Raw genomic sequence first — 56,629 nt, 5'->3', positions numbered from 1 at the left:
CACGTTGTACTCGTGCAGCGGCTTGCTGCCCTGCCAGCCTTCGGCCGCACCGTGGTAGTAGTGCTGCTGGGTGTGGCTGTGGCCGCTGAGCACCAGCACGTTCGGGAACTCCTTGAGCAGCGCGAACAGGCGCGCGCGATCCGCATGACGGAACGTCTCCCGGCCCGGTGCAGCATCGAACAGCGGAATGTGCATGCCGAGCACGATCAAGCGATCACGCTGCAGGCCCTTCAGGTAGTTGGCCAGGAAGGTGAACTGGTCCGCGCGCAGACCGCCGACGTAGCTCGGCTTGGCCTTGGGATCGTAGACCACGTCATCGAGGAACACGAAGCTCGCCCCGCCCTCTTCCACCGCATAGGTATCCGGGCCGTACACGGCGCGCCAGCTGTCCAGCGAGTGCGCGTCGTTGCCGGCGTCCATGTCCAGATCGTGGTTGCCCGGCACATGGAACCATGGCACCTGCAGCTGCGCGGTGACCTTGTTGATGTCCGGGTACAGGCTCAGGTCGTCGTTGACGATATCGCCCAGGGTAGTGCCCAGCCGCGCCGGGTGCTTGCCGATGATCGGCTCGACGATGGCGCGCTGGTAATAACCGATGTCCTGGCGGCTGGCGGTCTGCGAGTCACTGAACACCAGCATCTCGAAACCGTTGCGTGCCGCATCGGTGCCCTTGGCCGGTTCCAGCGCGAAATCCCAGTTGCGGGTGGCGCCGCCGGTGGCGCGGATGCCGTCGTACTTCAGCTTGGGCGAACCCTGCGGCGCGTAGTGGCGCCAGTAGGAAGGCAGCCCGTTGGCGGCGGCCGGGAAGCGGTACTCGTCCGGCTTGATCACGAACACGGTCTGGCCCTCGCGCACCGGCAGGCTGTAGCTGCCATCGGCGGCGGTGCGCACGATCGTTTCCCCGTTGGAGACCTGCACACCGGCCAAGCCGGGATCGGTCGGGCCGCGCCCGGGCTTGCCGTCGCGCTCCTGATACACCTTGCCGGTGACGGTCGTTTCAGCAGCCCAGGCAGGCGAAGTCATCAACAGCAGGCAAGCCAGCCAGGCGGCAGTACGGGTCATCGGGGGCGGTCCGGTCGAGGGTGGGGAAGTGTAGCGCCGCACATCATCGCCTGCACCGCGTTTCACCGACGTTAAACGATGTGCGGCCCGCGCTTACCCCGCGTGGCGAGCCGCCAGCACCGCGACCGCATCATCCAGCGACAGCCCACGCGCACGCAGCAGCACGGTCAGATGAAACAGCAGATCGGCCGACTCGCCCAGCAGCGCGTCATCGTCCTGCACCACCCCTGCCAGCGCGGTCTCCACGCCCTCCTCGCCCACTTTCTGCGCGATGCGGCGGATGTCGCCGTCGAACAGCGACGTGGTGTAGCTACCCGCCGGGCGCTGCTGCTCGCGTTCGCGCACCACGGTATCCAGCCGGCCCAGGAAGTTGCCGGGTGCCTGCGGGAAGCAGCTCTCGCTGCCGGTGTGGCAGGTCGGCCCGGCCGGGCGCGCACTCACCAGCAGGGTGTCGTTGTCGCAGTCGATCCGCACGGCAGTCACCGCCAGCACGTTGCCGGAGGATTCGCCCTTGGTCCACAAGCGCTGCTTGCTGCGGCTGAAGAAGGTCATGTGGCCCGTGGCCAGGGTCTGCTCCAGCGACGCCGCATTGGCATAGCCGAGCATCAGCACGCGCAACGTGTCGGTGTCCTGCACCACCACCGGCAACAGGCCATCGCCCTTGCCCCAGTCCAGCTGCGCCAGCGCCTCGCGCGACGGCTGCACGTCAATGGAATTCACCTCAATAGACATCTCGAACCTCGATCTGCTGCTCGCGCAGGAACTGCTTGAGCGCGGGAATGGCAATGGCGCCACTGTGGAACACGCTGGCGGCCAGCGCACCGTCAACATCGGCCTGGTCGAACACATCGGCGAAGTGCTGCATCTCGCCAGCGCCGCCGGAGGCGATCAGTGGCACCTGGCACAGCGCACGCGCCTGGCGCAGCTGCGCCACATCGTAGCCGCGGCGCACGCCATCGCTGTCCATGCAGTTGAGCACGATCTCCCCGGCACCCCGGCGCTGTGCCTCCACCACCCAGTCCAAGGTACGTACGGCCACCGCCTGGGTCTTGTCCGGATCGCCACTGAAGCGGCGCACCCGCCATTGTCCGTCCGCCTCGCGCACCGAGTCGATACCGACCACCACGCACTGGACGCCGAAGGCATCGGCCAGCTCCTCGATCAGGTCGGGCCGTCCGAGAGCCGGCGAGTTGATCGAGATCTTGTCGGCGCCGGCATGCAGCACGCGCCGTGCGGTCTCCACATCGCTGATCCCGCCAGCCACACAGAACGGAATGTCGATCAAGCGCGCGATGCGCTCGATCCAGGCCACGTCCACCGCGCGCCCTTCCGGGCTGGCGCCGATGTCGTAGAACACGAGTTCATCCGCGCCCTGGTCGCGGTAGCGCATCGCCAGTTCGGCGATATCGCCCATGTCCACGTGATCGCGGAAGCGCACGCCCTTGACCACGCGACCATCGCGCACATCCAGGCATGGAATCAGGCGGCGGCTCAACATGCCAGCGCTCCTTCCAGGGTCATGCGCCCTTCCAGCAATGCCTTGCCGAGGATCGCCCCGCCGCAGCCGACCGCCTTGGCCTGGGCGACATCGTCCGCATCGCGCACGCCACCGGAGGCCTGCACCGCCACGCCGGGAAGCCGTGCGGCCAGATGCCGGTAGAGATCGATGTTCGGCCCGGACAGCATGCCGTCGCGGGCGATATCCGTGCACAGCAGGTGCTGCATGCCCGCCTCTGCGTAGCGCTGGGCCAACACGTCCAGCGTGTCCTCGGCGGTCTCGGTCCAGCCATGCACCGGCAACAGCCAGCGGCCGTCCTCGGCCTGGCGCGCGTCCAGCGCGATGGTCAGCCGTTCCGGACCGAACTCGCGCAGCCAGCCGATCACGGTGTCGGGCTCACGGACCGAAACCGAGCCCACCACCACGCGGGTGGCACCGGCATCGAGGATGCGCGCGACGTCATCGCGCGAGCGCACACCGCCGCCGGTCTGCACCTTCAGGCCGGTCTGCGATGCGATCGAGGACAGCAGCGGTGCCAGCGTGTAGCCACCGGCGCGGGCCGCATCCAGATCCACCAGGTGAATCCAGCTCGCGCCCGCCGCGGCAAAGGCCTGCGCGCGCGGCAGCGGGTCATCGCCGTAGGTGGTCTGCTGCGCGTAGTCCCCCTGCAGCAGCCGCACCACGCGGCCTTCGCGGATATCCAGGGCGGGATAGACGATGAAACTCATGTCGGTTCGTTCTCGATGAAATTGCGCAGGATGCGCGCGCCGGTATCGGCCGAGCGCTCCGGGTGGAACTGGGCACCACTGTGCCGGCCGCGCTGCACGACGGCCGCGAACAGCCCGCCGTGATCGCAGGCCGCGACCGTGTCTTCGCCCAGGGGCGCGGCGTAGCTGTGGACGAAGTACGCGCTGGCCCGCGCCGGCACGCCGGCCAGCAGCGCTGACTCGCGCAGGGGCAACAGCCGGTTCCAGCCCATGTGCGGCACACGGATGCCGGTGGCAGGACGCAGGTGGCGCACGACCCCGGGCAACAGGCCCAGGCATTCGACGTGGCCTTCCTCGGAGCCGTCGAACAGCAGCTGCATGCCCAGGCAGATCCCGAGCAGCGGCACCTGCAGCTCGCGCAGCGGCTGCACCAGACCCTGCGCGTGCAGACGCGCCATGCCGTGCGGGGCCGCACCAACGCCGGGCAGGATCACCCGCGAGACACCTTCCAGGCCCTGCGCATCGCGCACCAGCCGCACCTGCACGCCCAGCCGTTCCAGCGCATAGCGGACCGAGCCGAGGTTGGCGCCACCCGCATCGATCAGCGCAACCTCGGTCACAGTGCCCCCTTGGTGCTCGGCAACGCCGTGCCTTGGCGTGGCAAGGCCTGGCGCAGCGCGCGCGCCAGCGCCTTGAAGCAGGCCTCGACCTTGTGGTGGTCGTTGTCGCCGCGCACGCTCAGGTGCAGGTTCAACCCGGCCGCATCGCACAGCGAACGGAAGAAGTGCGGCACCAGCTCGGTCGGCATGTCGCCCACCCGCTCGCGCTTGAACTCGCCTTCAAAGACGAAATACGGGCGGCCACTGAAATCCAGCGCGGCACTGGCCAGGGTTTCATCCATCGGCAGGGTGAAGCCGTAGCGACCGATGCCGCGCTTGTCGCCGAGCGCCTCGCGCAGCGCCTGGCCCAGCGCCAGACCGGTATCTTCAATGGTGTGGTGCTCGTCGATGTGCAGGTCGCCCTCGGCCTGCACGCTCAGCGCGAAGCCGCCGTGCTTGCCGATCTGCTCCAGCATGTGATCGAAGAACGGCAGCCCGGTGTGGGTCTGCGGCTCGGCGGTGCGATCCAGATCGACCTCGACCCGGATCTTCGTTTCCTTGGTGTTGCGCTGCACGGTGGCGCGGCGCGGCGCATCGGCCAGCTCATGCGCGATCGAGGTCCAGTCCCAGTCGCCGCCGAACTGCTCGGTGCGCAGCTGGAAGCCACGGATCTTCATGTTCTCGGCGAACTGGATATCGGTCAGGCGGTCACCCACCATCGCCGAGCGCGACCAGTCGATGCTGCGGTCCTGCAGATACGGCAGCATCAGGCCGATACCCGGCTTGCGGGTCGGTGCGTTGTCCTGCGGCCAGGTGCCGTCGATCAGGACGTCACGGAAGGTGATGCCCTGGCTGGCGAAGATCTGCAGCATCAGGTCGTTGGGGCCATCGAAGCTGGCCTGCGGATAGCCTTCGGTGCCCAGGCCATCCTGGTTGCTGACGATCACGAACTGATAGCCCGCATCGCGCAGCTTGAGCATCGCCGGGATCACATCGCGCACGAAGCGCAGCTTCTCGTAGGCGTCGATCTGGAAATCGGCGGGCTCTTCGATGAGGGTGCCGTCGCGGTCGACGAACAGAATCGGGGTCATGCGGCAGCCCTCCGGGCCATCAGGGCGGCGAGTACGCGGTCGTTCTGGTCCGGGCTGCCGAGGGTGATGCGCAGTGCATCGCCCAGTTGCGGCGCGGCACGCTGGTCACGCACCACCACACCGGCGGCGAGCAGCGCATCGAACGCGCCCTGCGCGTCGGCAAAGCGGGCCAGCAGGTAGTTGCCCTGCGAGGGATAGACACGCACCACGCCGGGAAGCGCGACCAGGCCGGACTGCAGGCGGGTACGTTCGGCCTTGATCTTCGCGATGCGCTGGGTGGTGATGGCCAGGCTCTCGGCGCCGAGACCGGCCAACGCCAGCTCGGCACAGGGCGCGGGTACCGGGTACGGCGCCTGGCAGCGGCGCAGCACCTGGATCAGGGCAGCATCGGCGATCAGGCTGCCAATGCGCGCGGCCGCCAGCGCATGCGCCTTGGACAGCGTGCGCAGCACCGCGATGTTTTCGTAACGGCTCAACAGCGTGGTCGCGGACGGCTGCTCGGCATACTCCCCGTAGGCCTCATCCACCACCACCAGCGCCCTGCCCTGCAACGCGATGGCCACCCGCTCGATCTCGGCCAACGGGATCACGCTGCCCGCCGGATTGGACGGCGAGCACAGGAACACCAGCTTGGCGTTACCACCCAGCGCCGCGGCGATCACCGCATCGATATCGGCGACCAGCGCATCGCCCTGATCGACCAGGGGCACCTCGATCAGCGGCGCGTTCTGCAGACGGGCGCAGACGGCATACATGCCGAACACCGGTGGCGTGGTCACCACTGCATCGCGGCCCGGCTCGCACAGCGCGCGCACCAGCAGATCGATGGCCTCGTCGCTGCCACGGCCGATCAGCAGTTGTTCGGACGAGCAGCCGTACAGCTCGGCCAGCCGATCACGCAACGCCGCCGGCTGCGGGTCGGGATAGCGCCGCGCGCCGCCCGCGGCGTCGGCCGGATTGGCCCACGCCGACTCATTCGCGTTGAGCCAGACATCCCCGACCAGCGCACTGCTGCGCGCCGAGGAATACCCGGCAAACGCCTGCAGGTCGGCACGCACCAGGGACAGGAGGGAGCCAGTGCTCATGCGGCCGCCTCCATGCGCAGAGTCACCGCGTTCTCGTGAGCATCCAGGCCTTCGGCGCGTGCCAGCACACGGGCACACTCGCCGATCGCCGCGATGCCGGCGGCGGTGGCCGACTGCACGCTGATCAGGTTCTGGAAGCTGGCGACGCTGACGCCGCTGTAGGCACGCGCGGCACCGGCAGTAGGCAGCACATGGTTGGTGCCACTGCAGTAATCGCCCAGCGCTTCGGGGGTGTAATCCCCAAGGAACACCGAACCGGCGGCCTCAACGTTCTCCAACCAGGCGCGCGGCTCGCGCAGCGCCAGGATCAAGTGCTCCGGGGCATACCGGTTGCTGATCGCGAAGGCGTCGTCCAGCGACTCGACCAGGATCAAACGCGAGGACGCCAGCGCCTGCGTCGCGATTTCCGCGCGCGACAACTGCGCCAGCTGCGCTTCCACCGCAGCCTCGACCCGGTCCACCATCGCCGCGTCATCGGTCAGCAGCAGCACCTGCGAATCCGGGCCGTGCTCGGCCTGCGAGAGCAGATCGGCGGCGACGAATGCCGGAGTGGCACCGGCATCGGCAATCACCAGCACTTCGGACGGCCCGGCCGGCATGTCGATCGCTGCGGCACCGTCCTGGGCAACCTGTTGCTTGGCTTCGGTCACGTAACTATTGCCCGGGCCATACAGCTTGTCGCAGGCCGGCACGCTGTCAGTGCCATACGCCATCGCCGCGATCGCCTGGGCGCCGCCCAGCTTGAACACGCGGTGCACGCCGGTCAGGCGCGCGGCCACCAGCACGGCAGGATCGGCGCTGCCGTCCTTGCGCGGCGGCGTGCACAACACGACTTCCCGGCAGCCGGCCAGCTGTGCGGGCACGCCCAGCATCAGCGCGGTGGACGGCAACGGCGCGCTGCCGGCCGGCACATACAGACCCACCCGACCGATCGGCCGCACCACGCGTTCGCAACGCACGCCGGGCGCGGTCTCGACCGCATAGCCCTGGCTCATGCCGGCCTGGTGGAAGGTACGGATACGTGCGGCGGCATCGATCATCGCCTGGCGCAGTTCGGCCGAGACGGCCTGCTCGGCGGCGGCGAACTCCGCCTCGCTGACCTCGAAGGTCTCCGGTGCCACCCCGTCGAAGCGCAGGGTGATCTCGCGCAGTGCGGCATCACCGCCCTCGCGCACCGCTGCGATCAATGCGGCGACGGACTCACGGGTACGCGCCGCCACGGCCTGGACCGGGCGCTGCAGCGCCTGCGCCTGGGCGCCGGCATCCAATTGGGACCACGTCAAACGATTCATGCCAGCGACCGCTCCACACTCAGCACCATCAATCCCTGCGCGCCCGCGCGCTCCAGGTCCTCCAACCGCTGCCAGGTCAACGCACCGTGGCACATGGTCTGCAAACGCAGGTGGCCGCCGTCATCGGGCAGCTGCACCAGCGGATCGGCATCGGGCAGCAGGCGGGTCAACTCGGAGACGCGGTCCAGCGCGGCGCGGAACATCAGCAGCTTGCTGTCCTGCACCTTCACCACGCCATCAAGACGACGCAGCAGCATGGCCATCAGACCGGCGCGGGCATCATCGGGTGTACGGACCGGGCCGGCCAGCACCGCTTCGCTTTCCAGCAGTGTTTCGACCGGCTTGAGCTGGTTGGCGGCCAGGGTGGCGCCGCTGGAGACCAGATCGCAGATCAGATCGGCCGTGCCCAGGCGGGGGGCGATTTCGACCGAGCCGGACAGCTCGACCACCTGGGCATCCACGCCGCGCTCGGCCAACCAGTCGGCCAGGATCGCGGGGTAGCTGGTGGCGATGCGCTTGCCGGCCAGCTGCTCCACGCCGGTCCATTCCCACTCCTCCGGCACCGCCAGCATCAGCCGGCACTGGCCGAAGTTGAGCCCGCGCAGCGCCTGGTAGGCATCCGGAAGGCCGATCCGGCGGCGGGCGGCACCCTGTTCGTCGAGCTCGTTGCGGCCGACGATGCCGAAGTCGCACACGCCATCGGCGATCAGGCCGGGGATATCGTCGTCGCGGACCAGCAGCAGATCCACCGGCAGCGATTCGCCGTAGCAGAACAGCTTGTCGCGGCTCTGCCGCCAGCTCAGCCCGCAGGCGGTCAACAGGCTGCGGGCGGGCTCGGCCAGCCGCCCGTTCTTCTGGATGGCGATACGCAGCCGGTCACGTGCCGGGGCGGTCTGGGTTGCACTCATGGGGGAGGTCTCTACTCGGATTCGGGGGAGGTCGGCGTGGCGGCGATGGCGGCGGCGTAACCGCCGTGGCCGTGGTCCAGCGAGCGCGCCACGCGCCCGGTGGTGGTCACGCTGACCCCGGTCAACTCATGGATCTCGCGATACGGAACGCTTTGCTGCAGCAGCGGCACGACCTTCCAGCGGTCGGACAGCGCTTCCAGCTCGGCGGGGGTGCACAGATCGCGCAGGAACGCGGTCACCGCGACCGGATCGGACAGGGCAGCAAAGGCACGCGCCAGCGAGGCCAGATCGGCCTGGGCGTCTTTCTCGCGGGGGACGGGACGTAGTTTCATCGTATCAATGTAATAGCGTGCTATTACATTAGCGCAACTGAAGGCCTACGGTCAAACCGCCGCCGCAGGCGGACTGGGCCTGTTCAGGGTCTGGAAACGCGCAACGCCCGCATTGGCGGGCGTCGTGATGCGTATCCACAAGGAGGCGTGCCAACCCACGGTCGGCACCTACCGGCACCGGACCTCGGCACGCAGTGCGCCCCTGCGCAGGCATTCGCCGAGCAGGCTGCCCTGGCGACTGGGGAGTGACTCCACGGCCTCCAGGGGTCCGGCACCGCCGGGACACTGGTTCCCGGCCAGCGCGCGCAGGTCGTGCTCAAGCTGTTCCCGATCAATTACATGGCAGCGATCGACCGAGAGCTGGTAGTGCCCCGGGCCGATCCGCTGGCTGCGCAGCGCCGGATCACTCTGGCAGGCGGCGAGCAGGAGCACCATCAGCGCTCCTGCCCCAAGCCGCTTCATGCCATGGCCTTGGCCTGCTCCAGCTCGACCTGCAGCGCGCTGGCCAGCTCGTCGCGGGCAACCTCGAACTGCTGCTCGCGCAGCAGATCCTTGACCGCCACCACGCCACGCGCCAGCTCATCTTCACCAGCCAGCACGACGAAACGGATGCCGGCCTTGGCCGCGTACTGGAACTGCTTGCCGATCTTCTTCGGCTCCATCTGCACTTCGGCGTTGATGCCGCCCACGCGCAGGCGACGGGCGATATCCAGCGACTCGGGCAGGCCGTTGTCATCCATCAGGGCCACCAGCGCATGCACGCTGCTGTCCTCGATACCGGCGATCAGGCCGGCTTCGCGCAGCTGCCAGAACAGGCGGGTCAGGCCGATGGAGATGCCCACGCCCGGCAGCTTGGACTTGCTGTAGTGGCTGGCCAGGTCTTCATATCGGCCGCCCGAGCAGATCGAGCCGATCTGCGGGTGGTCGGTCAGCGTGGTCTCGTAGACGGTGCCGGTGTAGTAATCCAGGCCGCGTGCGATCGAGAAGTTCAGGCAGTACGCGGTTTCCGGCACGCCCAGTGCCTTGACCAGCTGCAGCACTTCGCGCAGCTCGGCCACGCCCTGCTTGAGCGTCTCGCTGGCGGCGCCGTCGACCAGCAGCGCATCCAGCTGCGCCAGTGCATCGGCATGGCTGCTCGAACGCACCGCCACGAAGGCCAGGATGCGCTCGACCTGCTCGGCCGGAATGGCAAAGCCCTCGCCCACCAGCGTCTCGCGCACGTAATCGGCGCCACGCTTGTCCAGCTTGTCCACTTCGCGCAGCACGGCCAGCTGGCGCTCGCCATCGGCCACGCCCAGGCTTTCGAAGAACCCGCGCATCAGCTTGCGGTTGTTGAGCTGCACCGAGAAATCACCGATGCGCAGTTCGGCGAACACCGCGTGGATGACCGCCAGCACTTCGGCGTCATAGCGGGTGCTCAGCGCGTCCTTGCCGATCACATCGATGTCGCACTGGTAGAACTCGCGGAAACGGCCCCGCTGGGCACGCTCACCGCGGTACACACGCTGCATCTGGTAACGGCGGAACGGGAAGGTCAGGTCGTGTTCGTGCTCAGCGACGTAGCGCGCCAGCGGCACGGTCAGATCGAAGCGCAGGGCCAGCTCGGGCAGCGCTTTCTCTTCGGCTTCGGCGGCATTGGCCAGCGCGCCGGTGGACTGCACGAAATACACCTGGCGCTCGGTCTCGCCACCGGATTTGGTCAGCAGCACATCGGACAGCTCGAACACCGGGGTTTCCACCGGCAGGAACCCGAACCGCTCGTAGTTGCGGCGGATGACGTCCAGCATGCGCTGGAACGCGATCTGCTCACGCGGCAGCAATTCCATGATGCCGGGCGGCGTACGGGGCTTGATCACTTGCGGGACTCCTGCGGAAACGGGGGGATGAGCGAGCGGCATATTCTAGCCGCAGCCAGCGCAACGAGCCGCATCCGGGCAGCGGGACCGGGCCAATGGCGGCATGACGTATCATAGGCAGGTCCCGCTTGCTGACCTGACATGACCCGGCCCCACTCCGGTACCGCGCTTTCCGCTGTTGAAGACCCCGCCGCCCCCGGTTGCTCGCCCCTGCGCGACTGCCTGCATTGCTCGGTACGGCATCTGGCGGTCTGCTCGGCACTGTCGCCGGATGAAGTGCAGGCGCTGGAACGCGTCACCGTGTCCCAGGCACTGCCGCTGGGGTCCACCCTGGCCCGTGCCGGTGAGCCACGCCAACATGTCTATACGATTACCGCCGGTGCGCTGCGCCTGGTCCGCACGTTGGCCGATGGCCGTCGCCAGATCAGCGGCTTCGTGCTGCCTGGCGACTTCCTGGGCTTGAGCGGCAGCGATCACCACCGCTACGACATCGAGGCCATCGCCGACAGCCGGGTCTGCCGCGTGGCCCTGCCGCAGATGAAGGACCTGCGCTCGCGCTTCCCGCATCTGGAACGCAAGCTGCTGCAGCGCGCCTGCCAGGAGCTGGATGCCGCGCAGGATGCCGCGATGGCGCTGGGCCGGTTGCAGCCGGCCGAGAAGGTCGCCGATTTCCTGCTGCGCCTGGCCGCGCGTGAAGCGCTGCTCGGTGAGCCGGGGCTGCGCGTGACGCTGCCGATGGGCCGTGGTGACATCGCCGACCATCTCGGCCTGACCATGGAAACCGTCAGCCGCACCTTCACCAAGCTGCGCCAGCAGGGCCTCATCGCCCTGCCCCATCTGAACACCGTCGAGATCCTGGACGAAGCCGGCCTGCAGAAGCTCTCGGCCGACGAGTCGTACTGACCCCGCCTCACCGGCGCAACAGCACCTCACGCAGCGCCCCATACGCCGGTGCACAGGCTTCGGCCTGCGCGGGCCGCTCCAGCAGCGCGGCCAAGGCCGGCGGCACGTCCAGCGCCTGCCCGATCAGCGGTTCCACCACCGACTCGAACTTGGCCGGGTGCGCCGTCGCCGCGACTGCCCAGTGCCCCTGTGCACCCGCGGCGCGCAGGTGCTCCAGGCGGGCCACCGCCGTCGCCGTATGCGGGCAGAACACCTCGCCATGCAGATCATGGCGCCGCTTGATCAGTTCGCGGATGGCCGCGTCATCGATCGCCTCCGCGCTGAATGCAGCGCGCAGTGCCACATCGTCGTCGTTGTAAAGCCAGCGCAGCCGCTCGAAGTTGCTCGGTGCGCCCACGTCCATCGCATTGGCGATAGTGGCGACGCTGGTCTGTGCCTGGTAGGCCTCGCCGTGGAAGTAGCGCGGCAACACATCATTGGCGTTGGTTGCCAGCGCGATCTGCCCCAACGGCAGGCCCATCGCCCGCGCCAGGATCGCCGCCATCGCATTGCCGAGGTTGCCGGTCGGGATCACCAGGTTGAGCACATGCCCGGTCTGTGCCTGATGGACCAGCGCGGCGTGTGCGTAGTAGCTCATCTGCGGCAGCCAGCGGCCCAGGCTGATGCTGTTGGCAGAGCTCAACGGCACCGCGTCCTGCAGCTCGCGATCACCCAGCGCCTGCTTCACCATCGCCTGGCAATCGTCGAACGATCCGGCAACGCGCAGCGTATGGATGTTGTCGCCGAAGCACCCCAGCTGATGCGCCTGACGCGGCGAAACCCGGCCGTCCGGGTACAACACCACTACCCGGATCCCCGGCTGGCGATGGAAGGCGGCAGCAACCGCCGCCCCGGTATCGCCGGAGGTGGCGACCACGATCGTCAGCGGACGCTCCCGGCCTTCCTGAAGACGGGCCAGACACGCCGCGAGGAAGCGCGCACCGAAGTCCTTGAACGCAGCCGTCGGCCCATGGAACAGCTCCAGCACATGGTCATCGGCGGTCGCCAGGGGGCGCAGTGGTGCATCGAAGTTGAAGGCCTGCTCGCAGAGTTCGGGCAGCACCTGCTCCAGGGCATCGTCATGGAAATACGGCGCCAGCACGGCTGCAGCCGTCTGCGCGAAAGAACCCTGCGCCGACCAGTGCTGAAGACGCGGGCGGTGTTCGGGGACATACAGGCCCCCATCCGGGGCAAGACCCGCGGCAAGCGCCTGGCTGAGTGAAGCGGCGGGTGCAGCGTGACGCGTGGAAACGAACTTCATCGGACATCCCAGAGTAGAAAGAGTGGACGCGTCACAGCAAGCGCGCGGCGGGCGCATTCAAGGGCGACACCCAGCCCTGGCTGTCGAAGCCGGCCTCGGCAAATGCCTGTTGCACGGCCGCCTGCGCAGCAAGGGCGGCATCACGCTGCTCGAACCAGGCAAACACGCTCGGCCCTGCGCCGGAAATACTGGCGCCCATCGCCCCGCCCGCCAGCGCCGCGTCGCGCGCGGCGGCGAACCCGGTGATCAGACCGGCACGGCGCGGTTCGACCAGCACATCACGCAGCCCGGCACGGATCAACGCGGCATCGCCGGTGTAGCAGCCACTGAGCACCAGCGCCAGATTCGCGCTCTGCGCGACGAACTCGCCCAACGCGTAATGCCCCTGCAGCGCGGCGCGCGCGCGGCGGGTCTCCAGCACCGCCTCGGGATGCACCAGCAGGCTGTGCCAGGCCGCGGGGACCGGCACCGGCACCAGCCGGTCCGCCGTACTCAGTACCAGCCCACCCAGCAGCATCGGCCCGAGGTTGTCGCCGTGGCGGCCGCCACTGGCCACGGCCTCGCCGGTCAACGCGAACGGATACAGCGCCTCGCGCGACAACGGCTGCGGCAACAGCGCATTGGCCGCGACCAGCGCCGCCACGCACGACGCGGCCGACCCGCCCATGCCCGAGCCCAGCGCGATGCCCTTGTCGATCTCCACCTCGAAGCCGAACGGCAGATCCAGCGCGGTATGCAGCGCAATCAACGCCGCACCGGCCGTGTTGTCCTCGGCCACCAATGGCAGGTCCACCGTGGTGCCGCGGATCGCCCGGATGCGCACGGTAGGCAACTCGATGCGCCGCACCGTCACGGTATCGCCAACGCCCTCGATGGCATGGCCAAGGATGTCAAACCCGACCCCCACGTTGCCGACCGAGGCCGGCGCGAACGCGCGTGCTTCCGTCATGCTGCCCTCACTCACAGACGTGCTCCTTCACCCACCGCCACGCGCAGCACATCGGCGAACACGCCGGCGGCGGTCACCTCCGGCCCCGCGCCCGGTCCCTGCACCACCAGCGGGTTGTCGCAGTAGCGACGCGTAGTGAACTGCACGACATTGTCGGTCAGGCGCAGGTTCGCGAAGGCATGCCCGACCGGCAGCGCGACCAGGCCGACTTCAGCACCGTCCGGCGTGAGGCGCGCCACATAGCGCAGCACGGCACCGTCCGCCCTGGCAGCCGCCAGGCGCTCGGCGAACACCGCATCGATCTGCGGCAGGCCGGCCATGAAGTCGTCCACGCTGGCCTGGCGCAGCGCCTCAGGCACCAGGCTTTCCACGCGCACCTGCTCCAGGCTGAGCTCACGGCCCGCCTCACGCGCCAGGATCACCAGCTTGCGCGCGACATCCACGCCGGAAAGGTCATCGCGCGGGTCCGGCTCGGTATAGCCCATGCCACGCGCCTGGCTGACCAGCTCGGAGAACGGCACCTGGCCGTCGTACTTGTTGAACAGCCACGCCAGCGTGCCGGAGAAGATGCCGTCGATCGCCAGCACCTCATCGCCGGTATCGACCAGGTCGCGCAGCGTGGTGATCACCGGCAGGCCGGCACCCACCGTGGCTTCATAGCGGAAGCGCGCGCCACTGCCGGCCGCTGCCTCGCGGATGGCGTGATAGCGCTCCAGCGGGCCGGCACCGGCCTGTTTGTTCGGGGTGACCACATGGATGCCCGCGGCCAGCCAGCCGGCATAGCGGTCGGCCACGTCCGCGCTGCCGCTGCAATCGATGATCAGCGCGTGCGGCAGATGCGCGGACAGCAGATGTTCGGTGAACGCCTCCAGATCACTCGGCTGCGCCGGGCCGGACAGCGCCGCGCGCCAGTCACCTTTCAGACCGCGCTCGTCCAGCACCATGCGCGTGCGCGAGGCGACCGCGCGCAGACGCAGGTCCACATTGGCGCGGCCGAGCAGCTGCACCTGGGCGGCCTGCAGCTGATCCAGCAGGGCCGCACCCACATTGCCCGGGCCGATCACACCGACCGAGAACGTCTGCGGCGACAGCCAGAACCCGGCATGTGCCGCGCGCAGGGCCTTGGTCGCATGGCGGCTGTCCACCGCCACCGAGATGTTGCGTTCCGACGAGCCCTGCGCGATCGCCAGAATGTTCACCTGCGCGCGGCCCAGCGACTCGAACAGGCGCGCGGCCACGCCGGGCTGGCCGGCCATGCCATCGCCAACGGCGGCCAGCACGCTCACGTTGTCGGTCAGCTGCACGCGCTGCACCTGGCCCAGGCTCAACTCATGCGCGAACGCTTGCAGCAGCGATTCGCGCGCCCGCACCGCCTCGGCCTGCTTCACGACGCAGCAGATCGAGTGCTCCGAGGAGCCCTGCGAGATCATCACTACCGACACATGCGCATTGCGCAGCGCCGCGAACACCCGCTCGGCCGTGCCGGGCACACCGATCAGGCCGGTGCCTTCCAGGTTGATCACGGCCAGGTCCGGACTCAGGGTCAGCCCCTTGATCGGACCCGAAACGGTGCGCTCGGCGGTGATGCGCGTGCCCGGATGGTCCGGATGGAAGGTGTTGCGGATGATGATCGGCAGGCCGCGCTCGATCGCCGGCGACATCGTCTGCGGGTGGACCACTTTGGCGCCGAAATAGGCCAGTTCGCAGGCTTCGTCATAGCTCAGCGCTTCCAGCTGGACCGCCTCGGGCACCACCCGCGGGTCGGCCGAGAGCACGCCGTCCACGTCGGTCCAGATGTGCAGCTCATCGGCGTTGAACAACGCGGCGAAGATCGCGCCGGAGTAGTCGCTGCCGTTGCGGCCCAGCGTGGTGATGCGGTCCTGGCGGTCGCGGGCGACAAAACCCGTTGCCACGATGCGCGTTTGCGGGTGCTGCAGGCGCCACTGGGCCAGACGCTCGGCGCTGCGCACCCAGTCCACGTCCACGCCCAGTTCGCCGCGCTCGATCACCAGCACATCGCGCGCGTCCAGCACCGCGCAGTCTTCGCCCAGCGTCTGCAGGTACTTGCCCAGCAGCTGGGCCGAGTACACCTCCCCCATGCCCTGCACGCGATCCAGCACTTCGGTGGGCAGGCCGCCGATCACCGCCAGCGCACCCAGTACCTCGGCCAACTGGTCGAAGCGCTGGTCCAGCCACTCCACCGTTGCCCCGGCGTGTTCACCCAACAAGGCAACCGCCGCACCGCGGTGGCGGGCACGCAGCGCATGCCAGTGCTCGCGCCAGGCCGACCCGTCTTCCGCCGCCAACGTCGCCACGCCGATCAGTGCATCGGTGACGCCCTTCATGGCCGAGACCACGGTGACCTGCATCGCTTCCTCGCGCGCCAGCAGCAACTGCGCGACATGGCGATAACGCTCGGCATCGGCCACCGAGGTGCCGCCGAACTTATGGACCACGGTGGTCACGCCGGCCCGCGCGGCGACGGAGACGGCGGGCTGGCCGGAGGGTGGAGCGGAAGCGGCGACAGAAGACATGCTGACCTCGATGGGAGGCCCCGCGTCACATCAGGTTTGAGAGTTTCCCCCGCCACCTGATCTGGGTGCGGGGCCGTGGTTTTCGGAAATTACGCGAAGACGACGGGCCGCACCGGGCGAGTGGTGGCGGTGGTAATGATGGTGGTACCGGTCGACACGGCCTGGCCGCCCGCGGAGGCGGGAAGGAGCAGGCTGACGTGGGCGGCGGGGGTGACCATGGGCCAAGAAAACTACGCCACCGCCCTGCTTGTCAAGTGCTGCGCTGCAAAAGATGGCGGCACGTAAACCGCTGCGATCGTCGGCCAAAAAGTTGCGAATGACACCATCCAGACAGCACAACGCCTGCCCTACCCCACATGCTCGGCCACCGCCGCGGGCGGCCGATGCGCGTGCGCGCACATCAGCACGGCCGACACCAGGCAGACGATGGCAACCGTCTCCATCAGCGTCGGCCAGCGCTGCTGCCAGGCAAAGCCGTACAACAGCGCGAACAGCGTTTCGAAAACAATCATCTGGCCGGTCAGGGTCAGCGGCAGGTTGCGGCTGGCCCGGTTCCAGCACGCGTTGCCGAGCACCGAGGCGACTACCGCCACACCCGCACTGATCAGCCAGAAATTGAGCCACTCGCCCGGCGGATGCACGGTCGCGCTGGTCAGGAACGCACTCGGCACCAGCACCAGCGCGAGCGCGCCGGTGGTGATGCCGGTCAGCAGCGACCAGTCATGGCCGGACAGATCCGGGCGGCGTGCCAGCCAGCGACTGTTGCCGATGGAGTACACCGCCCAGGACAAGAGTGCACCGACCGCGCACAGCAGCCCGAGCAAGCGGCGCCCGGCCGAGCCCTGCGCGTGTTCGGCCATCAAGGCCTCATAGCCCACCAGGGCGACCCCGAGCAGGCACAGCAGCAGCGCCGGTGCCAGTCGCCGCAGTGGCACCGCCCCCTCCTCGCGTACACCCGCCAGGGTCACCACGACCGGGATCAACCCCACGATCAGCGAGGCGGCCGCACCACCGGCCCACTGCACGGCATTGGCCAGCAGCAGGAAGTACACCAGGTTGCCGGCCAGGCTCAGCCATAACAGGCCACGCCACTCAGGCCAGCCGAGCCGATCCTTGAGCTGGCGCCAGCGCGGTGCCAGCAGCACGACAGCAATCAGGCCGTAGACCAGATAGCGCCCCGCCGAGAGCTGCACCGCATTGAAGCTGTGCAGCATCGCCGGGGCCAGGAACACCACGCCCCATAGCGCGCCGGCGGCAACGCCGTTGGCGATGCCCACTCCCATCGATCGTTTCATTGCGGCTCACGCGGTATGCATTGGCCGCGCAGTGTAGAAGCCGCGCACCGCGACGTCTTGACCGAGGCTACTGCCTGCGGAAGGCCTGCGGGGTCAACCCGGTTTCCCGGCGCAGGGCACGGGTCAGCGCACTGTGTTCGGAGTATCCGGCATCCAGCGCGATCGTGGCGATGCTGTCGGTGCTGGTGAGCAGCCGGTGCTTGGCCCAGCGCAACCGGCAGGCACTCAGCCAGGCCTGCGGTGGCACCCCGAATTCCTGGACGAAGGCCGCGTGCAGGCGACTGCCGCTGATGCCGACCAGTGCCGCCATGCGGGCCACGTTCCAGTCCGCCCCCGGATTGGCCGAGAGCCGGGTGCACAGTGCTTGCAGGCGTGCCGCGCTGCCGGCAGGCGCGTATTGCTGAAGCAGGGTCGCCAGCAGATCGTCACTGCCGTGCGCGTGCGCACCGGCCAGGCGCTGGCGCAACCCCTTCGGCAATGCCAGCCAGCGTTGGCGACGCAGGTGCTCCAGGGTGTGGTCATCAATCACGCCCGCCGGGCAATCGACGATCAACATCAGGTGATCGCCATCGCCGGTCTGCGCATGTCCTTCCCCGGGTGCAACAAACGCCCCCTGCATGACATCCAGCCGACCGCCAAACGCATCGACCTCGAAATCCAGATCGCCGCGCAGCGGCAGGACCCATTGCGCAAAGTCATGCCGGTCCACATCGCTGGACGTTCCGTAACACCGCAGGTGGCAGGCGCTGGCGTGCATGCCGATAGTCTGCGCGCAGGGCGAAGGGCGCTGCAAGCTGCGCATCCGCGTACCATGGCAGCCGACCCGTACAACATGGAGCGTTCGCCGTGGCCTGCAGCATCGTCCCCTTGAGTGATCGCCCCGACCTGTTGCCGGTCATCGCCGCATGGTATTTCCAGGAATGGGGCAGCCATGTTGCTGGACTCACCCTGCTGGACGAGCAGCAACGGTTGGAGATCTTCCTCCAGGACGATGAGCTTCCCCTGCTGCTTGTGGCACTGGAGGGCGAGGTCCCCGTCGCTGCCGCGCAGCTCAAATTCCATGAGCGCACCGAACGGCCTGAGCGGCTGCACTGGCTGGGGGGCGTCTATGTCCACCCGGATCATCGCGGCCGCGGTCTGGCCGAGACGGTCATTGCGGAACTGCTGGCGCGCGGCAGGGCCCTCGGCGTGCGGGACATCTACCTGCAGACCGAAGCCGATGATGGCGGCCTGTATCGCCGGCTGGGTTGGGCGCCGCTGGAATCGCTGCAGCATGCCGCAGGCATGCCGGTCCGGATCATGGTCCGCAGCGTGGCCGCCGACCGCATCGACTGAACAGGCGGTCGCAGGACGTTGGATCGAGAATGAATGCGATGCCGTTGAACGGCGTCAGCGGAAGCGCACCGGCTGCGGCGCCGGGCGGTCGGCCAGCGATCCCAGGGTAAAGGTGTAGCCAGCCTCTTCCAGCAGCTTGCGCATGCGCAGTTCCGCACGCTTGGGATAGGCCAGTGAAGTCGGTGCGTGCAGCGCATAGGAGGTGGACTTGCCGGGCAGCGTTTCGCGCGTCACCGAGGACTGATTGGTCTCGCACGCGTTGGCCCACAGGTCCATCAGCACCTTCGGGCCGATGGATTGATTGTTGCTGAGACGAAGCGTCAGCCAACGCATGTGTTCCATGTCAAATCCAAGCGGCTCTTTGTCCCGAGTATGCACCAAATCCCCGGTGACCGTTCGCTGCCGTCTGGATGCGATTCCGCCTAGCGCTTGCCCCGTACAAACGAACAGCCCCGGCGGGGCCGGGGCTGTTCTGTGTACCGCTTCAGGGAGCAAGGCGGCGGCGACCGTGGGGAATCGCCGCCGCCTCGCAGGTCTGAAACTCAGTGCTTCATGGCGTGCTTGCGGTCGCGCATCACGGCATGGCATTCCTGCACCTGCGGCAGCAGACGCTGGACTTCCTGGCGCGCGGCCGGCGAGGTGTCGGCGTCGGTCAGGGTGTCCTTGAACGCCTTCAGCAGGCGATCTTCGGATTCTTCCAGCTCGGCCACGTAGCCGTACTGCTTGTCGCCCAGGGTGGCGCGCACTTTGCCGTAGAACTGCTGCATGGAACCGACGAAGGTGCCATGGTCGGCCGGCTTGCCACCGGCGGCGACGACGGTGGCGCTCAGCGAGCGGACGATCTCATTCTTGACACCGGCGATACGGGTGAAGAGCGCCGCCAACTCGGCATCTTCGACCTTGCCTGCGGCCTCGGTGTAGAACTCCTGGCCATCGCGGGCGATTTCGATCAGGTCGTTCAAGTTATGCGCGGTCTTCGATTCGGTATTCACTGCGATGTACTCCTGTTGGTCCGGTTTGACCCGTGTGTTGTTGTCGGGGTGAGTCGACTTTTCCGCATCGGCCATGAAGTCGGCGTGACACTCAAATCCCTGTGTTCAGCGACCTCAACGCGCTGCGCGATAGATGTGCACGGCGCGTCGTCGAGGCGCGAAATGCGTGTTACTTCCTTCAGCGCGCCAGCAACGAAATGGGGACGATGTCGCTCACCACATCGTCCGCCACGAAGCCCACACGCTGTTCCAGGCGGCGCAGGAAATCACTGAAACCATGCGGTGCACGCGCGTGCCGGCGTGCGCTGGTCATCACGCGTGGACTGGCGAGCCGCGCCACCCGCATGCCGGCCCCGTGCATCGCCTGGATGAGCGCGACGTCCTCACCCGTGGCCAGCGGCGCGAAGCCGCCGGACTGCCGATACGCCACCGCGCTGAAGCCCATGTTCGCGCCGTGTACGTGCGGGTGCCCGTCCACCGCATGCTCGCCCTGCAGGAACTGCTCGCGCACGGCCTGCGGGTAGTCCAACCAGTCGCCCACCGCCACCACGCCACAAAAAGCGCTCGCACCACACTGCAGCTGGCGCGCAAGCCAATCCGGCGGGACCACGCTGTCTGCGTCGGTGCAGCCGATCCAGCGCGCACCCAGCGCCAACGCGCGCTCACTCGCTGCCGCGCGCGCGACGCCCACACACCCGGCGTCCACGCTGACCATCTCTACGCCCATGCGCTGGCAGATCCAGGCCGTCGCATCACTGCAGCGATCCAGCGCCACCACGATTACCACGGGCTCATCGCGCAGGGCCGGATGCAGCGCCGCCACCTGCAGCGACTGCAGGCAGGCCGCGATCAATTGTTCCTCGTTGTGCGCGGGAAGGGTCACGGCGATCATCGCAGGCCCTCGCGCTCGGCCACGGAGGTGGTCTCGGCGGACCAGCCTTCCAGCAGCATGTCCTCGTCGCGGTACGAGAACAGGCGTGGCAGGCTGTCATCAAACTGCGCGTGTACGAACGCGGCGCTGCAGCGCGCCTGCTCGAACGGCACGCGCCAATGGCAGGCGATCACTACGCCCTGCGGCGTGAGCGATTGGACCACCTGCGCCGCCAGCTGACGCATATCGTCTTGTGAGAGGTAGTAACCCATTTCTCCGAGCACGATCAGATCGAACTCGCCTGCTGGCCAGTCCTGTGGATGACGGGCCTGCTCGATGGAGACGTGCGCGTGGCGTCCGGTGATCGCGCGCGCCGCAGCGACGGCGCCTTCGCTCAGATCAGTGGCGAGCACGTGATCGCAGCGCCCGGCCAAGGCCGCTGTCAGCACACCGTTGGAACAGCCCAGCTCCCAGCCACGGGCAAAGCGCTCGCGCGGCAGACTGGCCAAGGTGAGCGCACGCTTGCGCTGCTCATACCAGCGGGTGCGGTACTGGAAGGGATCCTCTTCCTCGTACAGCGCATTGAAATAGGCGACATCGCTCATCCGATCACTACCTCGTAGTTGCGTTCGAACCGCTGCAGCACCGCGGCAGGCAGAATGGGTTCGCACTCCAAGCCCTCCACCGCACCGGTCTGGGTCACAAATTGCTGGATCGCATCACGCTTGCTGTCCACCAGTGCGTCATCCAGCGCATAGCGCCTGGCCGAGGCCCAGGCCGTCGCTGCCGCCGCCGGATCCAGCCAATGCCAGCCCCACACCGGGTATTCCTTCACGTCGGCGCCACGCGCGGTGCCGGCCTGCACGCAGGCACGCGCGACTGCTTCATGGTCCGGATGTCCATCGAAGCGCCACGGTGCCAACACCAGATCCTCCGGCTGCAGCAGGCCCGCCAACTGCTCGCCAATCCATGCCTCGCTGGCTGTCACCGCGCCATCGCCGATGTGCCAGGCGATCCGCGCGGCACTCGCCAAGCCCAGACAACGCAGCGCGTCGTCCAGCTCAGCGGCACGGGCCACACGCAGCCGCTCGGGCGACCACGCAGGGTGATCGGGATAGCACGCCTCGCCGTCCGTCACGGAGACCACCGTGACGGGCAGCCCGGCCTGGTGCGCAAGCGCCATCAGGCCGCCACAGGCCAGCACTTCATCGTCCGGGTGCGGCGACACCACCACCAGCCGCCGCGCGTCGCCGAACAGCGTCGCAGCGGACCCAAACGGCAGTGTCTGCAACCACGGCGATGCTGCCCACTGCGCTTCGGTCACGCCGCCACCTTCAATCTGACGATTCACAGCGTCCACGTACGCCCCTCGCGGTGCATCAGGTTGCCAAGATGCTGCCAATCGCGGTCCGCGTGGCTCTGGCGGATGAAGACCGTCAGGTCGGCCCAGCGCAGCGCGTGTGCCGGGTCCATGCACATGGGGCCTGGCCCCAGCGCCCTGCCCACCCGATCCAGCGTCAGGGTGGCGGCGCGCTCCACCGCGCTGCGCGCCCGCACGATCTCGCGCTGATGGGGTTCGTCGGGCTGCGCATCGATCAGCGCGGCCAACTCGCGCAGCAGGGAGGCGCACGGCGACAGCGCCAGATCAATCTCACCGAGCAGGCCGGATGCCGTGCCCGGCTCATCGGCACGCGCGCTGCGCAGCAGCGGCTCGGCCATGGCACTGGCGCCGCCAAACCAACAGGCCGCGATACCCGCGCCACCATGCCAGAAGCCGGGGCGCTGCAGATAAGCGTCCGCCGCGCCGACCTCGACGGCCGGCACCTGGTCGAAGCGTGCCGTCCCACTCGGGACCCGCCCCATGCCCGTCGCTTGCCATGTCTGCGGCAGGAAACTCACGCTGGCGCGGCGCACCGGCACCAGGAACAGCCGCGAGCGGTCGTCGTCGCGCACCGTCACCAGCGCATGGTCAACCCAGCCGGCGCCAGAGCACCACGGCTTGTCGCCGGAGAGCGTGCCGCTGGCACGATCAAAGCGCAGGGTCGCCGCCGGCCCTTCGGCCGCCCATACCGCACCCAGTCGATCACTGTCCGGCATCGCGGCGCCAAGTTCTTCCAGGATTGCCTGCGCGTCGTAATGTGCTTCCAGCACCTTGGCCAGGCAGAGATCGCGCGCTGCGATATGCGCCAGCGCCTGCCAGCGCAGCAACGTATCCCCGCTGCCGGGAGGAGGCAACGAGGGTTGGTGCTCGATCCACGCGCGGGCCTGCGCCTGCAGGTCGTCACCATTGGTCACCGGATGTTGATGTGCAACCGGGGGTGCAGCGGGAGCCACAGCGTTCATGTCAGGGCGTCAGGATCACCTTGCGGCAATCCTCCTCTTTGCGGTCGAAGATCTCGTAGCCACGCACCGCGTCCTCCAGCGACAGCCGGTGGGTCACGATCACACCGGGATCCAGCCGGCCTTCGCCGATATGGTCGAGCAACTCCGGCATCAGCTTCTGCACATGGGTCTGGCCCATCTTGAAGGTCAGGCCCTTGTCGAATGCATCGCCGAGCAGGAATCCGTGGATGAAGCCGGCGTACACCCCGGGGATGCTGACCGTGCCGCCGCGACGCGTGGCCGCGATGCACTGGCGGATCGCCACGCCGCTGCTGCCCTCCACCTTGAGCGTGGTCAGCGCCGACTCCAGCGCACTGCCCTCCGCTTCGAACCCGACAGCCTCGATCGTGGCATCCACACCACGACCGTTGGTCTGGGTGATGATGTACTCCGCTGGATCTTCCACCTTGGTGAAATCGATCGGCGTCACGCCATAGGTCTGCTGCGCGAAGGCCAGGCGATACGGCAGGTGGTCGACCATGAAGATCGTTTCCGCACCGAGCAGGCGGCAGCACGCCGCACTCATCAGCCCGACCGGACCAGCACCGAAGATCGCCACCGTGGAGCCCGGTTTGACGCCTGCATTGATCGCGGCCTGGTAGCCGGTCGGCAGGATGTCGGACAGGAACAGCACCTGCTCGTCGGCCAGCGCGTCCGGAATGCGCAACGGCCCGACGTTGGCCTTGGGCACGCGCACGAACTCCGCCTGCCCACCCGATACACCGCCATACAGATGGCTGTAACCGAACAGTGCCGCCGGCGGGCGGATGCCTTTCTGATTTACTGCCGCGCCCTTGCCGGTGTTGGTGGTCTCGCAGGCGGCGAATTCGGTGAGCCGACAGTGGAAGCACTCGCCACATGCAATCACGAAGGGAATCACCACGCGGTCGCCCGGGCGCAGATCCATCACGCCCGCGCCCACTTCCTCCACCACCCCCATGAATTCGTGGCCCAGCACGTCCCCGTTGTGCATATCCGGGATCTTGCCGCGGTACAGATGCAGGTCAGAGCCACAGATCGCCGTGGCGGTGACGCGCAGAATGATGTCGTCCGGCGCGGCCAGCGCGGGATCCGGCACGGTGTCGACCCGTACGTCCTTGCTGCCGTGGTAGGTCAGTGCGCGCATAGCCAACTCCGTGTCCAAGTACCTCTGTGGTACGTGGTACGGCGTGGCCGTGTCGTGACCGCACTGTGTGCGGGGCCTTCATCCCGCCACGTTGCGGGCTGACAGTTCCGTCACGCGGGCCCCTGGCCCTTGCATGGCAGATAAATCATTCATTCTGTCGCCGCCGTATCGAGTGCGCTGCCCTTACTCGACCGTGGGCGCAGAGGGCGTTTCCGGATCCGGCGGCAGCTCCTGTGGCGGCGATGCGGGCGCGGGATCACCCTCTGGCGGGACTTCCTGCGGCGGCTCCTGCGCCGGCGGATCGCCACGGCCGGGTTCTTCCACCGGCGGCGCGGGTGGCATGGGGTCCGGGGTCGGGTCCGGCACCTGCGCGATCACGGCACCGCGTGGGGGCATCGCTTCACTGTCCAGTGGCATGTACATCGCACGTTTTCCTGTTGTCGGGCGGCCTTCAACGCTACGCGGCGTACCGTCAACATCCAGCGAGGGCGAGACTGACCGACGGACGCTCCCGCTCAGTCATCGCCTTCGGCGCGGCGCTTGTTCACCGTGATCTCGCCGGAGGTTTCCAGCACCGCCAGCTCGACCTGCCCGAAGCCCTCACAGCCGTTGGCCCGCATCGCCACCTCCAGATCCGCGGGGCTGACGTTGCAGCGTTTGACCTGCTCCCAGTAGATCGTGCCGTGCCGCGCCAGCACCACCGGCACGCCCTCGACGATCTCATTGAGGCGCTTGCTGCGCGCCCCCAGAAAGCCGACGAACCAGTTCAGGCCGATCAGGGTGGCCGCCAGAATGAGACCGCCCGGCAACGAGGTGTCCTCACCGATCAACGAATTCTGCACGGCTGTGCCCAGCAGCACGATCACCAGGATGTCGAACGGCGTGGATTGGCCCATGGACCGCTTGCCGCTCATCCGGGTCAGCACCAGCACCACCAAATACACCGCGACCGCGCGGAACACGAACTCCCACCATTCCATCCCCAACTCGAACATCTCATGCATCGCGGCAGCCTCCGTGTGGCGAGGTCTGGACGATAGGAACTCCCAGGTGAAGCCGGTGGGAGCACCCGCCCTTCACGGCCCCCCCGCCCGTTCGTAACAGCGGCAGGGCTAGCGTCGAGTCATTACCGCACCGCCCGTTCGCGCAGGAGACACGCCATGCAGCATGACAAGACCCCGCCCGCCTCCGCCGAAGACGCCCACGCCACGCACAACTGCCCGCCGGCGGAAGGCACCCTCGACAAGGAGCGCACGTCGGAGAACCACGATGAGGCGCTGGAAGAGACCTTCCCGGCCAGTGACCCGATTTCCCCGTTCGTCGCGGCCAAGCCACCAAAGGACGACAAGGACCCGAATGATCCGGATGCGGAGCACCTGAAGACCGAGAACGAGGGCTACAACCAGCACGGACACGGCAAGGGAGGCAAAGCCGGTGAAGGTGAGCCGGACGGCGTGCGCGAGGACGACGGCATTACCCAGCCAAACTTCGGCCAGCACGGCACGGCCGGCAAACAGACGCTGGATCGCCAATCAGACGAGGAAATGTCATGACTACTGCGCCGCGAGCACCTGCTACCAAAGAAGATGACCAGCAGAAGAGCCATACCCCGGACAAGCTCAGGAACGATGACGCCCGGTGGAAGGACAGGGACATGCCAGAGGCGGAGCACGGGGCGACGCCTGAGGATTATGAGCGACCGCCAGCAACGTAGTTTGCGCGGCGCCTCCCCAGCTGGGCTGCCGATATGCTCTGGAAGGATGTCCGGCTGCAGAACCAGCCTGTTTGCCTGTATCCTTGCAGGCCGTTTTGGCCCCGTAGCTCAGCTGGATAGAGCGTCCCCCTCCTAAGGGGAAGGTCGCCCGTTCGAATCGGGCCGGGGTCACCAACATCGGATGCTTTCGCGCCATTGCCTGCCGGGTGGATTACTGCCGCCGCGGGATGTGCCGAGTTGTGCGCTGCATCGCCAGATGAGGCATTGCGCCCCTCTGTTACCATTCGGGGCTGAGCTTGCCGCCCCCCACCCTGCCAGCGGCCAGCGCCTTACAAACGCAACGCAACAGGAGTTTGCATGTCCTCTGACCTGCTCAAGGCCCTCGGCCTCGACGCGACCAACGCTGGCACCTACCTTGGCAACGGCGAGTGGTCTTCGGCCACCGATGCCGGTGTGATCACCCCGGTGAACCCGACCACCGGCGAAGCCATCGCCCAGGTCTACGCGACCACCGACGCCGACTACGAAACCATCGTGGCCCGCGCCCAGGAGGCCTTCAAGGTCTGGCGCACCACCCCGGCCCCGCGCCGTGGCGAAGCCGTGCGCCTGTGTGGCGAAGCCCTGCGCGCCAACAAGGACGCCCTGGGCTCCCTGGTCGCGCTGGAAATGGGCAAGAGCAAGCCCGAGGGCGATGGCGAAGTGCAGGAGATGATCGACATCGCCGATTTCGCCGTGGGCCAGAGCCGCATGCTCTACGGCTACACGATGCATTCCGAGCGCCCGGGCCACCGCATGTATGAGCAGTACCAGCCGCTGGGCCTGGTCGGCATCATCAGTGCGTTCAATTTCCCGGTCGCGGTGTGGGCCTGGAACTCGTTCCTGGCCACGATCTGCGGCGATATCTGCCTGTGGAAGCCGTCCAACAAGACCCCGCTGACCGCGATCGCCTCCATGCGCATCTGCAATGAAGCGCTGCGCGACGGCGGGTTCCCGGACCTGTTCTTCCTGATCAACGATGCCGGCACCGAGCTGTCGCAGAAGATGGTGGCCGACAAGCGCGTGCCGCTGATCAGCTTCACCGGCTCGACCCAGGTCGGCCGCCAGGTCGCCGAGAAGGTCGCGCACCGCCTGGGCCGCTGCCTGCTGGAACTGGGCGGCAACAACGCCATCATCCTGGATGAAACCGCTGATCTGAAGCTGGCGATCCCGGGCATCGTGTTCGGCGCCGTCGGTACCGCCGGCCAGCGCTGCACCACCACGCGCCGCCTGATCGTGCACGAATCCATCCATGACGACGTGCTGGCCACGCTGATCAAGGCGTACAAGCAGGTGGAAGGCAAGATCGGCGATCCGACCGACCCGGCCAACCTGATGGGCCCGCTCAACAGCGACGGCGCCGTGCAGCAGTTCCTGGCCTCGATCGAGAAGGCCAAGGCCAGCGGCGGCACCGTGCAGACCGGTGGCACCCGCCTCGACCGCGCCGGCAACTTCGTGCTGCCGGCCATCGTGACCGGCCTGAAGAACAGCGATGAGGTCGTCCAGCACGAGACCTTCGCCCCGATCCTGTACGTGATGAAGTACAGCACGCTGGACGAAGCGATCGACATGCAGAACGGCGTGCCGCAGGGCCTGTCCTCGTCGATCTTCACCACCAACCTGAAGACCGCCGAGCGTTTCCTCTCGGCCGCCGGTTCGGATTGCGGCATCGCCAACATCAACATCGGCACCTCGGGTGCGGAGATCGGTGGTGCGTTCGGTGGCGAGAAGGACACCGGCGGTGGCCGTGAGTCCGGCTCGGATGCCTGGAAGGTCTATATGCGCCGCCAGACCAACACCATCAACTACTCCGATTCGCTGCCGCTGGCCCAGGGCATCAAGTTCGACCTGTGATGGATCCCGCGCCCCACCTGCCGGCCGGCCCGCGCCTGGCGTTCACCGGGCGCCGAGTGCTGATTGCCGGTGGCAGCAAGGGCATCGGGCGCGCGATGGCGCTGGCGTTTGCTTCGGCAGGCGCCCGCGTCTCGGTCTGCGCACGCGGTGAGGCCGGTCTGGCCGCGCTGCGTGCGGATGCCGGGGCGCTCGGCTTGGCCGTGCACACGGCCAGTGCCGACCTCTCCCAGCTGGACGACATCGGCCGCTGGCTGGCCGATGCCGCGCAGAAGCTGGGCGGCATCGACGTGCTGGTCAACAACGCGACCGGCTACGGCATGGCCGACGACGAGGCGGGCTGGGAAGCCAGTTTGAACGTCGACCTGATGGCCGCGGTGCGGGCTTCGCGGCTGGCCCTGCCTTGGCTGCAGCAGTCCAGTGATGCCTGCATTCTCCATCTGGCCTCGATCGCTGCCCAGCAGCCGCGCCCGGGTGGCGCGCCGTATGCGGCCGCCAAGGCTGCGCTGATGCACTACACCACCTCGCAGGCCCTGGCCCTGGCGCCGCAGCGGATCCGCGTCAATGCCATTGCCCCGGGCTCGATCGAGTTCGAGGATGGCTTGTGGGCGCGCCGGCGCGAGCAGGACCCGGAGCTGTATCGAAACACCCTGGCGAAGATCCCGTTCGGCCGCTTCGGCGAGCCGTCGGCCATCGCCAACGCCGCGCTGTTCCTGTGCTCGCCGCTGGCGGGCTGGATCACCGGGCACACCTTGAATGTGGATGGTGGCCAGGTCCTGATGGGATAAACCCGCCGCTGGCCCTATCATCGAACCACCCCACCGCGACCAGGACCTGCATGAGCCTTCCGCCCCGACAAACCAGTGCCATGGCCGTGGTCAGCCTGATCATGGGCATCCTCGGCTGGACCGCCCTGCCCTTCATCGGCAGCATCGCGGCCATCGTCACCGGCCACCTGGCCCGCGCCGAGATCCGCCGCCGCCCGCTGGAGCTGGAAGGCGACGGCATGGCCCTGGCCGGCCTGATCCTGGGCTGGATCATCGTGATCGGCAGCCTGCTCGCGCTGGTGGTGATTCTGTTGTTCTTCGGCGGACTGGCCTGGTTTGCCGCTTCCCAATCGTGAGGTGCACATGAGCCGCTCGGATTCGACCGAACGCTTCAGCAGTCGGGTTGCCGACTACGTCCGCTACCGTCCCGACTATCCCCCGGCGCTGCTGGACTGGCTGCACCAGGACATCGGTGTTCCTACCGAGACCCTGGTCGCCGACATCGGCGCCGGCACCGGCATTTCCACCCGGCTGTTCCTGGCCGCGGGCCACCCGGTCATCGCGGTGGAGCCGAACGCGGCGATGCGCGAGGCCGCCGAGCAGTTGCTCGCGCCGGACTATCTGCGCCTGAAGGTTGCCGACGGCACCGCCGAAGCGACCGGCCTGGCCGACAACAGCGTGGGTCTGGTTGCTGCGGCGCAGGCCTTCCACTGGTTTGACACCGCTGCGGTGCGCCACGAATGGGCGCGGATCCTGCAGCCCGAGGGCATGGCCCTGGTGTTCTGGAACTCGCGCCTGCTCGATGCCTCCCCGTTCCTGATCGGCTACGAACAGTTGCTGCTGGAATTCGGCACCGACTACACCGAGGTGGCCGAGCGCTACCAGGACGATGACACCATGCGCGCGTGGTTCGGCGACGGCCTGCGCGGCATGGCCCGGTTGCCGAACGTGCAGCGCATGGACCTGGATGGCCTGCGTGGCCGCCTGCTCTCCTCCTCGTATGCCCCGCAGGCCGGTCACCCGCGCCACGCGCCGATGCTGGCCGCGCTGCAACAGCTGTTCGACGCCCACGCGGTGGACGGCCAGATCGCTTTTGAATACCAAACCCGTGCCTTTGTCGGCACGCTGGACTGATTGAACGCCATGTACTCGTTTGCCCGCCCCTTCCTGTTCGCCCTTGATGCAGAACGCGCCCACGGCCTTGGCCTGAGCGCGCTGGATCTGGCCTATCGCACCGGCACCACGCCGCTGATGGGCCGCCGCATCGACCCGCTGCCGACCAACGCGTTCGGAGTGAATTTCCCGAATCCGGTGGGCCTGGCCGCCGGCCTGGACAAGAACGGCGAGCACATCGATGCGCTGCTGGCGCTGGGCTTTGGCTTCGTGGAGATCGGCACGATCACCCCGCGCCCGCAGGCGGGCAACCCGAAGCCGCGTCTGTTCCGGCTGCCGGACCACCAGGCCATCATCAACCGCATGGGCTTCAACAACCTGGGCGTGGATGCGCTGGTGCGCAATGTCGAGCGTGCCAAGCGCCGCACCGGCCTGCTCGGCATCAACATCGGCAAGAACAAGGACACCCCCAACGAGCAGGCGTTCGACGATTACCAGCACTGCCTGCAGAAGGTGTATCCGCTGGCCGACTACATCACCGTCAACATCTCCTCGCCGAACACCGCCGGCCTGCGCGAACTGCAGGAAGAGACCGCGCTGCGCCAGCTGATTTCGCAGCTGCGCGAGAGCCAGGAAAGCCTGGCCGCCAAGCACGGCAAGCGGGTGCCGATGCTGGTCAAGGTCGCTCCGGACCTGAGCGACCGCGATATCGACGCCGCCGCGCGCGTGCTCGGTGAGCTCAAGGTGGACGGCGTGATCGCCACCAATACCACCATCGACCGCAGTGCCGTGGCTGGTGACCCGCGTGCGAATGAAGCCGGCGGCTTGTCCGGCGCGCCGTTGCTGGGCCAGTCGACCCTGGTGCTGCGCCGCCTGCGTGCGCGTCTGCCCGAGTCGATGCCGCTCATTGGCGTCGGCGGTATTCAATCCGGCGCGGATGCGGTGGCCAAAATGGCGGCCGGCGCCGCGCTGGTGCAATGCTACAGCGGCCTGATCTTCCGTGGCCCGGAGCTGGTGCACGAGTGCGTGGAGGCGATCCGCCGCCGCAGAGAGGCGCCGAGCCGCGGCGCGGTGGCACCGCTGTGAACGACGCCATGACTGCCTGGGCCATCACTGAAAACGCCTCGCTGAAGGCGCTCAACACCTTCCACGTCGACGCCACCGCTGCGCAGCTGCTGGAGGTGTTCGATCCTTCCGTGCTGCCGGAGGTGCTGGCGTTGCCGCGCGTCGCCGACCAGCCGCTGCTGGTGCTCGGCAGCGGCAGCAACGTGCTGATCGCCGACAACGTGGAAGGCACCGTGCTGGTGTTCGCCAACCGCGGCATCGAGATTCTGGAGCACCGCGCCGACCACACCATCGTGCGTGCCGGTGCCGGCGTGAACTGGCATGGCCTGGTGATGTGGTCGCTGCAGAACGGTTTGTCCGGGCTGGAAAACCTGGCCTTGATCCCCGGCACCGCCGGCGCCTCGCCGATCCAGAACATCGGCGCCTATGGCGCGCAGGTCGGTGAGTTCATCCAGGCCGTGGATGCCTGGGACCGACACGAAAACGACTGGGTGCGCTTCGATGCCGAAGGCTGCCAGTTCGCCTACCGCGACAGCATCTTCAAGCACGACCCGGACCGTTACCTGATCACTGCGATCGAGCTGCGCCTGCCGCTGCTGCATGGCCTGCGCCTGGGCTATGCCGGGATCGCCGAGGAAATGGAGGCGATGGGGGTGGAACTGCCGGTGGCCGCCGATGTAGCCAACGCGGTGATCAACATCCGCCGCCGCAAGCTGCCCGATCCGGAGGTGCTGGGCAATGCGGGCAGCTTCTTCAAGAACCCGATCCTGCCCTTGGAGCAGGTGGAGGTGCTGCTGCAGCACTTCCCCGAGCTGCCGGTGTTCCCGGCCGACGACGACAGTCGCCGCAAGATCTCCGCGGCCTGGATGATCGAAAGCTGCGGTTGGAAGGGCTACCGCGATGGCGATGCCGGCGTGGCGCCGAGCCATGCGCTGGTGCTGGTCAACCACGGCCAGGCCACCGGTGAAGAACTGCTCGCGCTGGCGCGGCGGATCTCCGCCTCGGTCCTGGAGAAGTTCGGCGTGCCGATTGAACCGGAGCCCAGGCTGATCGGCGCACAGTGGTGAACCCCGCCCCCGCGTTACCGGTGGCCACTCCGTTGCGGGCCGCCCTGCTGATGCTCGGCAGTACCTTGGCCTTCGGCCTGATGGCGATCGCGATCCGCTACGCCACCCGCTACGTGCCGACACAGGAAGTGGCGTTCTTCCGCAACGCCTTCGGCCTGCTGGCGCTGCTGCCGATGCTGATCCGCCCGGGCAGCGCACCGCTGAAGACACAGCAGCTGCCGCGCTACTTCCTGCGCAGTGCGATCGGGCTGGCCTCGATGCTGTGCGCGTTCTGGGCGATCGGGCATCTGCCGATCTCCCAGGCGATCTCGCTCTCCTACTCCACGCCGCTGTTCGTCACCATCGCCGCCGTGCTGTGGCTGGGCGAAACGGTGCGCATGCGCCGCTGGGCGGCGGTGATCATCGGCTTCATCGGCGTGCTGATCATCGTGCGCCCGGGCTCGACCAGCTTCACCCCCGGTACCCTGGTGGCCGTGGGCGCCGCGGTGCTGAGCTCGCTGGTGGCGATCCAGATCAAGCAGCTCACCCGCGTGGACAGCGCCGATACCGTGGTGTTTTACACCTATGTGTTCTGGGTGCCGCTGTCGCTGGTGCCCGCGCTGTTCGTGTGGGTCTGGCCGACCGGCCTTGCGTGGGTCTGGCTGGTGGCGACCGGTGTGCTCGGCACGCTGGGCCAGCTGCTGTGGACGCGCGCCCTGCGCTTGGGCGAGGTCTCGGCGTTGACCCCGATCAGCTTCATGCAGCTGCCGCTGGTGAGCGTGCTGGGCTGGCTGCTGTTCAATGAGGCGCTGGACCGCTGGACCGTGATCGGCGCCGGCATCATCCTCGGCGCCAATGCCTACATCGCCCACCGCGAAGCGGTACTGGCACGGCGGGCGAAGTCGCAGGCCGTCACCTCGGCCGCCAAGCCGGGGGAATAGACCCCGGGCATCAATCCGACCCGAACAGATCCCGCGTGTAGACCTTGTGCGCCACGCCCTCCAGCTCCGGCGTCAGCCGGTTGGCGACGATGATGTCCGCCTCGGCAAGGAACGCCGCGAAATCGTTGACCACGCGGGAGCGGTAGAAGGTCGGCTCGGTCAGCACCGGCTCGTACACGATGACCTCGATGCCCTTGGCCTTGATCCGCTTCATCACGCCCTGCACCGCCGAGGCGCGGAAATTGTCCGAGCCGGCCTTCATCACCAGCCGGTAGATGCCCACCACCTTCGGGTTGCGGGCCACGATGTCATCGGCGATGAAATCCTTGCGCGTGCGGTTGGACTCGACGATGGCGTGGATCAGGTTCTGCGGCACCTTGCTGTAATTGGCCAACAACTGCTTCGTATCCTTCGGCAGGCAGTAACCGCCGTAACCGAAGGACGGGTTGTTGTAATGGCCGCCGATGCGCGGATCCAGGCTGACGCCTTCGATCATCTGGCGCGTATCCAGCCCGTGCGAACTGGCGTAGGTATCCAGTTCGTTGAAGTACGCCACCCGCATTGCCAGGTAGGTGTTGGAGAACAGCTTGATCGCTTCGGCCTCGGTCGCATCGGTGAACAGCACCGGCACGTCCTTTTTGATCGCGCCTTCCTTCAGCAGCTCGGCAAACACCACCGCGCGCTCGGAGCGCTCACCCACGATGATCCGGCTCGGGTGCAGGTTGTCATGCAGCGCGCGGCCCTCGCGGAGGAACTCCGGCGAGAACAGAATGTTGTCGGTGTTGAACCTGGCCCGCAACGCGACCGTGCAGCCGACCGGCACGGTCGACTTGATCACGATGACGGCCGAGGGATGGATCCGCACCACATCGGCGATCACTGCCTCGACGGAGCCGGTGTTGAAGTAGTTCGACGTAGGGTCGTAATCGGTCGGCGTGGCGACGATGACGAAGTCCGCACCTTCATAGGCCTGCGCAGGATCCAGCGTGGCGGTGAGGTTCAGCGCGCGATGGGCGAGGAAGTCCTCGATCTCGGCATCCTCGATGGGCGACTGGCGGGCATTGATCATCGCCACCTTGGCCGGGTCGATGTCCAGCGCGACCACCTCGTGATGCTGCGCGAGCAGCACCGCGTTGGAGAGGCCCACGTAGCCGGTACCGGCGACGGCAATCTTCATGCGAGGTCCTTCTTCTGCAGCGCCCGGAGTTAACCGCGAATTTTAGCAAACGCGGCGGGGCGGGCGCCTGGGCAGCAGTGCTCCGTCGCGGCAGCGTCCTGGCGCACACCGCGACCTGGCCTGTGGTCTGCCGTCGCGTCTCACATGCCTGCGGCTACCCCCGCCCTGAGAAATACCGACTCGTTACGCGTCATTTTTGGCACTTTAAGGCATTAACCCTACATAACGCGCCATATATGTCTCTTTAATGAAACTCCCCTTAAATATCGTAAACCGCCATCCTTGACGCTTTAGTGCCATAGTGAGATATAAAGCGTCAGGAGGGTCACCTTATGACGATCACACATCTGATGACGGACGAGGCGGTCCTGGCTGAGCTGGGGCAACGTCTCGCCCGCGTGCGGCTTTCACAGGGCATCACCCAGGAGCAGCTGGCCGATGCGGCGGGCGTGTCCAAACGCACCGTGCAGCGTCTGGAAGACGGCACACCCGCCCAGCTGGCGAATCTGATCCGATGCCTGCGCGCCCTCGGCAGGCTGGATGCGCTGGACGTGATGCTGCCCAGCGACGGCCCCAATCCGATCGATCTGCTCGAGCGCCGCGGCCACCCGCGCCAGCGCGCGCGACCGGGGGTGGCAGAGCCCGCACCAGCCAAGCCCTGGACCTGGGGCGATGAGCAATGAGTACGACGGCCGAGGTGCGCCTGTGGGGCAGCCGGATCGGCGCGGTGACGCTGGCCGAGGGTGAGCGGATCGCGCAGTTTGCCTACGACCCGGCCTTCGCACGTTCCAGCATCGAGGTCGCGCCGCTGGCCATGCCGCTCGCGGCGGACCGGATCTACAGCTTCCCTTCTCTCAACCCGACAGGCTTCCATGGCCTGCCCGGCCTGCTCGCCGACGCCCTGCCGGACAAGTACGGCAATACCCTGATCAACGCGTGGCTGGCCACCCAGGGCCGCACGCCGGACAGCTTCAATGCGGTGGAGCGGCTCTGCTACACCGGCACGCGTGGCATGGGGGCGCTGGAGTTCTCGCCTGTGCATGGACCGCGCGTCCGCACCGCGCACAAGATCCAGATCGATGCCCTGGTCGCGCTGGCCACCGAGGTCCTGAGCAACCGCGACAACCTGCGTGCCTCGTTCGGCGATGAAGACCGTGCGGATGCGCTGCGCGACATTCTGCGCGTGGGTACCTCGGCCGGTGGCGCACGGGCCAAAGCCGTCATCGCCTGGAACGAAAGCACCGGCGAGGTCCGATCGGGCCAGGCCGCGGCGGCGCCAGGCTTCAGCTACTGGCTGCTCAAGTTCGATGGCGTCCAGAACAACCGCGACAAGGAACTGGCGGACCCCAAGGGCTACGGGGTGGTTGAGTACGCCTACGCGCTGATGGCGCGTGATGCGGGCATCCAGATCAGCGAGTGCCGACTGCTCGAGGAAGGCGGCCGCCGCCACTTCATGACCCAACGCTTCGACCGCACCGATGCAGGGGGCAAGCGCCATATGCAGTCGTTGGCGGCGATGGCCCACTTCGACTTCAATGATCCTACGGCCTACTCCTACGAGCAGGCCCTCCTGGTCATGCGCCAGTTGCGCCTGCCCATGGCGCAGCTGGAGGAACAGTTCCGGCGGATGGTGTTCAACGTGATCGCACGCAACCAGGACGACCACGTCAAGAACATCGCGTACCTGATGGACCGGCAAGGGCAGTGGTCGCTGTCCCCCGCGTTCGACATCACCTGGGCGTACAACCCGGACGGCGACTGGACGGCCCGGCACCAGATGTCGATCAACGCCAAGCGCGACGGGTTCGATCTGGCCGATCTGGCCGCCTGTGCCGCGACGGCCTCGATCAATGCCCGCCGCGCCCGGGACATCATCGAGCAGGTCCGGCAAAGCGTGCTGCGCTGGCCACACTTTGCCGACGAGGCCGGCGTCGCCGAGGTCTGGCGCGATCAGATCCGCGGCAGCCTGCGTACGGACATCCGGTGAGTTGCACGAGCAGATCGCAAATCCGTTCACCCGAGGGAACGGTCGATATTGCGATGCGTCATGTAAACGGTTACAGCCCCTGCTAGCGTGAGCTTCGCCCCGGCGTCGGGACGTTGGATCAGGAGCACGTTGATGGGGCTGCATGCTGACCGTTCGACTGTTGTGCACCGGCCGCGCCGCGCCCTGGCCGCCACCCTGCTTGTCTCCACCCTCGCGCTGGGCTTGTCCGCCGCCGCCCAGACCCTGCCGCCGCGCAGCCAGTGGCAGGCCAGCAGTTCCTCGCAGCAGGTGCCGGCGATGGCGGTCAGCCACCTGATCGATGGCGACCCGAAGACGGTGACCGGCGGCGCCTTCAGCCCCGGGCACTGGTTCCAGGTGGATCTGGGCACGCCGAGCACGCTCAGCGGCGCGCAGATCACCTGGGACGTTTCCAATCCCGAGGGCTACACCCTGCAGACCTCGCTGGACGGCCAGCAGTGGCAGCCGGCCTACACCATGCGCGATTCGCTCGGCGGTATCGAGACGCTGTTCTTTGCGCCGCGCAACGCCCGCTACCTTCGCCTGGCCAGCCCGACGCGCACCTCGGATTGGGGGGTGTCGATCTTCGAACTCGAACCACTGGACAGCACCACCAGCGCGCGCGTGGCCGGGGTGGATGCCACCCGGGCCGCAGCGCTGTGGCAAGGCGGCAGTGCGGTCCCCGTTCCTCGCGGCAGCAACGGTACGCATGTGCTTGAGATCACGCTGCCACGCGCGGTCGTCACCACCGGCCTGGCCGTGGACTGGACAGGCGCGCATGGCGCCGCACGGCTGCAGGCACGCGATGCGCAGGGCCATTGGATGGAGCTTGCGCGCGACCCGCAGGCCGACACACGGCAACAGAGCTGGCTGGCAGGCACCGCCGCCGTGACCGCCACGGCGCTGCGGCTGACGGTGGAGGGCGACGCGCCGCAGGTCGACCGCCTGCGCCTGCTCGGGCCGAAGGCGGTGATGACGCCGATGAAGCGTTACCAGATCGCCGCCAGCGGCGCGCAGCGTGCGCTATTCCCGGCGTCGCTGCACCTGCAGCAGACCTACTGGACCGCGGTCGGCATCCATGCCGGCCGGCAGAAATCGATCTTCGACGAGTACGGCAACATCGAGGCCTTCAAGGGCGCACCGCTGGTACAGCCGATCTGGCGCAATGCCGACGGGGTTGCCGCAGGCGCCGCCGACCAGCCGGTGCAGCACGCACTGCGCGACGGCTGGAAGCCGATGCCCTCGGCGACGTGGTCGCCACAGCCCGGGCTTGAACTCCAGAGCGAGGCGTTTGCGGTCGAGCTCGGTGGCCAGCCGGTGACTTTCGTGCGTCACCGCCTGCGCAACACCGGCAGCGCGCCCGTCGACGGCACCTTGACCTTGGCAGTGCGGCCGATGCAGATGAATCCGCCGTGGCAGAACGGTGGCCTGTCACCGATCCGTGAGGTCGCCATCGAGGGGCAACGCGTACGCATCAATGGTCGCGACCTGCTGCAGTCGCTGACGCCGGTGGACGCCGCCGATGCGGCATCGTTTGGCCCGGACGGCAGCAGCGATATCACCGCGGCGATCGCCAGCGGCACGTTGCCTGCCGCGATGCAGGCAAGCGACCCCGAGGGTCTCGCCTCCGCCGCACTGGCCTACCGCATCCAGCTCGCGCCGGGTGACAGCCGCTCGGTGGTGGTCGCCTTCCCGCTCGGCACCGCCGCAACAGCCAAAGACGGCTCCCTGCCGGATGCGCCCGCGCCGGATCTGTCCGGCACGCCCCATGCACCCGATGCGGCCTACGACGCACTGGCCAAACGTGCATCGGACGACTGGCAGGCACGCCTGGGCCAGGTCGGGCTGCGTCTGCCTGATCCCTCCCTCGTTGACATGCTGCGCGCGCAGGCCGCCTACATGCTGATCAACCAGACCGGCCCTGCGATGCAGCCCGGCCCGCGCAACTACAACCGCTCCTTCATCCGCGACGGCATGGCTACCTCGGCGGTGCTGCTGCGCATGGGCGAATCCAAGGTCGCGCGCGACTACCTGGCCTGGTACAGCGAGCACGGCGTGCACGCCAACGGCCTGGTCTCGCCGATCCTCAACGACGATGGCAGCGTCAACACCGGCTTCGGCTCGGATATCGAATACGACAGCCAAGGCCAGTACATCAGCCTGGTCGCCGACGTCGCGCGGCTGGATGGCGGGCCGGAGTCGGTGCGCGCGTATCTGCCCAAGGTGAAGGCCGCGATGCGCTTCCTGCAGGAACTACGCGAGCGCACGCTGGTGCCCGGCTACATGGCCGCCCAGCCCGCCCCCGAGCGCTTCGCCGGCATCCTGGCGCCGTCGATCAGCCATGAAGGCTATCCCTCGCCCACGCACAGCTACTGGGACGACTACTGGGGTCTGAAGGGCTGGCATGACGGTGCATGGCTGGCCGAGTCACTGGGCGATCACGAAACCGCTGCATGGGCACGCGGACAGTACACCGCTCTGCACGATGCGCTGGCCGCCTCGATCCGCGCCACGATGGCGTGGAAGGGCATCGACTTCATCCCCTCTTCGGCCGACCTTGGCGATGGCGATCCGACCGGTGTGTCCATCGCGCTCGACCCGACCGGCGCGCAGGATGTGCTACCGGCCCAGGCACTACGCACCACGTTCGCCCGCTATCTGGACGATGTCCGCAAGCGCAGCGCGCCGGACGCCTTGTACGCCTATACACCGTACGAAATCCGCAATGTGCTGAGCTACGTGCATCTGGACCAGCCCGAGGCGGCCGATGAACTGCTGCAGGGACTGCTGCATGACCGCCGCCCGCTGGAGTGGCAGGTGCTGGCCGAGGTCGTGCATTCCCGGCTGCGCTTCCCACGCTATCTCGGCGACATGCCGCATACCTGGATCGGTGCGGAGTACGGGCGCACGCTGTTCGGAATGCTGATGCGCGAGGACGATGACGCGCTGTCGCTGCTGCCGGGTGCCCCACCGTCATGGGTGGCCGGCGAGGGGTTGGCGGTGGATCGGCTGCCGACCGCCTACGGCACCCTGGCGATGCAGGCGATGCAGCGCGATGGCACGCTGCAGGTCACGCTGGGCAAGGGGCTGCGCAAGGACACCGCGGTGCGCGTGTGGTGGCCAAGCCGCACGCGCCCGACCGCCGTGAGGGTGGATGGGCGCAGCGTGAGTGACTACGACGCACGGGGGGTGTTGATCAAGAAGCCGTTCCGCGGGTTGGAGGCGACGTGGTGAGCGTCAGACACTCCCCTCATGCTCATGCAGGGTGATCAACGACTCCATCAAGTCCTCGTCCGCACTCGCGCATACGGCCAGCAGCACGGCTTCCTCGCAGCCGGTATCGACGATGTAGCCATGGCCCATCTGACTGTCGATATAGATGCCCTGCCCCGTCTCCAGCACCACCGGATCGTAGAACTCGGTGTGGACCTGGATGCGGCCCTCCAGCACGTGCACGTATTCCTCGCCCGGGTGGCGGACCAGTTCACCGAATTCGGCGGTGGTCTTGGCGCGCACCTTGGTCAGGATCGGAATCATCCGCTTGCGCCGCAATTCGGTGCACAGATAGTAGTAGTCGTAGTTGTCGGTCTGGACCCGCAGCGCCTTGTCCAGCGAACCGAGGCTGCGCCGGGCGGTGACCGGCTTGGGCGCGCTGTCGCTGTCCGGCTCGGAAAACAGCTCGGACATGCGCAGGTTCAAGCGCTGCGCCAGGTGCTGGAGCTTGTCGTAGGTCAAGGTCAAGCGGTCGTGCTCGATCTTGGACAGCGTGGACAGGGGAATTTCCGTGTGCTCGCTCATTTCCTTGAGCGTCCAACCCTGGCGCGTGCGCAGACCGCGCAGCAGGGTTCCGAGCGTCGGGCTTTTGGGGCTCATCGACAGGACCTTTGGGCTATTGCTGGTGAAGTAGTGGATACGATACTACGTAGAGATGAATGCAATCCTGATCAGGATGGTTTCTTGTCGCGTTCGTCTCTCATTTCGCCTTTCAAGGCACTGAAAACGTTCCCAATGGCGGGGGAACGCCGCCTGTAGGCCTCGCAATCCCCCCGATGTGCTCACAAGGCGACGGCCCCGGAAGGATCACGCGCATTTGACATTTCTCTGATCAGGAATATTGTTGTCTGATTGAGATTGTTTTGGGCCCTCTGACGCAATTGCCTCGGGTGCCCCGTCTTCCAGTTCGCAAGGGGATCGTCACATGCGTGCGTTGTCAGGCTTTGTCGCGTTGTGTTGTGGGCTGTTGCTGACTTTCCAGGCGGATGCCCAGCAGCCGCCGCCCTCTCCCCCGGCCGCGCCGGTACCGCAGGCCGATTCCGTTGCCCGGCTGACCGCCGACGATGCGACCACCTGGCTGGATGGCTTCATGCCGTATGCGATCGCACGTGGCGATATCGCCGGTGCGGTGGTCACCGTGGTCAAGGACGGCCAGATCCTGGTCCGTCGCGGCTACGGTGTCTCCGATGTGGCCAAGCAGACGCCGGTGGACCCGGACCGCACGCTGTTCCGGATGGCCTCGGTCTCCAAGTTGATGACCTGGACTGCGGTGATGCAGCTGGTGGAAGCGGGCAAGCTGGATCTGGACGCGGACATCAACCAGTACCTGGACTTCAAGGTGCCCGAACGCGGCCTGCCGATCACGCTGCGCCAGCTGATGACGCATACCGGTGGCTTCGAGGCCAACATCAAGTACATGTGGACCAGCGAGGCGGTCGCCGAAGCCGGTGGCATTGCACTGGGGCCGTACCTCAAGCGCCGCGTGCCGGCGCAGATCTTCCCGCCTGGCACCGTGCCGGCGTACTCGAACTACGGCACCAGCCTGGCCGGCTACATCGTCGAGCGCGTGTCGGGCCAGCCGTTCGCCGACTATGTCGAGCAGCACATCTTCGTACCGCTGCAGATGCAGCACGCCAGCTTCCGCCAGCCGCTGCCGCCGGCGTTGCGTGCCCTGGTCACCCAGGGCTACGCACTGGGCTCGGGCAAGCCGCGTGCGTTCGAAGTCACCCCGTCCGCCCCGGCGGGTGCACTGTCGGCCACCGGCAGCGACATGGCGCGCTTCATGATCGCGCACCTGAGCGCGGCGGGCGGTCATGACACGGCCATCCTGAAGGCGGCGACCAGCCAGCTCATGCTGACGCCGCAGACGCGCTTCGCGCCGCCGCTCAACACCATGGCGCTCGGGTTCTATGAGATCGACGTCAACGGCCAGCGCGTGGTGTCCCACGCCGGTGACACCTACTCCTTCCACTCGCAGCTGTTCCTGTTCCGCGACCACGATGTCGGCCTGTTCGTCTCGCTCAACAGCGCCGGCGCCAATGGGATCACCGGCCCGATCCGGCGTGAGCTGCTGGAGAACTTTGCCGATCGCTATTTCCCGGCCGCCGCCCCGGCCCCGGCCGTGGCCGCCGACGCCGCACTGGCCAAGCAGCAGGCACGCCTGCTGGCCGCGCCGAGCTATCTCGATTCGCGCCGTGCCGAAACCGGCATCGGCCGCACCGGCATCCTCACCCAGACGCGCCTGGAAGCCCTCGACGATGGCAGCCTGCGCCTGCCGCGCCTGAAGCAGCCCAACGGGCAGCCCACCACCTTCAAGCCGGTCGCTCCGTGGCTCTGGCAGGCGACCAACAGCGAGCTGCGCCTGGCCGCCATCCTCAAGGACGGCAAGCCGGTCGGCTTCGCGGTGGATTCGTCCTCCCCGTTCAACGTGTTCCTGGCCGCGGAAGGCTACCGCTCGGCGCTGTGGCTCAAGCCGTTGCTGACGGCTGCCGTGAGCGTGCTGGCGCTGTCCGCACTGGCCTGGCCCATCGCGGCGTTCGTGCGGCGTCGTCATGGCCGTGTGCTCGGCTGGCCGCGCAGCACCCTGCTGGCCTATCGCCTGAGCCGCGCCGCCTGCTGGTTCATGCTGCTGGTGCCGGCCGTGGCCATCGCCGTGATGGCCTGGGCGTCGGCGGATTTCGCCCGCCTGGACGATCGTCTGGATCCGGCGGTGATCGGGCTGGGCATCGCCTCGGTGATCGCCATCGTCGGCGGCATCGGCGCGACGGCCTGGAACCTGGTGCAGACCTTCCGTGCCGGGCGCAGCTGGCTGGCGCGCGTGTGGGCGGTGCTGCTGCTGATCGCCGCCTGCGTACTCGCTTACGCCCTGGTCCTGATGGGCCTGGCCGACTTCGCACTCAACTACTGACCCGTAGCCCCACCACGGGGCTGGAGACATCCTGTGAAACTGACCCTGCAGATCGACTCGCTTGCATTGCTGGCCCCGTTCCGGATCAGCGGCTACGTGTTCGAACACGCCCCGGTACTGCGCGTGGAACTGGAAGACGGCGGCCATCGCGGCCGTGGCGAAGCCAGCGGCGTGTACTACTTCGATGACACGCCCGAGCAGATGCTGGCCACCCTGGAACTGCTGCGTGCGCGGATCGAAGCCGGCATCACCCGCGCCGAGCTGCAGCAGCTGCTGCCGCGCGGTGGCGCGCGCAACGCGCTGGACTGCGCCCTGTGGGATCTGGAAGCAAGCCGCACCGGCAAGCACGCCTGGGCGCTGGCCGGCCTGTCGCAGACCCGTCCGCTGCTGACCACCTGGACGCTGGGCGCCGATGACCCGGCGACCATGCAGTCGATCGCCACCGGCCGCTATGCGCCGGCCAAGGCACTCAAGCTCAAGCTCAGTGGCGATCTGGATATCGACATCGAACGCGTGCGTGCGGTGCGCAAGGTGCGCCCGGATGTGTGGATGGGCGTGGACGCCAACCAGGGCTACAGCGTGGATGTGCTCGATGCGCTGATTCCGGTGCTGCTGGAGAACGACATCAAGCTGCTGGAGCAGCCGCTGCCGCGCGGCCGCGAGGCCGAGCTCAAGGGCTTCGCGCGACCGCTGCCCTTCGCCGCCGACGAGAGTGTGCAGGACGTTTCAGAGATCGAAGCGCTGGCGGGCCTGTTCGACGTCATCAACATCAAGCTCGACAAGGCCGGCGGGCTCACCGAAAGCCTGGCGATGGTCGGCAAGGCCCGCTCGCTGGGCATGCAGGTGATGGTCGGCAACATGATCGGCAGCAGCTGGGCGATGGGCCCGGCCTTCATCGTGGGCCAGCATTGCGACGTGGTGGATCTGGATGGCCCGCTGTTCCTGAGCGATGACCGGGTGCCGGGCCTGCGCTATGACGACGGACTGGTGCACTGCGACGATGCCGTATGGGGCAAGGGAGTGCACGCATGAGCACGTTGCGCACCTTCGCTTCCGGCCTGTTGCTGGCATCAACCGCGGCGTTCTCGCCGCTGCATGCGCAGGCACCCGTCCCCGTCGCCGCTCCGGCGGTGCCGGCGACCGCGACGGTCGAGTCGCCTGACAGCATCACACCCGCGCAGTCCCCCACCGGCACGCTGGATGCGGCGCGCGTGGACACCTTCCTCGATGGCCTGGTGCCCTACCTGATGGCGCAGGGCGATCTTGCTGGCGCCGTGGTCACGGTGGTCGAGAACGGCAAGGTCGTCACCGAGCGCGGCTTCGGCTTCTCCGATGTGGAAAAGCGCACGCCGGTGGATCCCAGGACCACCCTGTTCCGTCCCGGCTCGATCTCCAAGCTGTTCGTCTGGACCGCGGTGATGCAGCTGGTCGAACAGGGCAAGCTGGACCTGGACACCGACATCAACACCTACCTGGACATCAAGGTCCCGGCCAAGGGTGAGCCGGTCACGCTGCGTCAGATCATGACCCACACCAGCGGTCTGGAAGAGCGCATGCGCTATCTGATCGTGCTGGGTCCGGACCATCCGGCCAACCGCGACAACTACCTCAAGGACTGGGTGCCGAACCAGATCTCCGCGCCGGGCACCAAGCCGGCGTACTCCAACTACGCCACCGGCATCGCCTCGTACATCGTCGAGCGCGTCAGCGGCCAGCGCTTCGAGGATTACGCTCGCCAGCACATCCTGCAGCCGCTGGACATGCAGTACGCCAGCTTCGAACAGAAGCTGCCGGCCGAACTGCTGCCGCACGCCGCCAAGGGCTACCTGCTGGGCTCGGGCAAGAGCTACCCGGCCGAGAAGAACACCGCGCCAGGCGTGGGTGGGCTGTACGCGTCCGGCGCGGCAATGTCACGTTTCATGATGGCCGCGCTCAATCATGGCGAGCTTGATGGGCAGCGCATCATGCGTGCCGAGACCAACGCGCAGATGCTGACCCCGCAGGCCGCGATCCTGCCGCATCTGCCGCGCATGACGCTGGGCTGGATGGCCTCGGACACCGGCGGCTACGAGACCCGCTCGCACGGCGGCACGATGCTGTTCTTCTATTCGTGGCTGTGGATGATCCCGGAGCGGAACATCGGCGTGTTCGTGTCGACCAACAGCGTCGGCCGTGATGCGGCCGGCTCGGCCCTGCGTGCGCAGGTCTGGGAACGCTTCGTGGAGAACTTCCTGCCGACGTTGCCGATCGAAGCGGCGGGTCCGGGCGTGGATGCCGCTGTCGCGCGCGAACATGCCGCAGCGTTGGCCGGCGTGACCTGGCAGAGCACGCGTCGCTCGGACAGTTCGTACCTGCGCATGCTGTCGCTGTTCGCGCCGACGCGCGTGCACCCACAGGACGACGGCACGATCACCGTCGATGGCCAGAAGGGCCTGAACGGTCAACTGCTGCGCTGGCGCGAGGTGTCGCCCTGGTTGTGGCAGCAGGAAAACGGCCGCGGCCTGTTGGAAGTGAAGGTCGAGGATGGCCGGCCGGTGTACTTCTCCGGCGGCCCGTTCGCCTCGGTGTTCGGCTTCGAGCCGATTCCGGGTTGGCGTTCACCGGCGTGGCTGCGCCCTGCGTTGTTTGTCGCACTGGGGTTGCTGACGCTGTCGGCCGTGCTGCGCATCGGTGGCGTGTTCGTACGTCGTTACTACCGGGTCAGCGCACCGCTCGAGGCCCGTGGCCTGCGCTGGCTGCAGACGTTGTCGATCACCACGCAGCTGGGCACCGTGGTCGCCTGGGTGCTGTACGTGAAGTCGATCGCTGCACCTGGCGGGATTTCCGGTTACAGCAATGGTCCGCTGATCCTGATGCAGGCGCTGTCCTGGCTGAGCGTGTTCGCAGCCGTGGCCCTGGTGTGGGTGGCGGTCCGTGCGCCGGCCAGCTGGCCCCGTGTGCGCCGCTACGGTGCCTGGGTGGTCGCACTGGCCGGCGTGGTGGTGGCGTTCGTCGCCATCACCCAGCGCCTGATCAGTACCGGCCTGCAGCTCTGACCGACGGACGCCCCGCCCGATGATGATCGATGCACCGCGCAAGGCCTGGTTCGGGCAACCGCCAGGCCTGACCATCCTGTTCCTCACCGAGATGTGGGAGAAGTTCTCCTACTACGGCATGCGGGCACTGCTGGTCTATTACATGACCAAGCAGCTGCTGTTCTCGCAGGAACAGGCCTCGATGGTCTATGGCCTGTACACGGCGCTGGCCTACCTCAGCCCGGTGTTCGGCGGCATGCTCGCCGATCGCTGGCTGGGCAAGCGGCGTGCGGTGATCCTGGGCGGGGCGATCATGGCGTTCGGCCATTTCCTGATGGCCTTCGATGCGCTGCTGTATCCGGCCCTGCTGGCGATCGTGCTGGGCAACGGCCTGTTCCTGCCGACCCTGCCCGGCCAGGTCGGCGATCTGTACCAGCGCGATGATCCGCGTCGTGGCTCGGCGTTCAACGTGTACTACGTGGGCATCAATCTCGGCGCGTTTCTCGCCCCGCTGATCTGCGGCACGCTGGGTGAGGTCTACGGCTGGCATGTGGGTTTCTCCGCCGCCGGCATCGGCATGCTGCTGGGGCTGGTGATCTACATCACCGGCCGCCGCCACCTGCCGCCGGACCCGCCGCGCAGCGAGCGCGCCACACTGCCTTTCTCGGCGCTCTGGCAACCGGCCTACCGCCCGCTGCTGCAGCTGATGGCGATGATTGCCGGGCTCATCGTGGTGTTCCGGCTGGCCTACGAGCAGATTGGCAACACCATCGCGATCTGGCTCGACACCGGTGTGGACCGCGTGCTCACTGCGGACTTCACGATTCCGATGACCTGGTTCTTCTCGCTCAATCCGCTGCTGGTGTTTTTGATCACCCCGCTGCTGGTGCGCCGCTGGACGCGGCAGGCGCGCGGCGGCCGCGAGCCGGCGGCACTGACCAAGATGGCGATCGGCGCCGCGGTGGTCGGCCTGTCGTTCGTGCTGGTCGCGATCCTCGGCGGCGAACCGTCCGCCAAGGTCGGCTGGCTGTGGGCCGCGCTGTTCTTTGCGATCTTCACCTTCGGCGAGCTGTTCATCCTGCCGGTGGGGCTGGGCCTGTTCGCGCGTCTGGCCCCCGTGGGCTTCGGTGCGACGATCATCGCGTTCTGGTTCCTCGCGTCCTTCGGCGGCAACCTGCTGGCCGGCGCGGTCGGCATGCTGTGGTCGACGCTGTCCAGCACCGTGTTCTTCTCGCTGATGGGCGCGACCTGCATGCTCGTCGCGGTGCTGCTGCTGCGCCTGGAGCGACGCGCCCGACCTCTGCTCGCCGGCAATGCTGCACCTGCACCACAGAGTGCCGCCCCGGCCGACGGTGCCGTGACATCGGGGTGAGCCCGCAGCGTTGAGCATGGCCATCGGCCGCGGCGAAGATCGCGGTCGATAGCAACCGGTTTCCCGGCGTACGCCCCCCGGGAGAGATCAGAACACCCGACAACGCCATTCGGCCTCGCTGAATTGCTGCAGCGCAATAGTCCGAAATGGGATTGCGTTTTCTAATTGAGCTTGACATCAACCTGATCAAGCTAAATATTCCTTGCATAGGATTTGTAGGGATGTCGAAATGCCCGATCAGTTTCCGTACGACCCCAGCCGCCGGTATGCCCGCGCGCCCGCACTGACCGCCAGCCTCCGCGCCCATCGCGCCGCTGGCCAGCAACACGGCCTTGCACCTGCCAACGCCCGTCGTCTGCCGCTTTCTTCCCCCACGCCCCCTCCCCTTACCGGCGTGCCAACCCGTCGCGGCGTCGACAGCGCGCGCCTCCGCCCCCTCCACGGCTGTCACCGCCGTGCACGGCCGTCGTTTTTCCTGCCTGACCCCGTTCCTGATTCCGGAGAGCCCGCCACATGCGCAAGCCGATGAAACGTTCGATCCTCGCCTGTACCGTCAGCCTGTGCTGCGTGAGCCTTGCCACCGCAGCGATGGCCCAGGATGCCGACGCCGATGGCAGCCGCAGCACACCCGATGTGGTGGAGCTTGATCGCGTGGTGGCCACCGCACAGAAGCGCGCCGAGAACGTGATGGAGGTGGCCGCCGGCGTCAGCGTGATCAGCGAAGAACGTCTCGAGGCGTTCGGCGCCACCCGCCTGAACGACTTCGCCGCCTACGTGCCGGGCTTCCAGGTCGACAGCGGCGGCGCGCCCGGGCAGACCACGATGGCATTGCGCGGCGTAGCGCCTCTCGGGGGCGGCTCGATCATCGGCACCTACATCGATGACACGCCGATTGGCCCGAGCAGCAACAAACAGCGCGCGACCACCTACGCACTGGACCTGCTGCCGTATGACATCCAGAGCGTTGAAGTGCTGCGTGGCCCGCAGGGCACGCTGTACGGCGCCAGTTCGATGGGCGGGCTGTTCAAGTACATCACCAAGGCGGCCGATCCGGATGCGTTCGAGTTCCGCGCCGGTACGGATGTGAACGCGACCAAGGAAGCCGGCGATACCGGCATCGGCGTGCGCACGGCCTTCAACGTACCGCTCATTGAAGGCAAGCTGGCCATGCGCGCCAGCCTGTCGCGCCAGAGCACGCCCGGCTACGTCGACCAGCCTGACCTCACCGGGGAGGATGCCAAGGACAGCAACGGCTACTACCAACTGGCCTCACGCCTGGCCCTGACCTGGCGCATCAGCGACACCGCCAACCTGCGCGTGCAGGCGCTCTCGCAGATCGTGGATGCCGACAACTCCAGCGCGGTGGGGCTGACCTACCCCACGCTGGAGCCGATCCGCGGCCCGCTCGAAGGCATCCTGCAGCGCGCGACGCCGTACCGGATGGAAACGGACTACTACTCGGCAATCCTGGACTGGGACCTGGGCAATGTGGATTTCGTCTCCGCCACCAGCTTCTCCGAGACCCGCATGGATGAAGTGCAGGACTCGTCGCTGGTGTATGGCGTGGCCTGGCCGTATCTGACCCCCTACCCCGCCGGCCAGGCGCAGTTCGATGTCTTCCTTGGCACGCGCAAATGGACGCAGGAGTTCCGCCTCAGCTCCAAGGAAAGCGAGCGCGTCGAGTGGCTGCTCGGCACCTTCTTCACCGGCGAGAAGAACGCCAACCGCCAGCAGGTCAGCGCCTACGATGCCAACGGCATCCCGCTGCCGTTCAATCCCGGCACCGCGAGCTTGCCGGGCACCTACGACGAGCAGGCGATCTTCGCCGATGTCACCTACACGTTCAGCCCCCGCTTCGATGTCTCCGCCGGTGTGCGGCATGCGCGCAATCAGCAGGACTTCGAGCAGCACAGCATCGGCCTGCTGTACGGTCCGCGGCCGATCGATCTGGCCGATTCCGCCGATGACAGCGTCACCACCTGGAAGCTGGCCTCGCGCTGGCACCTCAACGACAGTTCGATGCTGTACGCGCGCTACGCCACCGGCTATCGCCCGGGTGGACCGAATGTATCGACCTCCGGCGTGGTGCCGATGACCAAGGCCGACACGCTGGACAACCTCGAGTTCGGCTTCAAATCGCACTTCTGGGATCGCCGCGCGATGATCGATCTGGCCTTGTTCCGGATCGACTGGGACGACATCCAGGTGCGTGTGTCCGAGAACGGCCTGAGCTGGATGGGCAACGCCGGCAGCGCGCGCAGCCAAGGGGCGGAGCTGAGCATGATGGTGCGCCCGGCCGAGCGCCTGACCGTGGGCCTCAACGCGGCCTACATCGATTCGAAGATCGGCGACGTGCCGACGTCGAGCGGCTTGGTCGCAGGTGGCCGCATGCCCATGACCCCACGCCTGAGCTGGTCGAGCACCATCGATTACGACTTCGATGTGAGCGACCAGTGGCAGGGCCGGGTCGGTGCGGGTTACCGCGTCACCGGCGAACGCGTGGCCGGCGCGTACGAGATCGACAGCTACAACGCGTTGGACCTGCATGCCGAGCTGACCAACATGACGTGGACGGTCCGCCTGTATGCCCGCAATGCCACCGATGAGCGTGCTTATGTCTCCACCGGCTCCGTCCGCGACGCGCTCAACCGCTACGTGGCGGTGACCGGCGTGCCGCTGCAGCCGCGCACCATCGGCATGTCGATCGACTACCGATACTGACCGACGCCACGGGCACGATCCCGGGAATCCCAATTAGGTTGCATATTCTCTGATTAGGACTTATACAGGTCCAACGAGGCCAACGACTGCCACCGTCGCCGTCGTGGGTGCTCACCCTCTGCCGCTCGCCTACTGGATTCCGTCATGACGTCGACCCCGACCGCTGAAGTGCTCGCACTTGCCGCTCTCCCCCAGCCCTACCTGCTGTTCCTGGGTGATACCACCGAAGCGGGCTTCGCCAAGACCGCGATCGGCCTGAAAGACTGGGCGCCGGAGGTGTGCGTCGCCGAGTGGAGCCTGCCCGGCTGCCCGATCACCACGGGCCTGCCGAGCATGACGCCGGCACAGGCGCGTGCCGCCGGTGCGCGTGCGATGGTGATCGGCGTGGCCAACGGGGGCGGCGTGATTCCTGCGCAATGGCTGCCGGCGCTGGTCGAGGCGCTGGAGGAAGGCCTGGATCTGATCAGCGGCATGCACCACAAGCTCGGTGATATCCCGGAACTGGCCGCCGCCGCCGAACGCACCGGTCGCCAGCTGATCAACGTGCGCGTGCCGCCACGTGGCATTCCGGTCGGCAATGGCCGCAAGCGCACCGGCAAGCGCGTGCTGACTGTCGGCACTGACTGTGCGCTGGGCAAGAAGTACACCGCGCTGGCCCTGGTCCGCGGTCTTCGCGAACGTGGTGTGGATGCCGACTTCCGCGCCAGCGGCCAGACCGGCATCCTGATCGCCGGCAGCGGTATTCCGATGGACGCCGTCGTCGCCGACTTCTCGGCCGGCGCCGCCGAACTGCTCAGCCCGGATGCGGCCGCCGATCACTGGGATGTCATCGAAGGCCAGGGCTCGCTGTTCCACCCTGCCTACGCGGGCGTCAGCCTCGGCCTGCTGCATGGCAGCCAGCCGGACGTGTTCGTGGTCTGCCACCAGCCGGGGCGCCAGCATGTGCTCGGTTACCCCGACTACCCGCTGCCCTCCATCGAAGACGTGATCGCGTTGACCGTGCAGCTGGGCCGCCGCACCAATCCGGATATCCGCTGTGTCGGCGTCAGCCTCAACACCCACGGCATGACCGCCGAAGCGGCATCGGCCGCCTGTGCTGAGGTCAGCGCGCGTCTTGGTCTGCCTGCGGCCGACCCGATGCGGCAAGATGGGGAATTCAATCGTCTGCTGGAGGCCTGCATCGCATGAAGATGACATCCCGTACCTTGAGCCTGTGCGTTGTGGCACTGCTGGGCCTGAGCCCGCTGGCCGCCTTCAGCGCCAGCAAGGCCAGTCCGGTTGAAACCGAAGTCGCACGGCTGGCCACGCTGGTCGACGGCAAGGTCGGTGTCTCGGCGTGGCGCCTGGATGGCAAGGGCGCGCAGGTCCATCTGAATCCGGACGAAGGCTTCCCGATGGCCAGCACGTTCAAGGTCGCCGTCGCGGCGGTGATCCTGAGCAAGGTGGATGCCGGCGAGCTGGCACTGACCACGATGGTGCCGGTGCCGAAAACGTTCTACGTCGATTCGGAAGTGATCGCGGACCGTTTCATCCATGACGGCGTCAGTCTCTCGGTGCACAACCTGCTTGAGGTCATGCTGACCCAGAGCGATAACACCGCCACCGACGTGCTGGTGGCGCAGGCTGGCGGGCCGGCCGCAGTTACCGCCTGGCTGCGCGCGCAGGGCATTGAAGGCCAGCGCCTGGATCGCAACACGCGCCAGCTGCTGAGCGACATCTTCGGCCTGGGCGATGAACCGCTGACCAAGGAGCGCGTCGCCGAGCTGACCCTCGATCCGGAGGTGGTCAAGCGCACGAAATCCGGCAATGAAGCCTTCGACAAGGATCCGCGCGACACCTCCACGCCGCGTGCGATGTCGACCCTGCTGACCCGGTTGTTCACCGGCAAGGCGCTGAGCCCGGCCAGCACCGAAGTGCTGGTGCAGATCATGGAGCGCTGCCGGACCTGCAGTGCGCGCCTGCGCGGCAGCCTGCCGCCGGGCACCAAGGTGGCCGACAAGAGCGGCACCGTGGCCGGCACCGTCAACGATGTGGGCGTGGTCACCCTGCCCGACGGCAGCCAGTTTGCGATTTCCGTGTTCGTCAAAGCCAGCAATGCCCCGCGCAGCGAACGTGAGCGGGTGATCGCCGAGATCGCGCGCACCGTGCGCGACTTCTACCTGCTGCAGCCCACGGCCGCCCGCAAGTGACCGCCGCCGCCAGCCGGTTCCAGCGGTATCTGTTGCCCGGTCTGGCGTTCAAGTCCGCCGTGATCGGCGGCGGATACGCCACCGGCCGTGAGCTGGCGGAGTTTTTCCTGCCATCGGGCCCTTGGGGCGGCCTGGCGGCGATGGTGTTGTCGATGCTGATCTGGAGCGTGATCTGCATCCTGACGTTCCTGTTGGCACGGGCGATCCGTGCCAACGACTACCGCACCTTCTTCCGGCATCTGCTCGGCCGTGGCTGGTGGACGTTCGAAGTGGCCTACCTGGCGCTGATCGTGGTGGTGCTGGCCGTGTTCGGCGCGGCCGCCGGCGAACTGGCCGCGACCATGTTCGGCTGGCCGCGGATCGTGGGCACCCTGCTGCTGGTGGCGATCATCACCGGCGTGGTGCAGGCCGGCACCAACGCCGTCGAGCGCATGTTCAAGCTGATGTCGGCCTTCATGTACCTGGTCTACGCGATTGCCGCCTGCCTGATTCTGTACCGCTTCGGCGGCGGCGCGATGGCACAGCTCTCCAACACCCATGAACTCGGCCCGGACTGGGTCCTCAACGGCGTGACCTACGCCGGCTACAACATGTTCGCCGCGGTCTCGATCCTGCTGGTCGTGCGACACCTGCTGTGCCGTCGCGATGCGGTCATCGCCGGCGCCCTGGCCGGCCCGCTGGCGATCCTGCCGGCGATCGTGTTCTACGTCTGCATGATCGCGTTCCTGCCGGACATCGCCGATGCCCCGCTGCCGTCCGACCTCATGCTCGGCCAGCTCGGCCTGCCGTGGTTCCAGTGGCTGTTCCGGCTGATGATCATGGTGGCGCTGGTGGAAACCGGGGTCACGCTGATGGCCTCGGTGGATGGCCGCATCAGCGTCAACTGGGCAGAACGCACCGGTGCCGCACCGAAGCGCGGGGTACGCGTGGCGATCATCGTGGCGATCCTGCTGATGGCCGTGTTCATGGCCGATGGCATCGGCCTGGTGGCGCTGATCGCGAAGGGCTACCGGCTGCTGGCCTATGCCATCCTGGCCACCTACGTGGTGCCGTTGCTGGCCTATTCGGCGTGGCAGTTCTGGTCACGCCGCGGGCAGGCATTCGAGGTCATCGCCACTCAGCCGCCACAGGCGAAGACCAGGAACTGATGCAGTGCGCGTGCCGGCGCGGACAGGTCTTCGTCCGGGCGCCAGACCAGGCCGACCTCCATCGGCGGCACCGCATCGGTGAGGGTGCGCACGTCGATCCGGCGCCCCTCCAGCGACCACGGCCGATAGACCATGTCCGACAGGATGCTGACCCCGAATCCGTAAGCGACCATGCCGCGCAGCGCCTCCAGCGACGAGGTCCGGAACACCACGTTGGGTTGGCGCCCGACCGAGCGCCAATAGCGCATCGCCGACTCCTGCCCTTCGTCGACCATCAGCATGATGTACGGATACGGCTCGACGTCGGCCGGGCTGATCACCGGCAGCTGCAGCAGCGGATGCGACTCGGCCAGCCACAGCTGGCGGCGCGAGCGGATCAGCACCTGGCGCCGCAGCACGTAGGGCTCGGCCATGTTGGAAATGATGCACAAGCCGAAGTCGAGGTCGCCGCTGCTGACGCCCTGCTCGATCGCGGCGCGGTCCATGTCGACCAGATCCACTTCCACCTGCGGGTAGGAGCGCTTGAAGCGCGCCAGCAGGCTCGGCAGGAAGTAGCCCAGCACCGTGTAGGACGCGCCGATCCTCACCCGCCCCGGCAGCGTGTTGGCCAGGAACATCGGCTCGCTGAGCGCGTCCTGCAACGTATCCAGGATGTGCCGCACATGCTGGTGGAAGCGATGCCCCTCCGCGGTCAGCCCGACCCCGTGTGGCATGCGGTCGAACAGCTTCAGCCCCAGCGAGGCTTCCAGCTGGGCGACCGCGGTGGTGATGACCGATTGGGAGACGTGCAGCTTGCGCGCGGCCTGCGAGAACTGCCCCAATTCGGCCGCTTCGGCAAAGTAACGCAGCTGGCGCAGGGTCATGTTGGCGGGGATTTGCATGCACGGGCTCCCACGGAACGAAGATATCTGAATAAACAATACCTCATACGCAATTAAACAAATTTACGATAAGCCGCTGTGCCTCTAGACTTCACATCGGGTGCAATGCGCCATGGCCCCAGCCGCCTTGCAAGCGCTGGTCCTTACCCGCTTCGCGACGAGATCCAGCCCGGATATCGGCGCGTCAACATCGCCATTACCGTTGCCCCCCGCCGGCGGTATGCCTGTAGCTTCATGACCCAAGCCCAGCGAGGCCCCTGACATGTCATCACCCCAGATTCCCGCCACGAGTGAACCGTTGCGTTTGCACGTGCCCGAGCCCAGCGCCCGTCCCGGCCAGGCCACCGACTTTTCCTATCTGAAGCTGAGCCCCGCCGGCGCGGTCGACAAGCCGCCCGTGGACGTGAGCGCCAGCCAGACCGCGCCGATGACCGGCCAGCTGATCCGCGTGCTGGATGACAACGGCGACGCCGTGGGCCCCTGGGCTGCCGACATCGACGACGCGGTGCTGCTGCGTGCGATGCACGCCATGCTCAAGACGCGCGCCTACGACGCCCGCCTGCTGATCGCCCAGCGCCAGAAGAAGACCTCGTTCTACATCCAGTGCCTGGGTGAAGAAGCGATCGCGGTCGGCCAGACCCTGGCGCTGCGCGATGACGATATGCAGTTCCCGACCTACCGTCAGCAGGGCATCCTGATCACCAAGCAGGTCTCGCTGGTCGACATGATCTGCCAGGTGCTGTCCAACGCGGCCGACCCGCTGAAGGGCCGCCAGCTGCCGATCATGTACTCGTACAAGGACTACGGCTTCTTCTCGATCTCCGGCAACCTGACCACCCAGTACATCCAGGCCGTGGGCTGGGCGATGGCCTCGGCGATCAAGGGCGACACCCGCATCGCCACCGCCTGGGTGGGTGATGGCGCGACCGCCGAAGGCGACTTCCACGCCGCGCTGACCTTCGCGCACGTGTACCGCGCCCCGGTCGTGCTCAACGTGGTCAACAACCAGTGGGCGATTTCCACCTTCCAGGCCATCGCCGGCGGTGAGAACACCACCTTCGCTGCCCGCGGCGTGGGCTACGGCATTCCGTCGCTGCGTGTGGACGGCAACGATCTTCTGGCCGTGTACGCCGCCTCGCGCTGGGCCGCCGAACGCGCCCGCAGCAATCTGGGCCCGACCCTGATCGAGTGGGTGACCTACCGCGCCGGCCCGCATTCGACCTCGGATGATCCGTCCAAGTACCGCCCGGCCGATGATGCCCAGCAGTTCCCGCTCGGCGATCCGATCGACCGCCTGAAGCAGCACCTGATCAAGCGCGGCCTGTGGAGCGAGCAGCAGCACGACGAACTGCGCACCGAACTGGATGCCGAGATCCTGCGTGCCCTCAAGGAAGCCGAGACCCACGGGTTGCTCGGCAGCGACAACCGTCCCGGCGCGGCCCTCATGTTCGAAGACGTCTACAAGGACATGCCCGAACACCTCCGTCGCCAGCGTCAGCAGTTGGGAGTCTGAACACATGAGCGGGATTGAACAGAACAACACCGGCGGCACGCCGATGACCATGATCCAGGCGCTGCGCTCGGCGATGGACGTGATGCTGGAACGCGACGACAACGTGGTGGTCTTCGGCCAGGACGTGGGCTACTTCGGCGGCGTGTTCCGCTGCACCGACGGCCTGCAGACCAAGTACGGCAAGCAGCGCGTGTTCGATGCGCCGATTTCCGAGAACGGCATCGCCGGCGCGGCGATCGGCATGGCCGCTTACGGCCTGCGCCCGGTCGCCGAGATCCAGTTCGCCGATTACATCTACCCGGCCTACGACCAGATCGTCTCCGAAGCGGCGCGCATGCGCTATCGCTCCGGCGGCAGCTTCACCTCCTCGCTGGTGTTCCGCACCCCGTGCGGCGGTGGCATCTACGGTGGCCAGACCCACAGCCAGAGCCCGGAGGCGATCTTCGCGCACGCCACCGGCCTGCGCACGGTCATGCCGTCCAACCCGTACGACGCCAAGGGCCTGCTGATCGCCTCGATCGAGAACGACGATCCGGTGATCTTCCTGGAGCCCAAGCGCCTGTACAACGGCCCGTTCGACGGTCACCACGACCGCCCGGTCACCGCGTGGTCCAAGTACCCGGACAACCTGGTGCCGGAGGGCTACTACAACGTGCCGCTGGACAAGGCCGCCATCGCCCGCGAAGGCAAGGCACTGACGATCATCACCTACGGCACCACCGTGTGGGTGGCCAAGGCCGCCGCCGAGGATGCCGGGATCGATGCTGAAGTGATCGACCTGCGCAGCCTGTGGCCGCTGGACCTGGACGCCATCGTCAATTCGGTCAAGAAGACCGGCCGCTGCATCGTGCTGCACGAAGCCACCCGCACCTGCGGCTTCGGCGCCGAACTGGTCGCGCTGGTGCAGGAGCACTGCTTCTACCACCTGCAGGCACCGGTGGAACGCGTTACCGGCTGGGACACCCCGTATCCGCACGCGCAGGAATGGGACTACTTCCCGGGTCCGTCCCGGGTCATCGATGCAATGCAGCGCGTGCTGGAGGACTGAACCATGGGACATCACGTCATCAAGATGCCGGACATCGGTGAAGGTATCGCCGAAGTCGAACTGATCACCTGGAAGGTCGAGGTCGGTGGCCCGGTCGCCGAAGACCAGGTCGTGGCCGAGGTCATGACCGACAAGGCCATGGTCGAGATCCCCTCGCCCGTGTCAGGCACCGTGGTCTCGCTGGGCGGCACGCCCGGCCAGATGATGGCCGTCGGCAGCGAGCTGATCCGCCTGGAAGTGGACGGCGCCGGCAATGCCAGCGCCGCCAGTGCACCGGCCGCTGTCGCGCCGGCCGAACCGGTGGCTGCGCCCAAGGCGGCTGCGCCGGCTGCTGTACCTGCGGCCGCCGCCGAGGCTGCACCAGCCGCGGCGCCCGCCAAGGTCGCCGCGGCCTCCGCCCCCGCCTGCGCCGCCAAGCAGGACGCGCGTGGCGCGGTGACCAACGGCGTGCTCAACGCCGGTGAAGCTCCCCTGGCCTCGCCGGCCGTGCGCCGCCGCGCGTGGGACCTGGGTGTCGAGCTGCGCTACGTGCCGGCTACCGGCCCGGGCGGTCGCATCCTGCAGGCCGATCTGGATGCCTACGCCGCCGCCGGTGGCAAGGCGCAGCCGGTCGGCGGCAGTGCCGGTGGCAGCAGCTACGCGCGCCGCACCGGCGAGCAGCAGGTGCCGATCATCGGCCTGCGCCGCAAGATCGCGCAGAAGATGCAGCAGTCCTGGACGACCATTCCCC

General features: G+C 67.4%; 53 protein-coding genes and 1 tRNA gene (2 of these 54 cut by a window edge). 25 read left to right on the top strand and 29 right to left on the bottom strand.

Features of this window, described 5'->3' with window-relative positions; all coding sequences use genetic code 11:
- From ACWV8V_RS04565 to hisS, 12 genes are all read right to left on the bottom strand, one after another.
- Positions 1-1,062: the 5' portion of a calcineurin-like phosphoesterase C-terminal domain-containing protein gene (locus ACWV8V_RS04565; RefSeq protein ID WP_259261011.1), read on the bottom strand. The gene continues 537 nt to the left of window position 1, outside the view; the window shows 1,062 of its 1,599 coding nt (coding positions 1-1,062); the start codon lies at positions 1,060-1,062; the stop codon falls past the left edge of the window.
- A 93-nt stretch (positions 1,063-1,155) separates the two neighbouring features.
- Positions 1,156-1,794 (bottom strand): bifunctional phosphoribosyl-AMP cyclohydrolase/phosphoribosyl-ATP diphosphatase HisIE, encoded by a 639-nt coding sequence (gene hisIE, locus ACWV8V_RS04560; RefSeq protein ID WP_455899048.1) that lies wholly within the window; start codon positions 1,792-1,794, stop codon positions 1,156-1,158.
- Entirely contained in the window at positions 1,784-2,560 is a 777-nt protein-coding gene (gene hisF, locus ACWV8V_RS04555) for an imidazole glycerol phosphate synthase subunit HisF (protein ID WP_455899047.1), read from the bottom strand. The genes hisIE and hisF overlap by 11 nt, the downstream gene beginning before the upstream one ends.
- Complete coding sequence (gene hisA / locus ACWV8V_RS04550) at positions 2,554-3,288, bottom strand: 1-(5-phosphoribosyl)-5-[(5-phosphoribosylamino)methylideneamino]imidazole-4-carboxamide isomerase (RefSeq protein WP_455899046.1); 735 nt, start codon at positions 3,286-3,288, stop codon at positions 2,554-2,556. The genes hisF and hisA overlap by 7 nt, the downstream gene beginning before the upstream one ends.
- Complete coding sequence (gene hisH, locus ACWV8V_RS04545; protein ID WP_123729116.1) at positions 3,285-3,887, bottom strand: imidazole glycerol phosphate synthase subunit HisH; 603 nt, start codon at positions 3,885-3,887, stop codon at positions 3,285-3,287. Before hisH ends, hisA begins: the two co-directional genes overlap by 4 nt.
- Complete coding sequence (hisB, locus tag ACWV8V_RS04540) at positions 3,884-4,957, bottom strand: bifunctional histidinol-phosphatase/imidazoleglycerol-phosphate dehydratase HisB (protein ID WP_121036646.1); 1,074 nt, start codon at positions 4,955-4,957, stop codon at positions 3,884-3,886. The genes hisH and hisB overlap by 4 nt, the downstream gene beginning before the upstream one ends.
- The gene (gene hisC, locus ACWV8V_RS04535; RefSeq protein ID WP_455899045.1) at positions 4,954-6,042 is read right to left on the bottom strand and encodes a histidinol-phosphate transaminase; all 1,089 of its coding nucleotides are present in this window, start codon (positions 6,040-6,042) and stop codon (positions 4,954-4,956) included. The genes hisB and hisC overlap by 4 nt, the downstream gene beginning before the upstream one ends.
- Entirely contained in the window at positions 6,039-7,334 is a 1,296-nt protein-coding gene (gene hisD / locus ACWV8V_RS04530) for a histidinol dehydrogenase (protein WP_455899044.1), read from the bottom strand. The genes hisC and hisD overlap by 4 nt, the downstream gene beginning before the upstream one ends.
- Positions 7,331-8,242, bottom strand: coding sequence for an ATP phosphoribosyltransferase (gene hisG, locus ACWV8V_RS04525; RefSeq protein WP_121036643.1), 912 nt, complete (start codon positions 8,240-8,242; stop codon positions 7,331-7,333). Before hisG ends, hisD begins: the two co-directional genes overlap by 4 nt.
- 11 nt (positions 8,243-8,253) lie before the next feature.
- Positions 8,254-8,574, bottom strand: a complete 321-nt coding sequence (locus ACWV8V_RS04520) for a YerC/YecD family TrpR-related protein (protein ID WP_259261016.1) — start codon at positions 8,572-8,574, stop codon at positions 8,254-8,256.
- Positions 8,575-8,742: 168 nt separating this feature from the next.
- Positions 8,743-9,009, bottom strand: coding sequence for a hypothetical protein (locus ACWV8V_RS04515; protein WP_455899043.1), 267 nt, complete (start codon positions 9,007-9,009; stop codon positions 8,743-8,745).
- A gap of 23 nt (positions 9,010-9,032) precedes the next feature.
- On the bottom strand, positions 9,033-10,430 hold the full coding sequence (gene hisS / locus ACWV8V_RS04510) for a histidine--tRNA ligase (RefSeq protein ID WP_259261018.1): 1,398 nt from the start codon (positions 10,428-10,430) through the stop codon (positions 9,033-9,035).
- Between the two features lie 141 nt (positions 10,431-10,571).
- Here hisS and ACWV8V_RS04505 point away from each other — a divergent pair, with 141 nt between their 5' ends.
- Complete coding sequence (locus tag ACWV8V_RS04505; RefSeq protein ID WP_019183011.1) at positions 10,572-11,333, top strand: Crp/Fnr family transcriptional regulator; 762 nt, start codon at positions 10,572-10,574, stop codon at positions 11,331-11,333.
- Between the two features lie 7 nt (positions 11,334-11,340).
- Here ACWV8V_RS04505 and thrC read toward each other — a convergent pair whose 3' ends face one another.
- From thrC to ACWV8V_RS04480, 5 genes are all read right to left on the bottom strand, one after another.
- A complete protein-coding gene (gene thrC / locus ACWV8V_RS04500) occupies positions 11,341-12,633 on the bottom strand; it encodes a threonine synthase (RefSeq protein ID WP_455899042.1) in 1,293 nt (430 codons plus the stop codon).
- 31 nt (positions 12,634-12,664) lie between these two features.
- Positions 12,665-13,582, bottom strand: a complete 918-nt coding sequence (locus ACWV8V_RS04495) for a homoserine kinase (protein WP_455899041.1) — start codon at positions 13,580-13,582, stop codon at positions 12,665-12,667.
- Between the two features lie 11 nt (positions 13,583-13,593).
- The gene (gene thrA, locus ACWV8V_RS04490; protein ID WP_455899040.1) at positions 13,594-16,116 is read right to left on the bottom strand and encodes a bifunctional aspartate kinase/homoserine dehydrogenase I; all 2,523 of its coding nucleotides are present in this window, start codon (positions 16,114-16,116) and stop codon (positions 13,594-13,596) included.
- A 347-nt stretch (positions 16,117-16,463) separates the two neighbouring features.
- Complete coding sequence (locus ACWV8V_RS04485; protein WP_455899039.1) at positions 16,464-17,411, bottom strand: DMT family transporter; 948 nt, start codon at positions 17,409-17,411, stop codon at positions 16,464-16,466.
- A 67-nt stretch (positions 17,412-17,478) separates the two neighbouring features.
- On the bottom strand, positions 17,479-18,168 hold the full coding sequence (locus ACWV8V_RS04480; RefSeq protein WP_455899038.1) for a helix-turn-helix domain-containing protein: 690 nt from the start codon (positions 18,166-18,168) through the stop codon (positions 17,479-17,481).
- A 110-nt stretch (positions 18,169-18,278) separates the two neighbouring features.
- On the opposite strand from ACWV8V_RS04480, the gene ACWV8V_RS04475 reads away from it, so the two are divergent.
- Complete coding sequence (locus ACWV8V_RS04475; RefSeq protein WP_259261026.1) at positions 18,279-18,746, top strand: GNAT family N-acetyltransferase; 468 nt, start codon at positions 18,279-18,281, stop codon at positions 18,744-18,746.
- A gap of 54 nt (positions 18,747-18,800) precedes the next feature.
- Here the strand turns inward: ACWV8V_RS04475 and ACWV8V_RS04470 are convergent, their stop codons facing one another.
- The 9 genes from ACWV8V_RS04470 to ACWV8V_RS04430 all read right to left on the bottom strand — a co-directional run bounded on the left by ACWV8V_RS04470 (position 18,801) and on the right by ACWV8V_RS04430 (position 25,121).
- Entirely contained in the window at positions 18,801-19,088 is a 288-nt protein-coding gene (locus tag ACWV8V_RS04470; protein ID WP_046272599.1) for a hypothetical protein, read from the bottom strand.
- Positions 19,089-19,288: 200 nt separating this feature from the next.
- Complete coding sequence (locus ACWV8V_RS04465) at positions 19,289-19,738, bottom strand: PA2169 family four-helix-bundle protein (RefSeq protein ID WP_019183020.1); 450 nt, start codon at positions 19,736-19,738, stop codon at positions 19,289-19,291.
- A gap of 178 nt (positions 19,739-19,916) precedes the next feature.
- Entirely contained in the window at positions 19,917-20,630 is a 714-nt protein-coding gene (locus tag ACWV8V_RS04460; protein ID WP_455899037.1) for a glycosyltransferase, read from the bottom strand.
- Positions 20,627-21,214: a class I SAM-dependent DNA methyltransferase gene (locus tag ACWV8V_RS04455; protein ID WP_455899036.1), complete on the bottom strand. Its 588-nt coding sequence runs from the start codon at positions 21,212-21,214 to the stop codon at positions 20,627-20,629. Before ACWV8V_RS04455 ends, ACWV8V_RS04460 begins: the two co-directional genes overlap by 4 nt.
- Positions 21,211-21,960: a PIG-L deacetylase family protein gene (locus ACWV8V_RS04450; protein WP_455899035.1), complete on the bottom strand. Its 750-nt coding sequence runs from the start codon at positions 21,958-21,960 to the stop codon at positions 21,211-21,213. Before ACWV8V_RS04450 ends, ACWV8V_RS04455 begins: the two co-directional genes overlap by 4 nt.
- Positions 21,957-22,952 (bottom strand): acyl-CoA dehydrogenase, encoded by a 996-nt coding sequence (locus tag ACWV8V_RS04445; RefSeq protein ID WP_455899034.1) that lies wholly within the window; start codon positions 22,950-22,952, stop codon positions 21,957-21,959. Before ACWV8V_RS04445 ends, ACWV8V_RS04450 begins: the two co-directional genes overlap by 4 nt.
- 1 nt (position 22,953) lies before the next feature.
- The gene (locus ACWV8V_RS04440) at positions 22,954-24,117 is read right to left on the bottom strand and encodes a zinc-dependent alcohol dehydrogenase (RefSeq protein WP_455899033.1); all 1,164 of its coding nucleotides are present in this window, start codon (positions 24,115-24,117) and stop codon (positions 22,954-22,956) included.
- Between the two features lie 183 nt (positions 24,118-24,300).
- On the bottom strand, positions 24,301-24,540 hold the full coding sequence (locus ACWV8V_RS04435; protein ID WP_259261034.1) for a hypothetical protein: 240 nt from the start codon (positions 24,538-24,540) through the stop codon (positions 24,301-24,303).
- Positions 24,541-24,632: 92 nt separating this feature from the next.
- Positions 24,633-25,121, bottom strand: a complete 489-nt coding sequence (locus tag ACWV8V_RS04430) for a DUF421 domain-containing protein (protein ID WP_455899032.1) — start codon at positions 25,119-25,121, stop codon at positions 24,633-24,635.
- 156 nt (positions 25,122-25,277) lie between these two features.
- Here ACWV8V_RS04430 and ACWV8V_RS04425 point away from each other — a divergent pair, with 156 nt between their 5' ends.
- The 9 genes from ACWV8V_RS04425 (at position 25,278) to ACWV8V_RS04385 (ending at position 32,650) form a co-directional block, all read left to right on the top strand.
- Positions 25,278-25,670, top strand: a complete 393-nt coding sequence (locus tag ACWV8V_RS04425; RefSeq protein WP_455899031.1) for a hypothetical protein — start codon at positions 25,278-25,280, stop codon at positions 25,668-25,670.
- A 258-nt stretch (positions 25,671-25,928) separates the two neighbouring features.
- Positions 25,929-26,005 (top strand) — tRNA-Arg (locus ACWV8V_RS04420).
- 183 nt (positions 26,006-26,188) lie between these two features.
- Positions 26,189-27,721: an L-piperidine-6-carboxylate dehydrogenase gene (gene amaB, locus ACWV8V_RS04415; RefSeq protein WP_455899030.1), complete on the top strand. Its 1,533-nt coding sequence runs from the start codon at positions 26,189-26,191 to the stop codon at positions 27,719-27,721.
- Positions 27,721-28,506 carry an SDR family NAD(P)-dependent oxidoreductase gene (locus tag ACWV8V_RS04410; RefSeq protein WP_455899029.1) on the top strand — a complete coding sequence of 262 codons (786 nt, stop codon included), beginning with the start codon at positions 27,721-27,723 and terminating at the stop codon, positions 28,504-28,506. The genes amaB and ACWV8V_RS04410 overlap by 1 nt, the downstream gene beginning before the upstream one ends.
- 50 nt (positions 28,507-28,556) lie before the next feature.
- The gene (locus ACWV8V_RS04405; RefSeq protein WP_259261038.1) at positions 28,557-28,841 is read left to right on the top strand and encodes a DUF4190 domain-containing protein; all 285 of its coding nucleotides are present in this window, start codon (positions 28,557-28,559) and stop codon (positions 28,839-28,841) included.
- Positions 28,842-28,848: 7 nt separating this feature from the next.
- On the top strand, positions 28,849-29,619 hold the full coding sequence (locus ACWV8V_RS04400; protein ID WP_346468426.1) for a class I SAM-dependent methyltransferase: 771 nt from the start codon (positions 28,849-28,851) through the stop codon (positions 29,617-29,619).
- A gap of 9 nt (positions 29,620-29,628) precedes the next feature.
- A complete protein-coding gene (locus ACWV8V_RS04395) occupies positions 29,629-30,684 on the top strand; it encodes a quinone-dependent dihydroorotate dehydrogenase (protein WP_455899028.1) in 1,056 nt (351 codons plus the stop codon).
- 8 nt (positions 30,685-30,692) lie between these two features.
- Positions 30,693-31,730, top strand: a complete 1,038-nt coding sequence (murB, locus tag ACWV8V_RS04390) for a UDP-N-acetylmuramate dehydrogenase (RefSeq protein WP_455899027.1) — start codon at positions 30,693-30,695, stop codon at positions 31,728-31,730.
- A 32-nt stretch (positions 31,731-31,762) separates the two neighbouring features.
- Positions 31,763-32,650, top strand: coding sequence for a DMT family transporter (locus ACWV8V_RS04385; RefSeq protein ID WP_455899603.1), 888 nt, complete (start codon positions 31,763-31,765; stop codon positions 32,648-32,650).
- Positions 32,651-32,660: 10 nt separating this feature from the next.
- Here ACWV8V_RS04385 and ACWV8V_RS04380 read toward each other — a convergent pair whose 3' ends face one another.
- Complete coding sequence (locus ACWV8V_RS04380; RefSeq protein ID WP_455899026.1) at positions 32,661-33,827, bottom strand: nucleotide sugar dehydrogenase; 1,167 nt, start codon at positions 33,825-33,827, stop codon at positions 32,661-32,663.
- A 332-nt stretch (positions 33,828-34,159) separates the two neighbouring features.
- On the opposite strand from ACWV8V_RS04380, the gene ACWV8V_RS04375 reads away from it, so the two are divergent.
- The 3 genes from ACWV8V_RS04375 to ACWV8V_RS04365 all read left to right on the top strand — a co-directional run bounded on the left by ACWV8V_RS04375 (position 34,160) and on the right by ACWV8V_RS04365 (position 39,066).
- Positions 34,160-34,510 carry a helix-turn-helix domain-containing protein gene (locus ACWV8V_RS04375; RefSeq protein WP_259261045.1) on the top strand — a complete coding sequence of 117 codons (351 nt, stop codon included), beginning with the start codon at positions 34,160-34,162 and terminating at the stop codon, positions 34,508-34,510.
- On the top strand, positions 34,507-35,814 hold the full coding sequence (locus ACWV8V_RS04370) for a type II toxin-antitoxin system HipA family toxin (RefSeq protein ID WP_455899025.1): 1,308 nt from the start codon (positions 34,507-34,509) through the stop codon (positions 35,812-35,814). Before ACWV8V_RS04375 ends, ACWV8V_RS04370 begins: the two co-directional genes overlap by 4 nt.
- 132 nt (positions 35,815-35,946) lie before the next feature.
- On the top strand, positions 35,947-39,066 hold the full coding sequence (locus ACWV8V_RS04365) for a galactose-binding domain-containing protein (RefSeq protein WP_455899024.1): 3,120 nt from the start codon (positions 35,947-35,949) through the stop codon (positions 39,064-39,066).
- Between the two features lie 3 nt (positions 39,067-39,069).
- Here ACWV8V_RS04365 and ACWV8V_RS04360 read toward each other — a convergent pair whose 3' ends face one another.
- On the bottom strand, positions 39,070-39,705 hold the full coding sequence (locus ACWV8V_RS04360; protein WP_123729087.1) for a helix-turn-helix domain-containing protein: 636 nt from the start codon (positions 39,703-39,705) through the stop codon (positions 39,070-39,072).
- A 325-nt stretch (positions 39,706-40,030) separates the two neighbouring features.
- On the opposite strand from ACWV8V_RS04360, the gene ACWV8V_RS04355 reads away from it, so the two are divergent.
- The 8 genes from ACWV8V_RS04355 to ACWV8V_RS04320 all read left to right on the top strand — a co-directional run bounded on the left by ACWV8V_RS04355 (position 40,031) and on the right by ACWV8V_RS04320 (position 52,457).
- Complete coding sequence (locus tag ACWV8V_RS04355) at positions 40,031-42,013, top strand: serine hydrolase domain-containing protein (RefSeq protein WP_455899023.1); 1,983 nt, start codon at positions 40,031-40,033, stop codon at positions 42,011-42,013.
- A 33-nt stretch (positions 42,014-42,046) separates the two neighbouring features.
- Positions 42,047-43,045 carry a dipeptide epimerase gene (locus tag ACWV8V_RS04350; RefSeq protein ID WP_123729085.1) on the top strand — a complete coding sequence of 333 codons (999 nt, stop codon included), beginning with the start codon at positions 42,047-42,049 and terminating at the stop codon, positions 43,043-43,045.
- Positions 43,042-45,048 (top strand): serine hydrolase domain-containing protein, encoded by a 2,007-nt coding sequence (locus tag ACWV8V_RS04345; protein WP_455899022.1) that lies wholly within the window; start codon positions 43,042-43,044, stop codon positions 45,046-45,048. The genes ACWV8V_RS04350 and ACWV8V_RS04345 overlap by 4 nt, the downstream gene beginning before the upstream one ends.
- A gap of 19 nt (positions 45,049-45,067) precedes the next feature.
- A complete protein-coding gene (locus tag ACWV8V_RS04340) occupies positions 45,068-46,399 on the top strand; it encodes a peptide MFS transporter (protein WP_455899021.1) in 1,332 nt (443 codons plus the stop codon).
- Between the two features lie 513 nt (positions 46,400-46,912).
- Entirely contained in the window at positions 46,913-49,120 is a 2,208-nt protein-coding gene (locus ACWV8V_RS04335) for a TonB-dependent receptor (protein WP_455899020.1), read from the top strand.
- A 144-nt stretch (positions 49,121-49,264) separates the two neighbouring features.
- Positions 49,265-50,308: a DUF1611 domain-containing protein gene (locus ACWV8V_RS04330; protein ID WP_259261056.1), complete on the top strand. Its 1,044-nt coding sequence runs from the start codon at positions 49,265-49,267 to the stop codon at positions 50,306-50,308.
- The gene (gene bla, locus ACWV8V_RS04325; protein ID WP_455899019.1) at positions 50,305-51,309 is read left to right on the top strand and encodes a class A beta-lactamase; all 1,005 of its coding nucleotides are present in this window, start codon (positions 50,305-50,307) and stop codon (positions 51,307-51,309) included. The genes ACWV8V_RS04330 and bla overlap by 4 nt, the downstream gene beginning before the upstream one ends.
- Positions 51,306-52,457 (top strand): YkvI family membrane protein, encoded by a 1,152-nt coding sequence (locus ACWV8V_RS04320; RefSeq protein ID WP_455899018.1) that lies wholly within the window; start codon positions 51,306-51,308, stop codon positions 52,455-52,457. Before bla ends, ACWV8V_RS04320 begins: the two co-directional genes overlap by 4 nt.
- On the opposite strand, the gene ACWV8V_RS04315 is transcribed toward ACWV8V_RS04320, so the two are convergent.
- A complete protein-coding gene (locus ACWV8V_RS04315; protein WP_455899017.1) occupies positions 52,427-53,338 on the bottom strand; it encodes a LysR substrate-binding domain-containing protein in 912 nt (303 codons plus the stop codon). The two genes, ACWV8V_RS04320 and ACWV8V_RS04315, sit on opposite strands and share 31 nt — an antisense overlap.
- Positions 53,339-53,636: 298 nt before the next feature.
- On the opposite strand from ACWV8V_RS04315, the gene ACWV8V_RS04310 reads away from it, so the two are divergent.
- The 3 genes in view from ACWV8V_RS04310 to ACWV8V_RS04300 are tightly spaced (at most 4 nt apart) and all read left to right on the top strand, a layout consistent with a single transcriptional unit that may run on beyond the window.
- Entirely contained in the window at positions 53,637-54,851 is a 1,215-nt protein-coding gene (locus ACWV8V_RS04310; protein WP_260232183.1) for a 3-methyl-2-oxobutanoate dehydrogenase (2-methylpropanoyl-transferring) subunit alpha, read from the top strand.
- A gap of 4 nt (positions 54,852-54,855) precedes the next feature.
- A complete protein-coding gene (locus ACWV8V_RS04305) occupies positions 54,856-55,899 on the top strand; it encodes an alpha-ketoacid dehydrogenase subunit beta (RefSeq protein ID WP_070427218.1) in 1,044 nt (347 codons plus the stop codon).
- A gap of 3 nt (positions 55,900-55,902) precedes the next feature.
- Positions 55,903-56,629, top strand: the 5' portion of a protein-coding gene (locus ACWV8V_RS04300; protein WP_455899016.1) for a dihydrolipoamide acetyltransferase family protein. The gene runs 617 nt beyond the window's last position; the window shows 727 of its 1,344 coding nt (coding positions 1-727); the start codon lies at positions 55,903-55,905; its stop codon lies beyond the right edge, outside the window.

It is taken from the genome of Stenotrophomonas sp. Ker107b (assembly GCF_053847245.1).
The sequence above is the reverse complement of the archived record's forward strand: the minus strand, read 5'-3'. Positions and strand labels throughout refer to the sequence as shown.

What these genes read in the sequence shown, in the direction of transcription:
- ACWV8V_RS04360 (WP_123729087.1), bottom strand. Translation starts at nt 39,705, where the DNA reads ATGAGCCCCAAAAGCCCGACGCTCGGAACCCTGCTGCGCGGTCTGCGC.
- thrA (WP_455899040.1), bottom strand. Translation starts at nt 16,116, where the DNA reads ATGTCTTCTGTCGCCGCTTCCGCTCCACCCTCCGGCCAGCCCGCCGTC.
- ACWV8V_RS04395 (WP_455899028.1), top strand. Translation starts at nt 29,629, where the DNA reads ATGTACTCGTTTGCCCGCCCCTTCCTGTTCGCCCTTGATGCAGAACGC.
- hisB (WP_121036646.1), bottom strand. Translation starts at nt 4,957, where the DNA reads ATGACCCCGATTCTGTTCGTCGACCGCGACGGCACCCTCATCGAAGAG.
- murB (WP_455899027.1), top strand. Translation starts at nt 30,693, where the DNA reads ATGACTGCCTGGGCCATCACTGAAAACGCCTCGCTGAAGGCGCTCAAC.
- hisG (WP_121036643.1), bottom strand. Translation starts at nt 8,242, where the DNA reads ATGAGTGCAACCCAGACCGCCCCGGCACGTGACCGGCTGCGTATCGCC.
- ACWV8V_RS04370 (WP_455899025.1), top strand. Translation starts at nt 34,507, where the DNA reads ATGAGTACGACGGCCGAGGTGCGCCTGTGGGGCAGCCGGATCGGCGCG.
- ACWV8V_RS04435 (WP_259261034.1), bottom strand. Translation starts at nt 24,540, where the DNA reads ATGTACATGCCACTGGACAGTGAAGCGATGCCCCCACGCGGTGCCGTG.
- ACWV8V_RS04430 (WP_455899032.1), bottom strand. Translation starts at nt 25,121, where the DNA reads ATGCATGAGATGTTCGAGTTGGGGATGGAATGGTGGGAGTTCGTGTTC.
- ACWV8V_RS04485 (WP_455899039.1), bottom strand. Translation starts at nt 17,411, where the DNA reads ATGAAACGATCGATGGGAGTGGGCATCGCCAACGGCGTTGCCGCCGGC.
- ACWV8V_RS04315 (WP_455899017.1), bottom strand. Translation starts at nt 53,338, where the DNA reads ATGCAAATCCCCGCCAACATGACCCTGCGCCAGCTGCGTTACTTTGCC.
- bla (WP_455899019.1), top strand. Translation starts at nt 50,305, where the DNA reads ATGAAGATGACATCCCGTACCTTGAGCCTGTGCGTTGTGGCACTGCTG.
- hisD (WP_455899044.1), bottom strand. Translation starts at nt 7,334, where the DNA reads ATGAATCGTTTGACGTGGTCCCAATTGGATGCCGGCGCCCAGGCGCAG.
- thrC (WP_455899042.1), bottom strand. Translation starts at nt 12,633, where the DNA reads ATGAAGTTCGTTTCCACGCGTCACGCTGCACCCGCCGCTTCACTCAGC.
- ACWV8V_RS04455 (WP_455899036.1), bottom strand. Translation starts at nt 21,214, where the DNA reads ATGAGCGATGTCGCCTATTTCAATGCGCTGTACGAGGAAGAGGATCCC.
- hisA (WP_455899046.1), bottom strand. Translation starts at nt 3,288, where the DNA reads ATGAGTTTCATCGTCTATCCCGCCCTGGATATCCGCGAAGGCCGCGTG.
- ACWV8V_RS04375 (WP_259261045.1), top strand. Translation starts at nt 34,160, where the DNA reads ATGACGATCACACATCTGATGACGGACGAGGCGGTCCTGGCTGAGCTG.
- ACWV8V_RS04365 (WP_455899024.1), top strand. Translation starts at nt 35,947, where the DNA reads ATGGGGCTGCATGCTGACCGTTCGACTGTTGTGCACCGGCCGCGCCGC.
- ACWV8V_RS04410 (WP_455899029.1), top strand. Translation starts at nt 27,721, where the DNA reads ATGGATCCCGCGCCCCACCTGCCGGCCGGCCCGCGCCTGGCGTTCACC.
- ACWV8V_RS04495 (WP_455899041.1), bottom strand. Translation starts at nt 13,582, where the DNA reads ATGACGGAAGCACGCGCGTTCGCGCCGGCCTCGGTCGGCAACGTGGGG.
- ACWV8V_RS04445 (WP_455899034.1), bottom strand. Translation starts at nt 22,952, where the DNA reads ATGAACGCTGTGGCTCCCGCTGCACCCCCGGTTGCACATCAACATCCG.
- ACWV8V_RS04340 (WP_455899021.1), top strand. Translation starts at nt 45,068, where the DNA reads ATGATGATCGATGCACCGCGCAAGGCCTGGTTCGGGCAACCGCCAGGC.
- ACWV8V_RS04345 (WP_455899022.1), top strand. Translation starts at nt 43,042, where the DNA reads ATGAGCACGTTGCGCACCTTCGCTTCCGGCCTGTTGCTGGCATCAACC.
- ACWV8V_RS04440 (WP_455899033.1), bottom strand. Translation starts at nt 24,117, where the DNA reads ATGCGCGCACTGACCTACCACGGCAGCAAGGACGTACGGGTCGACACC.
- hisIE (WP_455899048.1), bottom strand. Translation starts at nt 1,794, where the DNA reads ATGTCTATTGAGGTGAATTCCATTGACGTGCAGCCGTCGCGCGAGGCG.
- amaB (WP_455899030.1), top strand. Translation starts at nt 26,189, where the DNA reads ATGTCCTCTGACCTGCTCAAGGCCCTCGGCCTCGACGCGACCAACGCT.
- ACWV8V_RS04425 (WP_455899031.1), top strand. Translation starts at nt 25,278, where the DNA reads ATGCAGCATGACAAGACCCCGCCCGCCTCCGCCGAAGACGCCCACGCC.
- ACWV8V_RS04305 (WP_070427218.1), top strand. Translation starts at nt 54,856, where the DNA reads ATGAGCGGGATTGAACAGAACAACACCGGCGGCACGCCGATGACCATG.
- ACWV8V_RS04380 (WP_455899026.1), bottom strand. Translation starts at nt 33,827, where the DNA reads ATGAAGATTGCCGTCGCCGGTACCGGCTACGTGGGCCTCTCCAACGCG.
- ACWV8V_RS04480 (WP_455899038.1), bottom strand. Translation starts at nt 18,168, where the DNA reads ATGCACGCCAGCGCCTGCCACCTGCGGTGTTACGGAACGTCCAGCGAT.
- ACWV8V_RS04330 (WP_259261056.1), top strand. Translation starts at nt 49,265, where the DNA reads ATGACGTCGACCCCGACCGCTGAAGTGCTCGCACTTGCCGCTCTCCCC.
- ACWV8V_RS04355 (WP_455899023.1), top strand. Translation starts at nt 40,031, where the DNA reads ATGCGTGCGTTGTCAGGCTTTGTCGCGTTGTGTTGTGGGCTGTTGCTG.
- ACWV8V_RS04515 (WP_455899043.1), bottom strand. Translation starts at nt 9,009, where the DNA reads ATGGTGCTCCTGCTCGCCGCCTGCCAGAGTGATCCGGCGCTGCGCAGC.
- ACWV8V_RS04400 (WP_346468426.1), top strand. Translation starts at nt 28,849, where the DNA reads ATGAGCCGCTCGGATTCGACCGAACGCTTCAGCAGTCGGGTTGCCGAC.
- ACWV8V_RS04520 (WP_259261016.1), bottom strand. Translation starts at nt 8,574, where the DNA reads ATGAAACTACGTCCCGTCCCCCGCGAGAAAGACGCCCAGGCCGATCTG.
- hisC (WP_455899045.1), bottom strand. Translation starts at nt 6,042, where the DNA reads ATGAGCACTGGCTCCCTCCTGTCCCTGGTGCGTGCCGACCTGCAGGCG.
- ACWV8V_RS04505 (WP_019183011.1), top strand. Translation starts at nt 10,572, where the DNA reads ATGACCCGGCCCCACTCCGGTACCGCGCTTTCCGCTGTTGAAGACCCC.
- ACWV8V_RS04470 (WP_046272599.1), bottom strand. Translation starts at nt 19,088, where the DNA reads ATGGAACACATGCGTTGGCTGACGCTTCGTCTCAGCAACAATCAATCC.
- ACWV8V_RS04460 (WP_455899037.1), bottom strand. Translation starts at nt 20,630, where the DNA reads ATGATCGCCGTGACCCTTCCCGCGCACAACGAGGAACAATTGATCGCG.
- hisF (WP_455899047.1), bottom strand. Translation starts at nt 2,560, where the DNA reads ATGTTGAGCCGCCGCCTGATTCCATGCCTGGATGTGCGCGATGGTCGC.
- ACWV8V_RS04335 (WP_455899020.1), top strand. Translation starts at nt 46,913, where the DNA reads ATGCGCAAGCCGATGAAACGTTCGATCCTCGCCTGTACCGTCAGCCTG.
- ACWV8V_RS04405 (WP_259261038.1), top strand. Translation starts at nt 28,557, where the DNA reads ATGAGCCTTCCGCCCCGACAAACCAGTGCCATGGCCGTGGTCAGCCTG.